Origin of the sequence: Dyadobacter endophyticus (assembly GCF_014641595.1) — a bacterium.
Classification (GTDB): domain Bacteria; phylum Bacteroidota; class Bacteroidia; order Cytophagales; family Spirosomataceae; genus Dyadobacter; species Dyadobacter endophyticus.
The window spans coordinates 57,672-115,342 of sequence record NZ_BMIA01000002.1; the positions used below are offsets into that span (position 1 = coordinate 57,672).

53 protein-coding genes (2 of these 53 cut by a window edge) are annotated in these 57,671 nt (G+C 49.9%); 20 read left to right on the forward strand and 33 right to left on the reverse strand.

Annotated elements, in window-relative coordinates:
- The 6 genes from IEY24_RS12360 to sufC all read right to left on the reverse strand — a co-directional run.
- Positions 1-200, reverse strand: the start of a protein-coding gene (locus IEY24_RS12360) for a BrxA/BrxB family bacilliredoxin (protein ID WP_188932460.1). It extends 229 nt beyond the left edge of the window; 200 of the gene's 429 nt are visible here — the first part of the coding sequence; the start codon lies at positions 198-200; its stop codon lies off the left edge, out of view.
- 33 nt (positions 201-233) lie between these two features.
- The gene (locus tag IEY24_RS12365; protein ID WP_188932462.1) at positions 234-545 is read right to left on the reverse strand and encodes an SUF system Fe-S cluster assembly protein; all 312 of its coding nucleotides are present in this window, start codon (positions 543-545) and stop codon (positions 234-236) included.
- Between the two features lie 19 nt (positions 546-564).
- A complete protein-coding gene (locus IEY24_RS12370; RefSeq protein WP_188932464.1) occupies positions 565-993 on the reverse strand; it encodes a SufE family protein in 429 nt (142 codons plus the stop codon).
- A 57-nt stretch (positions 994-1,050) separates the two neighbouring features.
- On the reverse strand, positions 1,051-2,277 hold the full coding sequence (locus IEY24_RS12375; protein ID WP_188932466.1) for a cysteine desulfurase: 1,227 nt from the start codon (positions 2,275-2,277) through the stop codon (positions 1,051-1,053).
- Between the two features lie 93 nt (positions 2,278-2,370).
- Positions 2,371-3,690, reverse strand: coding sequence for a Fe-S cluster assembly protein SufD (gene sufD / locus IEY24_RS12380; RefSeq protein ID WP_188932468.1), 1,320 nt, complete (start codon positions 3,688-3,690; stop codon positions 2,371-2,373).
- Between the two features lie 57 nt (positions 3,691-3,747).
- Entirely contained in the window at positions 3,748-4,506 is a 759-nt protein-coding gene (gene sufC / locus IEY24_RS12385) for a Fe-S cluster assembly ATPase SufC (RefSeq protein WP_188932470.1), read from the reverse strand.
- Positions 4,507-4,765: 259 nt separating this feature from the next.
- Here sufC and IEY24_RS12390 point away from each other — a divergent pair, with 259 nt between their 5' ends.
- On the forward strand, positions 4,766-6,217 hold the full coding sequence (locus IEY24_RS12390) for an arginine deiminase family protein (protein ID WP_188932472.1): 1,452 nt from the start codon (positions 4,766-4,768) through the stop codon (positions 6,215-6,217).
- A gap of 139 nt (positions 6,218-6,356) precedes the next feature.
- Entirely contained in the window at positions 6,357-7,313 is a 957-nt protein-coding gene (ctlX, locus tag IEY24_RS12395; protein WP_188932474.1) for a citrulline utilization hydrolase CtlX, read from the forward strand.
- A 61-nt stretch (positions 7,314-7,374) separates the two neighbouring features.
- Here the strand turns inward: ctlX and IEY24_RS12400 are convergent, their stop codons facing one another.
- Complete coding sequence (locus IEY24_RS12400; RefSeq protein ID WP_188932475.1) at positions 7,375-7,833, reverse strand: hypothetical protein; 459 nt, start codon at positions 7,831-7,833, stop codon at positions 7,375-7,377.
- Between the two features lie 231 nt (positions 7,834-8,064).
- Here IEY24_RS12400 and IEY24_RS12405 point away from each other — a divergent pair, with 231 nt between their 5' ends.
- Complete coding sequence (locus IEY24_RS12405; RefSeq protein WP_188932478.1) at positions 8,065-10,137, forward strand: TonB-dependent receptor; 2,073 nt, start codon at positions 8,065-8,067, stop codon at positions 10,135-10,137.
- Entirely contained in the window at positions 10,137-11,261 is a 1,125-nt protein-coding gene (gene hemW / locus IEY24_RS12410) for a radical SAM family heme chaperone HemW (protein WP_188932484.1), read from the forward strand. Before IEY24_RS12405 ends, hemW begins: the two co-directional genes overlap by 1 nt.
- Positions 11,262-11,320: 59 nt before the next feature.
- Here hemW and IEY24_RS12415 read toward each other — a convergent pair whose 3' ends face one another.
- Positions 11,321-11,740, reverse strand: a complete 420-nt coding sequence (locus tag IEY24_RS12415) for an OsmC family protein (RefSeq protein ID WP_188932486.1) — start codon at positions 11,738-11,740, stop codon at positions 11,321-11,323.
- Between the two features lie 268 nt (positions 11,741-12,008).
- Between IEY24_RS12415 and IEY24_RS12420 the strand changes: the two genes are divergently transcribed.
- Both IEY24_RS12420 and IEY24_RS12425 read left to right on the forward strand, forming a co-directional pair.
- Positions 12,009-12,542: a hypothetical protein gene (locus tag IEY24_RS12420; RefSeq protein ID WP_188932488.1), complete on the forward strand. Its 534-nt coding sequence runs from the start codon at positions 12,009-12,011 to the stop codon at positions 12,540-12,542.
- Positions 12,543-12,628: 86 nt separating this feature from the next.
- Entirely contained in the window at positions 12,629-13,249 is a 621-nt protein-coding gene (locus tag IEY24_RS12425) for a DUF1684 domain-containing protein (protein ID WP_188932490.1), read from the forward strand.
- Positions 13,250-13,307: 58 nt separating this feature from the next.
- Here IEY24_RS12425 and IEY24_RS12430 read toward each other — a convergent pair whose 3' ends face one another.
- Positions 13,308-13,859, reverse strand: a complete 552-nt coding sequence (locus tag IEY24_RS12430) for a YcxB family protein (RefSeq protein WP_188932492.1) — start codon at positions 13,857-13,859, stop codon at positions 13,308-13,310.
- 236 nt (positions 13,860-14,095) lie between these two features.
- Between IEY24_RS12430 and IEY24_RS12435 the strand changes: the two genes are divergently transcribed.
- From IEY24_RS12435 to IEY24_RS12450, 4 genes are all read left to right on the forward strand, one after another.
- The gene (locus IEY24_RS12435; protein WP_188932494.1) at positions 14,096-16,150 is read left to right on the forward strand and encodes a BatA domain-containing protein; all 2,055 of its coding nucleotides are present in this window, start codon (positions 14,096-14,098) and stop codon (positions 16,148-16,150) included.
- Between the two features lie 69 nt (positions 16,151-16,219).
- The gene (locus tag IEY24_RS12440) at positions 16,220-17,359 is read left to right on the forward strand and encodes a 5-(carboxyamino)imidazole ribonucleotide synthase (protein WP_188932496.1); all 1,140 of its coding nucleotides are present in this window, start codon (positions 16,220-16,222) and stop codon (positions 17,357-17,359) included.
- Between the two features lie 9 nt (positions 17,360-17,368).
- Positions 17,369-17,860, forward strand: coding sequence for a 5-(carboxyamino)imidazole ribonucleotide mutase (purE, locus tag IEY24_RS12445; RefSeq protein ID WP_188932498.1), 492 nt, complete (start codon positions 17,369-17,371; stop codon positions 17,858-17,860).
- A gap of 60 nt (positions 17,861-17,920) precedes the next feature.
- Entirely contained in the window at positions 17,921-18,550 is a 630-nt protein-coding gene (locus IEY24_RS12450; protein ID WP_188932500.1) for a LysM peptidoglycan-binding domain-containing protein, read from the forward strand.
- A 78-nt stretch (positions 18,551-18,628) separates the two neighbouring features.
- Here the strand turns inward: IEY24_RS12450 and IEY24_RS12455 are convergent, their stop codons facing one another.
- Together IEY24_RS12455 and IEY24_RS12460 are read right to left on the reverse strand one after the other, a co-directional pair.
- Positions 18,629-21,523: an outer membrane beta-barrel protein gene (locus IEY24_RS12455; protein WP_188932502.1), complete on the reverse strand. Its 2,895-nt coding sequence runs from the start codon at positions 21,521-21,523 to the stop codon at positions 18,629-18,631.
- A gap of 173 nt (positions 21,524-21,696) precedes the next feature.
- Positions 21,697-25,308: a PAS domain S-box protein gene (locus tag IEY24_RS12460; protein WP_188932504.1), complete on the reverse strand. Its 3,612-nt coding sequence runs from the start codon at positions 25,306-25,308 to the stop codon at positions 21,697-21,699.
- Positions 25,309-25,395: 87 nt separating this feature from the next.
- Between IEY24_RS12460 and rsmA the strand changes: the two genes are divergently transcribed.
- Positions 25,396-26,196, forward strand: a complete 801-nt coding sequence (rsmA, locus tag IEY24_RS12465) for a 16S rRNA (adenine(1518)-N(6)/adenine(1519)-N(6))-dimethyltransferase RsmA (RefSeq protein ID WP_188932506.1) — start codon at positions 25,396-25,398, stop codon at positions 26,194-26,196.
- Between the two features lie 67 nt (positions 26,197-26,263).
- A complete protein-coding gene (mgtE, locus tag IEY24_RS12470) occupies positions 26,264-27,616 on the forward strand; it encodes a magnesium transporter (RefSeq protein ID WP_188932508.1) in 1,353 nt (450 codons plus the stop codon).
- Positions 27,617-27,626: 10 nt separating this feature from the next.
- Here the strand turns inward: mgtE and IEY24_RS12475 are convergent, their stop codons facing one another.
- Positions 27,627-29,054, reverse strand: a complete 1,428-nt coding sequence (locus tag IEY24_RS12475) for an L-serine ammonia-lyase (protein ID WP_188932510.1) — start codon at positions 29,052-29,054, stop codon at positions 27,627-27,629.
- A 90-nt stretch (positions 29,055-29,144) separates the two neighbouring features.
- Positions 29,145-29,315 (reverse strand): DUF6934 family protein, encoded by a 171-nt coding sequence (locus IEY24_RS33235; RefSeq protein WP_426293630.1) that lies wholly within the window; start codon positions 29,313-29,315, stop codon positions 29,145-29,147.
- A 145-nt stretch (positions 29,316-29,460) separates the two neighbouring features.
- Between IEY24_RS33235 and dtd the strand changes: the two genes are divergently transcribed.
- Together dtd and IEY24_RS12485 are read left to right on the forward strand one after the other, a co-directional pair.
- Complete coding sequence (dtd, locus tag IEY24_RS12480; protein ID WP_188932512.1) at positions 29,461-29,913, forward strand: D-aminoacyl-tRNA deacylase; 453 nt, start codon at positions 29,461-29,463, stop codon at positions 29,911-29,913.
- 46 nt (positions 29,914-29,959) lie between these two features.
- Positions 29,960-30,286, forward strand: coding sequence for a nucleotide pyrophosphohydrolase (locus IEY24_RS12485; protein WP_188932513.1), 327 nt, complete (start codon positions 29,960-29,962; stop codon positions 30,284-30,286).
- Between the two features lie 65 nt (positions 30,287-30,351).
- Here IEY24_RS12485 and odhB read toward each other — a convergent pair whose 3' ends face one another.
- From odhB to IEY24_RS12530, 9 genes are all read right to left on the reverse strand, one after another.
- Positions 30,352-31,953: a 2-oxoglutarate dehydrogenase complex dihydrolipoyllysine-residue succinyltransferase gene (odhB, locus tag IEY24_RS12490; RefSeq protein ID WP_188932515.1), complete on the reverse strand. Its 1,602-nt coding sequence runs from the start codon at positions 31,951-31,953 to the stop codon at positions 30,352-30,354.
- 47 nt (positions 31,954-32,000) lie between these two features.
- Positions 32,001-34,763: a 2-oxoglutarate dehydrogenase E1 component gene (locus IEY24_RS12495; protein ID WP_188932517.1), complete on the reverse strand. Its 2,763-nt coding sequence runs from the start codon at positions 34,761-34,763 to the stop codon at positions 32,001-32,003.
- A gap of 112 nt (positions 34,764-34,875) precedes the next feature.
- A complete protein-coding gene (locus IEY24_RS12500) occupies positions 34,876-35,805 on the reverse strand; it encodes a PorP/SprF family type IX secretion system membrane protein (protein ID WP_188932519.1) in 930 nt (309 codons plus the stop codon).
- Positions 35,806-35,904: 99 nt separating this feature from the next.
- On the reverse strand, positions 35,905-39,120 hold the full coding sequence (locus IEY24_RS12505; RefSeq protein ID WP_188932521.1) for a hypothetical protein: 3,216 nt from the start codon (positions 39,118-39,120) through the stop codon (positions 35,905-35,907).
- Between the two features lie 16 nt (positions 39,121-39,136).
- Complete coding sequence (locus IEY24_RS12510) at positions 39,137-40,207, reverse strand: NAD(P)/FAD-dependent oxidoreductase (protein WP_188932523.1); 1,071 nt, start codon at positions 40,205-40,207, stop codon at positions 39,137-39,139.
- A 1-nt stretch (position 40,208) separates the two neighbouring features.
- A complete protein-coding gene (gene cmk, locus IEY24_RS12515; RefSeq protein ID WP_188932525.1) occupies positions 40,209-40,919 on the reverse strand; it encodes a (d)CMP kinase in 711 nt (236 codons plus the stop codon).
- A 47-nt stretch (positions 40,920-40,966) separates the two neighbouring features.
- The gene (locus tag IEY24_RS12520; RefSeq protein WP_188932527.1) at positions 40,967-41,482 is read right to left on the reverse strand and encodes a GNAT family N-acetyltransferase; all 516 of its coding nucleotides are present in this window, start codon (positions 41,480-41,482) and stop codon (positions 40,967-40,969) included.
- Between the two features lie 6 nt (positions 41,483-41,488).
- Positions 41,489-42,079 (reverse strand): LutC/YkgG family protein, encoded by a 591-nt coding sequence (locus IEY24_RS12525; protein WP_229222180.1) that lies wholly within the window; start codon positions 42,077-42,079, stop codon positions 41,489-41,491.
- A complete protein-coding gene (locus IEY24_RS12530) occupies positions 42,079-43,455 on the reverse strand; it encodes a lactate utilization protein B (protein WP_188932529.1) in 1,377 nt (458 codons plus the stop codon). The genes IEY24_RS12525 and IEY24_RS12530 overlap by 1 nt, the downstream gene beginning before the upstream one ends.
- A 241-nt stretch (positions 43,456-43,696) precedes the next feature.
- On the opposite strand from IEY24_RS12530, the gene IEY24_RS12535 reads away from it, so the two are divergent.
- On the forward strand, positions 43,697-44,092 hold the full coding sequence (locus IEY24_RS12535; RefSeq protein ID WP_188932531.1) for a T9SS type A sorting domain-containing protein: 396 nt from the start codon (positions 43,697-43,699) through the stop codon (positions 44,090-44,092).
- Positions 44,093-44,172: 80 nt separating this feature from the next.
- Here IEY24_RS12535 and IEY24_RS12540 read toward each other — a convergent pair whose 3' ends face one another.
- The 7 genes from IEY24_RS12540 to IEY24_RS12570 form a co-directional block, all read right to left on the reverse strand.
- Positions 44,173-44,952, reverse strand: coding sequence for a (Fe-S)-binding protein (locus IEY24_RS12540; RefSeq protein WP_188932533.1), 780 nt, complete (start codon positions 44,950-44,952; stop codon positions 44,173-44,175).
- 3 nt (positions 44,953-44,955) lie between these two features.
- The gene (locus IEY24_RS12545) at positions 44,956-45,738 is read right to left on the reverse strand and encodes an endonuclease/exonuclease/phosphatase family protein (protein WP_229222188.1); all 783 of its coding nucleotides are present in this window, start codon (positions 45,736-45,738) and stop codon (positions 44,956-44,958) included.
- Positions 45,739-45,775: 37 nt separating this feature from the next.
- Positions 45,776-46,105, reverse strand: a complete 330-nt coding sequence (locus tag IEY24_RS12550) for an L-rhamnose mutarotase (RefSeq protein ID WP_188932535.1) — start codon at positions 46,103-46,105, stop codon at positions 45,776-45,778.
- An 8-nt stretch (positions 46,106-46,113) separates the two neighbouring features.
- The gene (locus tag IEY24_RS12555) at positions 46,114-46,944 is read right to left on the reverse strand and encodes an amidohydrolase family protein (RefSeq protein ID WP_188932538.1); all 831 of its coding nucleotides are present in this window, start codon (positions 46,942-46,944) and stop codon (positions 46,114-46,116) included.
- Positions 46,945-46,947: 3 nt separating this feature from the next.
- On the reverse strand, positions 46,948-47,811 hold the full coding sequence (locus tag IEY24_RS12560; protein WP_188932540.1) for a fumarylacetoacetate hydrolase family protein: 864 nt from the start codon (positions 47,809-47,811) through the stop codon (positions 46,948-46,950).
- A 58-nt stretch (positions 47,812-47,869) separates the two neighbouring features.
- Positions 47,870-48,643: an SDR family NAD(P)-dependent oxidoreductase gene (locus IEY24_RS12565; RefSeq protein WP_188932542.1), complete on the reverse strand. Its 774-nt coding sequence runs from the start codon at positions 48,641-48,643 to the stop codon at positions 47,870-47,872.
- Between the two features lie 304 nt (positions 48,644-48,947).
- A complete protein-coding gene (locus tag IEY24_RS12570) occupies positions 48,948-50,603 on the reverse strand; it encodes a UxaA family hydrolase (protein WP_188932544.1) in 1,656 nt (551 codons plus the stop codon).
- Positions 50,604-50,778: 175 nt separating this feature from the next.
- Between IEY24_RS12570 and IEY24_RS12575 the strand changes: the two genes are divergently transcribed.
- The 4 genes from IEY24_RS12575 (at position 50,779) to IEY24_RS12590 (ending at position 55,451) form a co-directional block, all read left to right on the forward strand.
- The gene (locus tag IEY24_RS12575; protein ID WP_188932546.1) at positions 50,779-51,687 is read left to right on the forward strand and encodes an AraC family transcriptional regulator; all 909 of its coding nucleotides are present in this window, start codon (positions 50,779-50,781) and stop codon (positions 51,685-51,687) included.
- Complete coding sequence (gene ade, locus IEY24_RS12580; RefSeq protein WP_188932548.1) at positions 51,684-53,324, forward strand: adenine deaminase; 1,641 nt, start codon at positions 51,684-51,686, stop codon at positions 53,322-53,324. Before IEY24_RS12575 ends, ade begins: the two co-directional genes overlap by 4 nt.
- 159 nt (positions 53,325-53,483) lie before the next feature.
- Positions 53,484-54,065, forward strand: coding sequence for an RNA polymerase sigma factor (locus tag IEY24_RS12585; RefSeq protein ID WP_015815162.1), 582 nt, complete (start codon positions 53,484-53,486; stop codon positions 54,063-54,065).
- Between the two features lie 114 nt (positions 54,066-54,179).
- A complete protein-coding gene (locus tag IEY24_RS12590; protein WP_188932550.1) occupies positions 54,180-55,451 on the forward strand; it encodes a replication-associated recombination protein A in 1,272 nt (423 codons plus the stop codon).
- On the opposite strand, the gene IEY24_RS12595 is transcribed toward IEY24_RS12590, so the two are convergent.
- The gene (locus tag IEY24_RS12595; protein WP_188932552.1) at positions 55,445-55,699 is read right to left on the reverse strand and encodes a hypothetical protein; all 255 of its coding nucleotides are present in this window, start codon (positions 55,697-55,699) and stop codon (positions 55,445-55,447) included. The genes IEY24_RS12590 and IEY24_RS12595 overlap by 7 nt on opposite strands.
- Positions 55,700-55,837: 138 nt before the next feature.
- Between IEY24_RS12595 and IEY24_RS12600 the strand changes: the two genes are divergently transcribed.
- Positions 55,838-56,401, forward strand: coding sequence for a YfbU family protein (locus IEY24_RS12600; RefSeq protein ID WP_188932554.1), 564 nt, complete (start codon positions 55,838-55,840; stop codon positions 56,399-56,401).
- Positions 56,402-56,600: 199 nt separating this feature from the next.
- Here the strand turns inward: IEY24_RS12600 and IEY24_RS12605 are convergent, their stop codons facing one another.
- The 3 genes from IEY24_RS12605 to IEY24_RS12615 all read right to left on the reverse strand — a co-directional run.
- A complete protein-coding gene (locus IEY24_RS12605; RefSeq protein WP_188932557.1) occupies positions 56,601-56,795 on the reverse strand; it encodes a hypothetical protein in 195 nt (64 codons plus the stop codon).
- A gap of 71 nt (positions 56,796-56,866) precedes the next feature.
- Complete coding sequence (locus IEY24_RS12610; protein ID WP_188932560.1) at positions 56,867-57,367, reverse strand: hypothetical protein; 501 nt, start codon at positions 57,365-57,367, stop codon at positions 56,867-56,869.
- Between the two features lie 159 nt (positions 57,368-57,526).
- Positions 57,527-57,671: the final stretch of a T9SS type A sorting domain-containing protein gene (locus tag IEY24_RS12615; RefSeq protein WP_188932562.1), read on the reverse strand. The gene runs 1,817 nt beyond the window's last position; only the last 145 of its 1,962 coding nucleotides appear in the window; its start codon lies off the right edge, out of view — the gene reads right to left on this strand; the stop codon is at positions 57,527-57,529.

A 57,671-nucleotide genomic window follows, 5' to 3' on the forward strand; every position in this document is an offset into this window, starting at 1 on the left:
ACCTCACTGCCGGCTAATGCCGCTCTCACGCCCGGACGCGCAGCACCTGCCGCACAGCCACATACCGAATTGATCACAACCAAAGCAGTTCCTTTGGTATTTTGCATGAAGTTGTCGACTTCCTCTGCCGTTGTCAGATCCTGAAAACCGGCGCTGGTCAGCTCGGCTTTCATTGGAGCCACTAATTGTGGTGGATACATATATTGTAATGTTTAAAAGTTGTTGTTACTATTTTACATGAACCCGAGCTCGAGCTTAGCCTCCTCGGACATCATTTCTGTGGTGTATGGCGGATCAAAGGTCAGCTCTACGCTCACATCGTTTACCCCTTCTACTTCGCGGATCTTCTGCTCGACCTCGCCGGGCAGCGTTCCTGCCGACGGGCACGAAGGCGAGGTCAGCGTCATGGACACAAATACATTGTTGATCGGAAACACTTTCAGATCATATATCAATCCAAGCTCATAAACGTCAACCGGTATCTCCGGGTCGTAAACCGTTTTAATGGCGCGGATCACCTCTTCTTTCAAATCTTCCTCTGACATCGCAAGGTCTTATTAGTTGTTATGCATTCACTGATTTGGCCTGGTAAGCAAAGCCGTATGCTTTCATTTGTTTGAGCATCGCTGCAAGCCCGTTCGAGCGGGTTTGAGCCAAATGCTGGTGCAGACCTACTCTTTCCATAAAATACACATCGGCTTTGGCAATTTCCTCAGGGGTATGTCCCGAAAGCACCTTCACCAGCATACTCACCAGCCCGCGCACGATAATCGCATCGCTATCGGCCTCAAATTTCAAAAGCCCTTCTTCCATGTAAGCATTCAGCCACACCCTCGACTGGCATCCTTTGATAATATTATCCTCGGTTTTGTATTGCTCTTCCAATGGGGGGAACTGCTTTCCGAGATCGATGATGAACTCGTATTTGCTCTCCCAGTCATCAAACAATTCAAAATCCGAAATTAGTTCGTCCTGTGTTTCGTTTATGGTCATTTGTAAAAATCAATTTATGCCATCGCTAAAATGAAACAATGCCAGTAATTTAAAAAATTATCTCAACATACGCTTCACCTTATGCAGCCCCTGCACGAGCTTGTCTATCTCCTCGATCGTATTATAAACAGCAAACGATGCGCGTGAGGTTCCGGTAATATTAAAGCGGTTCATCAGCGGCTGCGTGCAATGGTGGCCGGTGCGGACTGCGATGCCCTGCTGATCGAGCAAAACGCCGATATCCTGGTGATGAATGCCATCGATCACAAAGGATAGCACACTTACTTTCTCTTTGGCCTGACCGATAATTCTCAGCCCCTCGATCTCTTTTACGGCGCCGGTCGCATAGGCCAGCAGCTCGTTCTCGTAGGCGGCGATGTTTGCTTTACCCAACGCGTCTACATAATCCAGCGCGAACTTGGCTGCTACCACATCGGCAATATTGGGCGTACCGGCTTCGAATTTGTATGGCAGCTCGTTATAGGTCGTCTTGGCGAAAGTAACTTCTTTGATCATCTCCCCGCCGCCCCGGTAAGGAGGCATGGCATTCAATAGATCGCGCTTGCCGTATAGAATGCCCATTCCGGTAGGGCCGTATATTTTGTGCAGCGAAAGCGAATAAAAGTCGCAATCCAGCTCCTGCACGTCGATTTCAATGTGCGAGCTGGCTTGCGCCCCGTCGATGAGCACCTTCGCCCCGACTGCGTGAGCCTTGGCGATGATTTCCTTGATCGGGTTAATAGTGCCCAGTGCATTGGAGACGTGCACCACCGAGACGAATTTGGTTTTTTCCGTGAGCAGTTTCTCATATTCGTCCATCAAAAGCTCGCCCTGGTCGTTGATCGGGATCACTTTCAGGATGCAGCCCTTCTCTTCGCAAAGCATTTGCCAGGGCACAATGTTCGAATGGTGCTCCATGGTCGAGATGATCACCTCGTCGCCTTCCTTGAGGAATTTACGGCCATAAGAGGATGCCACCAGGTTGATACCATCAGTGGTCCCATAGGTGAAAATGATTTCTTCCGAATGGGCCGCATTCAAAAACGCCTGCAAACGCTTTCTGGACTGCTCAAATGCGGAAGTGGCCTTTTCTGCCAGATGGTGGATTCCGCGGTGGATATTGGCATTATAGTGCTCATAGTAACCCGCCAGCGCGTCCAGTACCAGGCGCGGTTTCTGGGTCGTAGCCGCATTATCGAAATAGACGAGTTGTTTGCCATTGACGACTTCGTTTAAAATCGGGAAGTCGCCTCTGATGGATGCGATATTGAGATTGTGGCTCATTGTGATTCGTCATTTAAGAAAAATACCCAACCCCAAAAATGGCGGTTGGGTACCAGGAAATGTATCAATTCGGACCCTTAGATCCGTTAAAAGCTATTTCGAAGCCAGTTTCTGGGTGATCACGTTTTCGAGGTATTCGCGAACCGAATCGATCTTGATCTGCGAGACCACATCGGCACAGAAGGCAAACATCAAAAGCGACATCGCTTCGGGCTGCGAGATCCCGCGAGAGCGCATGTAGAACAAGGCCTCCTCGTCAATCTGCCCGGTGGTGGTCCCGTGCGAGCATTTCACATCGTCAGCAAAGATTTCCAGCTGGGGCTTGGTGTTCATCGATGCATCCGGGGAGAGCACGATGTTTTTGCAAGACTGGAATGCATTGGTTTTCTGCGCGTCAGGCCGAACAAAGATTTTTCCGTTGAAAACACCTTTGGATTTATCGCGCAGAATACCCTTATAAAGCTCGTTGCTTTCCGAGTTGGGTTTCTGGTGATCCGCCACCGTATGGTTATCCACGTGCTGGGAACCATCCGGGAAATACAACCCGTACATATGCGCATCGCAATGCTCTCCGTCCAGGACAATATTCAGGTTGTTGCGCGTGAACTTGCCGTTCAGCGTCACAGTTCCCGCGTAGAAATGCGAGCGGTCGGCCATGCGCACCTGGGTAGTACCGATGTGGTAGGCATTCTCGCTCTCATTCTGCACTTTATAATATTGCACGTTGGCTTCCTGGGCCACGTTAATTTCTGTCACCGCATTGGTGAAAGAGCGCTGCTCGCCCAAAGTCCTGAACGCTTCCGCTATTTTAACGTGCGAGTTTTTTCCGACTGAAATTATATTGCGCGGCTGGCTTCCTACATTCTTCTCGCGTGCATCGCTCACGAACCGAAGGATAATCGGGTGCTCTACCGACTGGTTATCCGGAATATGGACAAACACGCCGTCCTGGGTAAATGCCGTGTTCAATGCCGTGAATGCATCGTCTGCGTCTTTGGTCAGCTCGTTAAAATAAGAAGCAACCCTGGCCGGATCGTTTTTGTAGGCATCTGCCAGTGAGCTGATCGTGATCTTTTCGACTGGCGAAATAATGGTAGAAAGCTCGGCATTGTAGCGGCCATTTACAAAATAGAGGATATTGGCCTGCTGGGCGGGCACTTTCAAATCTTCCAGCTCGGCAAGGCCAATGGAGCTTTCCGCATTGAAATCGTAAGAAACACTGATAAGGTCCCTTACATTGCTATATTTCCACTCCTCGTGTTTGATTGTGGGGAAGCCCAACTGCTCAAAACGGGCCAGTCCTGCGCGTTTTTTCTGGTGGAATTCAGAAGACGCCTCACCGTTCATCACCGCTTCGCGGGCATGAAAATCGGTGATCAGTCTGGTTTTTAAATCTATTGTCTCGGTACTCATCGATAATGGGGTATGGTGCTGTGTTGGGTTAAGTTTTAAACGGACATTTGCCTTTACTTAACCTACCGCTTCAACTTCCGCTTTGATCCAATCGTAACCTTTTTCTTCCAATTCGAGGGCAAGCTCCTTCGGCCCGGATTTAACGATGCGACCTTTGTATAAAACATGCACAAAATCAGGGACGATGTAATCCAAAAGACGCTGATAGTGCGTTACAACGATCGTGGCGCGCTCTGGTGAACGAAGCGAGTTGACCCCTTCGGCTACAATGCGCAATGCGTCGATATCCAGGCCCGAGTCTGTCTCATCCAAAATCGCCAGTTTCGGTTCAAGAACGGCCATCTGAAAGATCTCGTTGCGTTTTTTCTCACCACCCGAGAAGCCTTCGTTCAATGCACGTTTAAGCAGCGAATCGTTCATGCTAACCAGCTTGGCCTTCTCACGCACCATTTTCAGGAACTGTGCAGCGTCCAGCGGGCTTTCGCCCTTGTATTTACGGATTTCGTTAACCGCCGTTTTCAAAAAGTTGATCGTGGTAACGCCCGGAATCTCAACCGGATATTGGAATGCGAGGAAAATACCTTCCGCAGCTCTTTCTTCGGGAGCCAGTTCAAGAAGATCTTTTCCTTCAAAAACTACACTTCCACCAGTAACCTCGTACTCCTCCCTTCCTGCCAACACCGAAGCCAAGGTACTTTTGCCGGAACCGTTGGGCCCCATAATCGCATGCACTTCACCCGGTTTGACTTCCAGATTGATGCCTTTTAATATTTCCTTACCTTCAATGGAGGCACGCAAGTCATTAATAGAGAGCATAACTGATTTTATACTTAAAAGATAGTTCGTGGTAATTTCCCGCAAAAGTAATACGCATTAGCCGTAAATGAAAATGAGCGTCAATGTCTTAAAGTGCGGACCACTCATTTTGTACAACCTTTTTAAGTGGCAGGATGTTCCCGCACGGCAGATATTTATCCCTTAAACACCCAGAGATTAAGCGGGTTGAACCAGGGCCGGTTTTTAATTCCCAAAGAAACATTTACTTTGTGCCCCAAGCGTTCCAAACACTTCATTTATGGCTAATAATCCGATATCCGGACTTCCTGTTGGTGTATCCTCCGAAACAGCTACCCTAAGAAGGCTGCTGATCCACAGCCCCGACCGCGGCCTGGGCAAAGTGGTCCCCAGCAAAGCCCAGGACTGGCTTTTCGAGGACATCGTGCACCTGGATACCATGCGCAGGAAAGAATATGATTACTATGTCAAACTGCTGCTGTATTTTCTGGACCCCGAAAAAATCAAAGGCAAGCTTGCCGAAATTAACGAGGACCCGACACGCTCCTTCTTTATTCCCGGTACGGAAAAGTACTTCGCCTCAGATCATGTGGTGGACATTCAGCGGCTGCTGGGGGATATATTGGAAGAGCCAAATGTCCGAATCAAGCTCACCGCCGCCATTTGCGGCATAGAACGCTGCTCCTACCAGATCCAGGAAGAGCTCCACCGCTTCGATGCCCACGAGCTGGCCCGCATATTCATTTCAGGGTATTGTTCCGATAAACGGATGCTCTTTGCGCCTTTGCCCAACCTTATTTTCACAAGAGACATCGGCATTGTCATCAACGACCATATTCTGCTCAATAAACCGGCCAAAGCCGCCCGTACCCGCGAGTCGATACTGGCCCAGTTCGTGTTTTTTTATCACCCGATGTTTGCCAATTTCAAAGAAAATATCATTGAAATACCTGAAAATGAGCGGCATTTTCTGCTGCCCGACGACGAAAAGGCCAGCGACTATCAACGCTGTACGCTCGAAGGGGGCGATGTGATGATGGTCGCCCCGCGGCACCTTCTGATCGGTTGCAGCGAGCGCACATCCATTTACGCTGCCCAGCAGGTGATGAAGATTTTGTTTGATAAAAGTGTGGTCGACAAGATCACTATCATTAAAATCCCTAAAAAAAGGGATTATATGCATATCGACACAGTCTTCACCCAGGTCAGACGAGACGTCTGGGTGCTGCTGAGCGCGCTGGCCCGCGTGGGTGATGAGGCCCGCAAGAAGGATGTGCTGCATTTCTTTGCGCCGGTAGATGTCAACAAGGAGTTCAGGATTTTGCAGTTTGTCAAAGGAAATCAACAGCATCCGCGGGAAATCGAGAACCTGGAAGATTTGCTCACCGAGATCAGCCAGGGCGATTTGGGCGTGAGCGGGCCGGTCCGTTTCATTTATTCAGGCGACAATGAATTTCCCTACGGGGAGCGCGAGCAATGGACCGATTCCTGTAACCTGCTCGCACTGCGCGACGGCGTGGTGATCGGCTATGACCGCAACGACAAAACACTCGAGGCATTCAAAAAACAGGGCTTTAAGGTAATAACAGCCAAAAGACTCCTTGAAAAATTCGAGCACAACGAGCTAGCGCCCCAGGATCTTACCGACACGTTCATCACCTTGCCCTCTGCTGAGCTTTCCCGCGCGCGCGGCGGCTCGCATTGCATGAGCATGCCCCTACTACGCGGGTAGTTGCTTGGCGGCCGCTGCCTGGGCATCCGCGCTACCAAACTTTGTTCTTGTAATCGAGCTGTCAGAATCGTAAATTGCATTAGGGACTTTCGTCCTCATTTTCAAAAAATCCGGTCTCCAAACATTACCTCATACTCCTATGCGCGTCATCACCTCATCCGCTCAAATCCAGCCGCAGTCCACAGCCCGGATCATGATGATCAGGCCCGTACGGTTCGGATTCAACCAGCAAACTGCTGCAAGCAACGACTTTCAGCAGGAGTCCTTCGCCCGGCAAACCGAAGGCACAGCCCAGCAAGCAGCGCGGGAAGAGTTCGAGCTGATGATCGACCAGTTGGAAAAAGCGGGCCTGGAACTGCATATTTTCGATGATACGAGCGATGTAGACCGGCCCGACGCTGTTTTTTCCAACAACTGGGTCTCCTTTCACCAAAGCGGCAAGGTGGTATTATACCCGATGATGGCCGAAAACCGCCGGCTGGAACGACGTGCCGACATTATCGATTCGCTCGCCGGCGATTTCAATGTCGAAGAAGTGATTGATCTGACCCATTTTGAAGCGCAGGGCAAATTCCTGGAAGGCACCGGCAGCATGGTCTTCGACCGCCGTTACAAGATCGCCTATGCGTGCCTGTCCCCACGAACACACAGGGAAGTGCTCGATGCGTTCGCCGACGCGTTGGGATACGAAATCATTGCATTCTCGGCTTCCGATGAGCACGACAGGCCCATATACCATACCAATGTGCTCATGTGCGTCGGCGACATTTTCGCGGTCGTATGCCTGGAAGCGATCAAAGACATCGACGAGCGGTTGATGGTAAGGTCGGTGCTGGAAGAAACAAATAAGGACGTAATCGAAATATCGCTCGAACAAATGCGGCATTTTGCGGGCAACATGCTGATGGTCCGAAACGGGAAAGGCGATAAGTTCCTGGTCATGTCCACCCAGGCCTATGAATCGCTCACGCCCCGGCAGAAAGACCGGCTCGATGACTATGCGCGCCTGCTGCATACAGACCTTTCGGTGATCGAAGGCAATGGTGGCGGTTCGGCCCGCTGCATGATGACTGAGATTCATCTGCCTGTCAGATAACAAAAAAATGCTCCGGAAAAACCGGAGCATTTTTCATTATTGCATAACCCTCATCAATTTATTAGTCCTTCAAGTCTGCCTTGGCTTTGGCGATTTTTTCTTTGGTGTTGGCCTTGAACTCGTCCCACTTGTCGGCAGTCTCGTTCTGGGCGCGTTTCCAGGAAGCCTGCAATTCTTCTTTCTCTGCATTCAGCTCTTTTCTGCGTTGCTGCCATTTGGCTTTTTCCTTGTCGGCCGTCTTGTCAATTTTGGCATCGGCCTCCTCTATTTTGCGGTCGAGCTTGCCGATCGCATCGTCGATATCTTTTTTCAATTCATCCTTGTCTTCTTTCACTTTGGCCTCAAAATCATTTCCTGCTTCCTTGATATCGGCTTTGGCATCGGCTACATTTTCGTCCATATCGTTTTTAGCTTCTTCCACCGTCTCTTTGGCGGAGTCTTTTGTTTTGTCTGAACAGCTAGTCAGTGAAAGTGTACCGACAAGCAGCAGCGAGGCGACAATCCAGGTGATCTTTTTCATGTTTTTCGGGTATTAAAGTTGATTTCAGTTATTGTGTGATTGGCTGTATCAGAGCAAAAATCTTACCAGCCCTCAGCGCGCAGATCCGCGTGATTTTTGTGGAAAATTCTTCTCAGAGCGCCGGAAGTCGTTGAACTTCGCGCCAGAGTGCGCCGTTAAGCACCTAGCCAGATCTTGAAACTGTTGGCATTTATCATCAGCTTTGCATTATTGAAATATACCTAAACCTATATGCTCAAAATCTCTATTACCGGCGCTCTTGTTGCTTTCCTTATTATCCATCATTCAGGGCCCGTATTGGCCCAAAGCGATTCGCTGCAAACCCGCCAGCTGCGCGAGATCACCGTGCACGCGTTTGAATCCGAAAAAGATCCCCTTACTACCACTGCAACAGTCGGAATGCTTGCGCCCCGTTCGCTGGGCAGGTTTTCCAACTACACCTGGGCCAATGCGGTCAATACGATCCCTGGCGTGCGCATGGAAGAGCGCTCTCCGGGCAGCTACCGGTTTTCGGTCCGCGGCAGTCTGATCCGCTCCCCGTTCGGCGTTCGCAATGTGAAGTTTTACTGGAACGGCATCCCGTTCACCGACGCGAGCGGCAATACGCCCCTGAACTCGGTCGATTATGGCGCTATTCAGAGCATGGAGGTAATCAAAGGCCCCGGCAGCAGCATTTACGGGGCGGGGACCGGCGGGGTCGTGCTCATGCACAGCCGCCCGGATAATCAATTTCAAAACAGGGCTGAACAAAGCGTAAGTTTTGGCAAATACGGCTTTCAAAGCCGGAACTCGACTTTACAGATCGGTGATGTATCCATCCAGTACGGCCATAGCCAGCAGGACGGCTACCGCAACCACAGCGGCATGATCCGCGACGCGGTCCGCTTTACTTCTTCTTCCAGCATTGGAGAAAAAGGCACGCTTTCACTGCTGGGAATGTACTCGGATTTATATTATCAGACTCCGGGCGGCATAAACCTTGCCCAGTATCAGACCAATCCCAAACTCGCCCGCCAGTCGACAGCGACCCTGCCAGGCAGTGAAGCGCAGAAAGCGGCCATTTACACCAGGCTGGCATTGCTGGGTGGCAATTATGTATTGCAATTATCTGATAAATGGACCCAGTCGACGGCGCTGTATCTGACTTTCACTGATTTTGCCAACCCATTTATTTCAAACTTTGAAAAAAGGGATGAAAACGGCATCGGTGGGCGAAATATCTGGCAAAACAAATCCGAATGGGGTAATGTAAAGACCAACTGGACCAGCGGTTTTGAATGGCAATACGGCAAATCCGCCCAGCGGAACTATGACAATAAAGGCGGCATTGCCGACAAGCAACAGACGGCCGAGGACATCCGCACGGCGAACCTGTCTGTTTTCAGCCAGCTGGAAGCGACTTTGCTCACTGATCTGACTTTGAGCGCCGGTTTGAGCTACAATACCTCAAAATATAAATACGAGCGCTATTTCCCGCTTCCCTTCAACGAGGACCAGAAGACTTTTGACGGGATCTTCATCCCGCGCTTTGCGGCCAACAAGGTTATTGCCGGAAACTGGTCGGTGACCGCCTCCTACAGCGGCGGCTTCTCCCCTCCTACCTTGCAGGAAGTGCGGCCCTCGGCGGGTGGTTTCCGCAAGGATCTGGAAGCTGAAAAAGGCAGCAATACAGAGATCGGTATCCGCAAAGCCGGCAAAGTCATCTCAGGCGAGATCAGCCTGTACCATTTCGGGCTGCGCAACGCGATCGTGCGCAGGCTCGACCAGGCTGGGGCAGAATATTTCGTCAATGCAGGTAAAACCAAGCAAAACGGCCTGGAATGGAGCATTGGATGGGACATTCTTTCCGACCCGAAACTGCCGGTAATGCTTAAAGTCTGGAATACGGGCACTTACACCAAATACACCTACGAAGAATTCCAGCAGGCTGACGCGGACCTGAGCGGGAAACTGATTCCGGGCATTCCGCGTTTCTCAGAGTCGACCGGCCTGGATGTGCTGCTTAAATACGGCATCTCGGTATTTCTTACCTACCAGCACGGCGATTCGTTTTATCTCAATGATGCCAATACGGTTAAAAACACCGCCTACAACCAGTGGACAGGGCGCATAAGCTGGAAAAAAAGCTGGGGCCAGCATTTTTACAGTGAGCTGTCCGCATCGGCAGAGAAGGTCAATGCAGGCATTTACAGCCTTGGTTACGATCTGAACGCGTTCGGTAACCGCTATTATAATGCAGCGCCGAAAAACAACCTCTGGGCCGGTGTGAAGATTGGCTGGGAGTGGCAGAAAAATTCAAAATAATGCATTTATACATCCATATCCCTTTTTGCAAACAGGCTTGCCATTATTGCGATTTCCATTTCAGTACCAACACCGCCAGCAAAAGCGCCATCGTGGAGGCCATTGCCAGGGAAATCGTTTTGAGAAAATCTTATTTGCCCCAAGGGGATATGGAAACCATCTATTTTGGTGGGGGCACGCCCTCGTTGCTCGACGAGGCCGAGCTGCATTTTCTGCTTGAAACCATTCGCGGGCATTTTCGGCTGTCACCCGATGCCGAGATTACCCTGGAAGCAAACCCGGACGATCTCAGCGCAGCTACCCTTCAAATGTTTGCCCATGCGGGCATCAACCGTCTTAGCATCGGGATTCAGTCTTTTCACGAGCCGCATTTGCGCTTTATGAACCGGGCGCATTCTGCCACGGAAGCCGAGCAATGCGTAAAACTGGCCCAGCAGGCTGGCATCGACAATATTTCCATCGACCTTATTTACGCGATTCCTTCGGAGAATCATGACATTCTGCTCAGTGACTTATCGAAGGCATTTACATTGAATGTCCCGCATATTTCAGCCTACTGTCTTACGATCGAGCCCAAAACGGCCTTTGGAAGCTGGCTGAAAAAGAAGAAGATCAGCCCGATCGAGGAAGAATATGCGGCCCAGCAGTTTGAAATACTGCTCCAATCCCTGCTCGATCATGGTTACGAGCAGTACGAGATCTCCAACTTCGCCCGAAACGGCCGTTACAGCAACCACAACAGCTCCTATTGGAAGCAGCACCCCTACCTGGGTGTTGGCCCGAGCGCGCACTCCTACAATGGCGCTAGCCGCCAGTATAATGTTTCCAATAATGCTAAATACCTGGAAGCGGTTCAAAAAGACATTATTCCCGCTACGCTGGAATTGCTTTCGCCGGCCGATCAGACCAATGAATACCTGCTGACGGGCCTTCGCACCAAATGGGGGGTCGAATTACAGGTGCTGGAAAAACTTTCTGCCGGGGCATTTGCATTACAGGCCAGCGAAGAACTGACCAGCATGAGCCGCAAAGGCTGGATCAGACAAGATTCGGGGGTACTGCTGCTCACCCAGGCCGGCAAGCTCTTTGCCGACCGTATTGCAAGCGATCTATTTATCGACTAAAAAAAATCGCCACACTGCGCGCAGCGTGGCGAATCTTCGAAAGTCAAACCGTGATGGGCTTATACAAGCTCCGCGTTCAATGTAATTTCCGTGTTGAGCAGCTGCGAAATAGGGCATTCCTTTTTCGCTTTGTCGGCAACCTGTGCGAACTGCTCGGCGCTGATGCCCGGAACCTGCGCCTTCAATTCGATAGCGCTTTTAACGATCTTGCCCTGTGCCGGATCAAGAGAAATAGTAGCTGTTGCATTCAGCTCATCGGCTGTGAAACCGGCCGCATTCAGCTCGAAGCTCAGCTTCATGGCGAAACATCCGGCGTGTGCAGCGGCCACCAGTTCTTCGGGGTTTGTTCCCTTACCTTCCGCAAAACGGGTATTGAAAGAATACTGGGTATTTTCCAGAACTGTGCTCTGCGTGCTGATCGTACCTGCGCCTTCTTTGCCGGTACCTTTCCAAATGGCTGTTGCTTTACGGTTAATCATCGTTGTTCCTTTTAATGTTGGTTGATCCTAAAATCGTTGTTTTCGGGAAAAGTAGCATGCAAACGATATCTACGCAAACAATACCTTCAATTAAAATACAATAATTACTTACCGTCCTCTGTTCCAGTATGTGCCTCCCTTCGATGTTTGGAACGGCATTTTTTAGTTAACAAAGGTTAATGCCCGATCGGGATTTAAACTTTATAATTGCATCATCATCTAATCACAGATTTTTAACAGATTTCTCAATTATTTCAACTCACAAGTCATGAACAGAAAACTCTTGCCCCTGCTGTTACTCGGTGTCATTGCATTATTCCAAAGCTGCACCGGGCCGAAAGGTGATCCCGGACCGCAAGGAGGCGATGTGCTGGGAATAACCTTCGATATTATTAACGTGGACTTTACCGAGGCCAACGACTGGGGCTACGTGCTGAATTTCAAGGATAAAAATATTGAGGTTCTGCCTTCCGACGCCGTGCTGGTTTATGTAAACTGGAATACCGTAGGTGGCCTTAAAGCCTACCGTCCATTGCCGCAAACTGCATTCCTTAACAACGGTGTTTTGGTTACTTACAATTTCGATCGCACCGATGTGGATATGGAAATTTTCTTGGACGGAAACAGTGACAAAACCAAACTCCCTACCGACTGGACCCGTGGATTCGAGTTCCGCGTAGTGGTAGTTCCATCCGACTTTTTGAAACGTACCAATGCCGAAGTGGATCTGAACAGCTACGAGTCGGTTATCAAAGCATTCAACATCGACGAATCGAAAGTGAAGAAAATTTCAGCCCAATAACTTAAAAAGTTCCCGCGTTTTTGGGTTTCTGGAATAATTTTTATAAAATCCGGTAAAAATTACCGGATTTCTTTTTTCCCTACCGTATGAAAGTTGTTTTAAGCACACTCTTTACAGTTCTGGTCGCGGCGTTTGGATCACAAGCACAAACATTTACCGAAGAGACTAATCAGTACAGAAAGCATTACAAAGACGAGTTCCTGCGCTCGGAGAACTCGCCGCTCAAAGAAGCGGATCTGCCTTATCTGCAATTTTACGAGCCCGACTCCTCCTACCGGGTGGAGGCCCATTTCGAGAAGGCGAAGGGTAAGTCGTTCGAAATGCCTACTTACAGCGGGATGAACAAGACCTACGTCAAATACGGGGTACTCAAATTCAAGGTCAATGGCCGCAGACAAAAGCTGACGGTATACCGCAGCCTGAGCCTGCAACAACTCGCCAAATACAAGGATTATCTCTTTGTCCCTTTCAAAGACAAAACCAATGGCTCTGATACCTACGGCGGCGGCCGCTATCTGGACCTTAAAACGACCGATCTCAAAGACGGCAAATGCATTCTGGATTTCAACAAGGCATATAATCCCTACTGCGCATACAGCACCGGCTACAACTGCCCGATCCCGCCGCTCAACAACCACATGGCGATCGCGGTCACAGCAGGGGAAAAGAATTTCACCAAACATCACCAGGAGGCCAGCATCAAATAGCTGCCAACAAAAAAACGCCCGACTTATGCAGCCGGGCGTTTTTTGTAATGGCCTTCGATCAGGCTTTCAGCAAATCTTTCTGCTTTAAAATCCGCTCGAAAACTTTGATATCGTGCTCGGAAGTAAAGATCGAGAACGGCAAATACAGGAATTGTCCTTTGGAAATAACCAGTACATAAGCATCCTTGTCCTTGTAACCATCCAGGATCTGCTCCCATTTCATTACGCTTCCCTCTTTTTGGTTAAGCTTCATCAGTATCTGGCGGTTATCGATCTCGTAGGAGAATTTCTCGAACATCGGCTTGTACTGCGCCAGCTGCGTGATGCCGGTAAACTGGATCAGCCAGAACAGCACATAAAGGATCGATGCCACCACAACGGTAATGTAAATCCACAAATTGGGATACACACCTGTGAGGCTGATTACCGCATTGATCAGAATCAGGGCCACGGGTATAAGCACCCATTTAAGCTGCGTCTTGAAAAAATAACGCATGGCCAGGGAAATGTATTTTTGGGTAGGTAAGGCGTACTTCTTGGTACGAACCGCGGCCGGGTTCGTAGGCATTTGATAGACGGGCTGGTGTTTGTTTACCGAAACTTTGGCCATAACTCTGTTTAAATTAACGATCTTCTCTATCTGCGAGGGCTCGGAGAGCTTACCTGCGCAAATCAAAGTGCAAAGTTAGAAAAAAGCACCCGAGATATGAGAAAGGTCTACAAATAAAAAACTGTTATCAGAAATTGGTGTAATTTGTCTCTGCTAACTGCGTTGAACATTTGAAAAGTGCCATTTTGAAACCATATTCGGCCACTGATCATTGACATAAGACTATCCTAAGCTACATGAGTTTCCTTTTTCCGTCCTTCCTGTGGGGTTTACTGGCCGTATCGGTTCCGATTGCCGTACACATTTTCAATTTCAGGCGGACAAAAAGGGTATACTTCACCAATGTAGCATTTTTAAAAGCGGTTGAAACCCAGACCAAGTCCATTCGCCAGATCAAGCATTGGCTGGTGATGGCAGCCAGGATACTGGCCATCGCCTGTCTGGCATTCGCATTCTCCCAGCCATTTATTCCCGCTGAAAGTAACGTAGCCGTCGACAGGCGGGGCATTACCAGCCTGTATCTGGACAATTCGCTGAGCATGGAAAGCGAGCTGAACAATAAGCGCTATCTGGATATTGCTACCGGCCGTCTGGGGGATTTATTGGGACTTTTTAAAAATGCCACCTCGCTTCAACTGGTCACCAACGATTTTTCGGCCCAGGAACAGGGCCTGTACCCTGCCGAAAAGCTCCGTGACCGCCTGACCACGATCGGCCTTTCAGGCACACCGCGTACGCTCCAACAGGTCTACAAACGCCAGCAGAACCTGATGGCCCGGCATTCACAGTCGGGCAAAAACCAGCTTTTCTGGTTCTCGGATTTTCAGAAAAGCACCGCCGGAAACCTTTCTGCCATTCAAGCCGATTCGACCAACCAGATTTTCCTGGTGCCCGTCCAGGCTGAGGCTGAAAAAAATGTATTTGTGGATTCTGCCTGGCTGAATACGCCTTTCATCCGCGAGCTTCAAAACAATATACTGTTTGTAAAGGTGAGCAACTCCGGCAACCGCGAGGCGCGCAATGTGGTGCTCAGGCTCAGCCTTGACAATACCCAGGCCTCCACCGCCTCGGTCAACGTTCCTGCGAACGGCAGCGCGACGGCCAAATTCAATTTCAACCTCAAAGGGAAAGGCTATAAAAAGGGGCAGATTACCTTTGATGATTTCCCTGTCACCTTCGACAACAACTATTATTTTGTGCTCAATGCCTCCCCGCTCATCCGCGTGCTGCACGTCTACGGGCAAAAGCCGGAGGGGAACTATATCGAAAATGTATATGCCAACGACAGTCTGTTTACCCTGCAAAGTTACAGCGCCCAGAATGTCGATCCCGGCCTGATCAAAAACGCGGACCTGGTCGTGCTGGAAGGCGTTACCCAGCTTTCGGGCACTTTACCGCAGGATTTGCAGGACTTCGTCCGCCGGGGCGGCAGCCTGGCCATCATCCCTCCTGCTGCGCCCGCAGCCGATAGCTATGGCCGCTTTTTGAGTGGTTTGGGTATTAATGCAGTTACTGCTGAAAAAGCACAGGCCCCGCTTGCGCTGGCCGTACCGGACCGCAATAATCCGTTTTTCAGCGATGTTTTTGAGGAATCGATGCGGCAGGAGCTCAACCTTAACCTGCCAGGCGCGCTGCCTGTGTGGAGTTGGGCAAATGCAGGCCAGCCGCTGCTGAGCTTGCGCAGTGGCCAGACCTACCTTAATCAGGTGCTCTCGGGCTCGGGCAAGACTTATCTGTTTGCCGCGCCTTTGGCCCAGGAATATGGTAATGTTGCCCAGCACGCCATATTTGTGCCGGTCATGTATAAAATTGCCGCATCGAGCGTGCGGCAGCAGCGCACATCGTTCACTTTTGACGAGAATCCCATCAGTCTGACAGTCGGCAAGCCCAAACCTAACTCGGTTTATAAACTACGGCGCAATAAAACCGAGATCATCCCTGTCCAGCGCGTGGCTGGCAACCAGCTTCTGCTTGAAATTCCGCAGGGCGACCAGGCATCGGACGGTCTCACCGCGGGCTATTTCGAGCTTGTTTTGGACAACAAAACAAAGCAGATCATCGCCCTGAACCATAACCACGCAGAATCCAAGCTGCAATACTACTCCCCTGACGAGCTGCGGGCCGCTTTTTCAGGTAAAAAGAACGTGCAGGTCTTCGACCGGATCGATGACGAGGCTTTTTCCACCGCCTTCCAGCAGCAAAACATGGGGACTAGTCTGTGGAAGTTCTTCCTGTACGCAGCGCTGTTCTTCCTGTTGGTGGAAATTGGCCTGATCAGGTTTATGAAATAGCAATTTGATGACATTCCTTTTTTCTGACCCGTTTTTAAACCAATTTTGCGGGAAAATATCACTTAATAAATGCTCTCATCCCGAATTGGAATCCTTGGCGGCGGGCAGTTGGGGCTTATGCTCCTGCAAGCGGCCGTGGACTGGAACCTCGATATTCATGTGCTCGATCCGGACCCGGAAGCACCGTGCCGGAAGATAGCCCCTCATTTTACCCAGGGCTCCCTGCAAGATTTTGACACCGTCTATAACTTCGGTAAAGACCTTGATGTCATTACCATCGAAATTGAGAAAGTGAATGTGGAAGCGCTGGAAGCGCTGGAAAAGGAAGGTAAAAAGATCTATCCCCAGCCTTCGGTGATCCGTCAGATACAGGACAAGCGCATTCAAAAACAATTCTACGCTGACAAGCAGCTTCCTACCGCCGAATTTATTCTGACGGAAAACCGTGAAGATGTTGCCAACTATGTCTGGTTTCTGCCCGCTTTCCATAAATTGGGCAAAGATGGCTATGACGGCCGCGGTGTGCAGAGGCTGAGCTCGGCCGATGAGCTGGGCAAAGCCTTCGATAAACCGGGTTTATTGGAAAAAGCAGTTCCGTTTGAAAAAGAACTCGCAGTTATCGTTGCCCGCAATGCAAACGGGCAGATCGAAACCTTCCCGACCGTGGAAATGGTCTTTCATCCCGAGCACAACCTGGTAGAATACCTTTTTGCACCTGCCCAGATCAGCGGGGAAGTTAATGCGAAAGCGCAGCAGATCGCGCGCAAGACCGCTGAGGCATTCCAGATAGTAGGATTGCTGGCCGTAGAATTGTTCCTTACCCCCGACGGTCAGGTACTGATCAACGAAGTGGCCCCCAGACCCCACAACAGCGGCCATCACACGATCCGCGCGAATGCGACCAGCCAATACGAACAGCATTGGCGGGCTATTCTGAACCTGCCGCTAGGCAGCACGCACGCTTACGGACCGTCGGCGATGGTCAACCTGCTTGGCGAGGATGGTTACCAGGGCCCTGCTGTTTATGAAGGAATGGAAAAGCTGCTTGCAACGCCTGAGGTATTCCCGTTCCTTTACTGGAAAGCGATCACCAAGCCTTTCCGCAAAATGGGCCATATCACTATCATGGATTCGGATATCGCATCGCTGAAAGCAAAAGCGGATTTTGTCAGAAACAATATTAAAGTAATCAGTCACAAAACAAAGTAACACATACCAATGGTAGGGATTATCATGGGCAGCCTTTCTGATAGAAAGGTAATGCAACTGGCCGCAGACGCATTGACCGAGCTGGGCGTTTCATATGAAATGGAGATCGTATCAGCGCACCGTACGCCCGAGCGTATGCTCGAATACGCGGCATCCGCGCGTGGCCGGGGCTTGCAGGTAATCATCGCCGGCGCGGGCGGAGCTGCTCACCTGCCCGGAATGGTCGCCTCACTGACCTCCCTTCCGGTGATCGGGGTGCCGGTTTTGTCGAGCAATTCGATAGATGGCTGGGATTCTGTGCTTTCGATCCTGCAAATGCCAGCGGGCGTTCCGGTGGCGACCGTGGCCCTGGACGGCGCAAGAAATGCCGGGATACTGGCTGCCCAAATCATCGGAGCCAGTGATGCGGACCTTGCAAAAAGGCTCGATGCATTCAAAGAGAGCCTCAAAGAGAAAGTTGCAGTGATGAACGAGGAATTGAAAAATCAACTTGGAAACTAGGTTGTCTTTATTATTTTCGTAGAAAATTAACTCCACTAAAAAATAGAATCCGGCCAGGTTATGGAAGACGAATTCCCGAAAAAAAGAAATGTCCGTCCCACTGAAAAGTCGAATCTGCCTATTGTAACATTACTTGTGTTGGTTTTGCTGGTACTGGCAATGCTCTATGTGGGCTACGAATATATTTCTGACAGCTCTTCCAGCTCCGAGGAGCTCACATCCGTAGTTGTCGATTCGACCCTGGAAGAGAATGCTGCCGAGCCCGTCAGCGACGAGCCGGTACCCTCTGAGGAGCCGGCAGAGAAACCCAAGCCCGAACCGGTTAAGGAAAAGGCCGAAGAACCCAAGAAAGAAGATAAGCCTTCTATCTCGGCCTCATCCATTGGCGGGGAGCAAATAACCCACACTGTTCAGAGCGGGGAGACGTTTTCAAGCATCGCATCACGCTACAATCTAAAAACGGAAACTTTGAAGGGCCTGAATTCCTCGGTTTCTGATGTAAAAGGCGGTGTTACCAAGCTGAAAATACAGGTAAAAGCAGTTCACACCGTAGGCCCGGGCGACGTGCTTCGCGTGGTAGCCGGTAAATACGGTGTTACCAAAGAGGCGCTCATGAAAGCGAACGGGAGAACCCGTGACTTCTCCGAAAGAGGCGAAAAGCTCATCATCCCCTTCCCGGACAAAAAATAGATTTTGCCATTGCAAACAAAGAATCCCGGAGCCGAACGCTCCGGGATTTTCTTTGCACTGTATGAAGGGTTTAATGTTTTAATCGTTGAACCCCCGGCCTCCACCGGTTCCGCGCTCGCCGCCGCGCGGGTAACCCGCTCCGCCTTCCATATCACGTCTTCTGTAATTTCCCTCGTTGTTGGAAGGCATCTTGCCGAAGTTTCTGAGCGTGTAGGTGAATGTGAGCATAGCGTATTGGGTGAGCACCCGGTTGGTCACATCCTGCACGTAAGTTTCGGTAACATTGCGGGTAATACTGTTGTTCTGTTTTAAAATATCGAATACGGTCAGTTTCAGCTCCCCTGCATTGTTTTTCAGGAATTTCTTACCAATGCTCGCATTCCAGAGCGTAAAATTCTGATTGTAACCCGCGCCCAAACCGCGGTAGGATTGGTTGTTGATATCGCTTTGAAGCACAAATCCCTTTCCGAAAATCCAGTTCACACGGCCAGTGATGCCTTGTGTGTAATAGTTGTTGTTCAGATTAGGCTGGATCGTGTTGCGCACCACATTGTAATTACCCGAATAAGAAACGGTAAAGTCGAGCTTGTCGCTGATGTTGCTGCTTACCACCAGGCCTTGTGAGATCGCGTAGGTGTTCGAATAATTGGGCATATTGTTGATCATCCCCGGCGAGCGCACGTAGTTGAAGCCGGTAGTCAGGTTCAAATTCAGCTTCAATGGCGCAACAGGCTTTCCGTAGGCGATGAAAGAGCGCGCATTCCAGCTTCCGTCCACGTTGATCGGCGCGGTGAATTTGGCGCCTCTTTCCAAAAACAGCCCGTTAGGCAGCGTCTCGGGCTTTTGGGCGATGTAGGTTGAATTTACGATCGCATTGTTGGTTTGCGTAACAAAAATCATCGCATTGAAACTGTAAGGTCTTTTCGCGCCGGCCAGCGAATAGCGCACGTTGACCATATTGCGGTACTCCTGTTTGAGGTCCGGATTACCGGCTGTGAGCGATAGTGGGTTGCTGTTATCGACCACATTCTGTAACTGCGAAATCGATGGCTGGTTGGTTGAGCTGCGGAAAAAGGCCCGGAACTGTGCGCCTTCTTTGGAGCGGTAGTTTACCATAAAGTTAGGCAGGATATTGGTAAAGGACTGATCGACTTTATTGTTGACCGGCGCAAGTTGCTGGCTGTATAGGCCGGTATTCTGAAAGTCCAGGCCGATATTTGCCGACCAGCTGTTCTTTCTGTACCGGTAACCCAGCCCTGCACGGTTGGTAATGTAGCGGTTATCAAAATTGTTGGTCAAAAGCGTATCCAGATCCGAATAAGTGCCCTCATCATAGCTCATATTGTAGGTATCCTTATTGGAATTGCTGTTCTGGATTGTCAGGCCGTAGTTGAACTGCAACTGGCCGGTTGTACTGATCGGCTCGGTATACACCAGGTTTCCGCCCAAAGTGATGCCGTCCGAATGCGTAAAACTGCGCTGATCGATCGTATCCCCCCGCATGGCCGTATCACCCAGCGCCAGGTTATCGAAATATGTATTTCTTGAATAAAGGTCACGGCGGCCGTTTTTATCATTCACTTGTGTATTGAAGTTCAGTGAAACCGTACGGCCTTTTTTCTCGAACGCGTGCCGGAACAAAATGTCATTGGAGAAATTATAGCCCTTGTTGGCATTGCCCTGGCTGTTATCGGAGCTGTTGACGTTGCTGCCGTCGGAGGCCAGCGTGGTCAGCCCCGCCTTGACGCTTCCCGAATGGTTGTCCTGAAAGCTCAGCCGCGGAGTGATGATCAGCGAGTTTTTGGGGTCGATATTGTATTCAATGCGGAAGTTGAGGCGGTGATTTGAATTGGTTGTGTTAGTCCGGCTGTTTTCATTGTAAAACTGATTACTGCTCGCGCCTTGCAGAAAGTACTCCTGCGAGAGGCCCTGCACATTGCTGTTGCTGGTTCTGTTAAAGAAATAGCTGCCGCTGACATCGAGCTTCTTGCCAATTTTATTGGAATAATTTAAACCAAACGAATTGGTACCAGTGATCCCGCTCTGGTTCCCCACCAGGAAATTACCCGCAGAGCCACCCCCACCCCGGTTCCCCCCGCCTCCACCGGAAACGCCCAGCAGATCCTGGCTGGAAAAGTTCTGGTTATTGATATTATTGCTCAATCCGATCACCGATATACGCTGGTTGCCCTTGAAAAAGCTCACATTTCCGCCCGCCTGATAGCGGTCATCGAGCCCGTAGCCTGCGAAAACTTTCCCGAACTGCCCCATCCGCTTATCGGCCTTGGTGACGATATTGATTGTTTTCTGGGCGCTGCCATCGTCAAAACCAGTGAATTGGGCCTGATCGCTGAGCTTATCGAACACCTCGATCTTATCGACCACTTCTGCGGGAAGGTTTTTTAGGGTTAATGCCGCGTCGTCACCAAAAAATGGCTTACCATCCACCAAAACCTTATTTACGGTTTCCCCGTGAGCCGTCACCGTTCCATTTGCGACGGTAATACCGGGCATTTTCTGGATCAGATCTTCGGTAGTCGCATCCGGATTGGTCTTGAAAGCCGCCGCATTAAACTGGGTGGTATCTCCTTTTTGCTCCATGGCCGTCACCTGACCGACCACCTTCACCTCTTTCAGGTTTGCGACCGCTTCGGTAAGGGTGATCGTCCCCAGGTTTTCAATATCCTTTGTGAGGATAAGGGTTTTGGCGAAATCCTTATAACTTAAATAGGAGACTTTGACAAGGTAAGAAACCTGTTTACTCAGACCGGTAAAAGTGAATTTTCCATTCACATCCGTGGTCACATATTCAGGCTTTGCGTCCGGGGCGTTGCGGCTGACGGCCACATAAGCGCCTACCACCGCTTCGCGGCTCACACTGTCCAGGACCGTGCCGGTAATCTGCGCATTTTGCGCCAGGGCCGGGGTGGCCAGACCGGCGAGCATCAGGACGAAGAATGTAAATCTGTTCATGACTTGTAAAGGTTTATCGCTGGTTAGAGCTCCCTTTCTTACCAAAGTTTAATGCGCTCCGGCAATAAACCTTTACAATCGACAGTATCGGATATTTTAATAGACCAACAGGCACTTTTCACCGACGAAACGGCCTGGCTGTCAGCAGTCAGCTATCGGCGGTCGTAACACTATTACAGCCATTCACCCAGCAATCCCTTATAACTTGCCAGAAAACGCTCATAGGCCTTTTCCAGCTGCGGCAGCGCCTCTGCGAGCGTGCTGGTGTCATCGGATTTGAGGCGCCACTCGGCATCGCGCGCAATCTCGGCAACCTGCGAGACGCCCACCGTACCACCGCTGCCCTTCAATGTGTGCAGGTTGCTCTTGACAGTTTTTATATCACCTGTTTTATAAGCCTGCAACGCGCCGGCTACCAGCTCGTTGGACTCAGTGACGAAATCCTCGAAGACCGACCACACCAGATCAGCGCCGCCGATTCCATTGAGCTGATCGATGATTTCCTTGTCAAGGACGGGCACCATCGCCTCCTGGGCGATCTCTTTTTGCTTTTGTTCGAGCTTGCGGTTTTCGATGTTGCCCATCAATTCCTTCACCTTCTGCACCAGCGTCTGCGCGCGGATCGGCTTGGCAATATAATCGTCCATTCCCTGGCTCATGAACCGGTCGCGATCCTCCTTCATCGAATAGGCCGTCATGGCCACAATCGGCGGAAGGCCCTTCGAGAAGCGCTTTTTGAGCTCCTGTGTCGTTTCGACCCCATCCATATCCGGCATTTGAATATCCATGAAAATGATATCGTAGCCCTTCGAATCGGAATGGTACCTTTTCTCTACCATTTCAATGGCCTTGAAACCACTTTCTGCCATGTCGGTCTCGCAGCCCGATTTTTTCAGGATCTCATTGGCCACCTTGCGGTTGACCGCATTATCGTCCACCAGCAAAATCAACGGATGGTAATCGGCAAATACGTCCTCGATCGGCGTATCTTCCACCTGCGTGATGGTGCTCACCTGCGCGATAGAGGTTTCCTTTGTTTCAAAGGTAAACCAGAAGGTGCTGCCTTCTCCGAGCGCGGACTCGACCCCAATCTCCCCGTTCATTAAGGCGCAAAGCTGTTTGGAGATAGCCAGGCCCAGGCCGGTCCCGCCAAAGGATTTCCGCGACGAATTATCGAGCTGGGTAAATGATGTAAACAAGATCTGCTTATCGGTGGCACTGATACCGATTCCCGAATCCTGCACTTCCACTTTGATCTTGTGGAACAATCCCTCTTTTTTCACCAATGTCAGAATGAGCTCAACTGAGCCATTCTCGGTGAATTTCAAAGCATTGGACGTAAGATTGGACATAATCTGCAAGAGCCTTGTCTGGTCTGCAATGATGAATTTGGGAATATCCGGCCCGATACGATAGGTGAGGGTGTTGCCCTTGCTTTTGGCAGTTTGCCCGAAAAGCGAAACCAGTTTAAGCAGCAGTTCCTCCACGGCGATCGGCGCCTCGTGCAGCTCCATTTTACCCGCCTCGATTTTGGAAAGGTCGAGAATATCGTTCAATATGTTCAACAGCGTTTCCGAAGAGCGCTTGATGGTCAGCACATAATCTTTTTGCTCGGTATTCAGCGGCGTCTCGCCCAGCAAATCGATCATCCCGATCACCCCGTTCATCGGCGTGCGGATCTCGTGGCTCATGTTGGCCAGAAACCCTTCCTTTACTTTCAATGAACGTTCGGCGTGCTCCTTGGATTTGAGCAGTTCCAGCTCGTTGCGTTTGAGCTCGGTAATATCGCGCGCCAGCACGGCCACTTCGGTGGGTTTGCCTTTATCATTGGTAAACATCAGCATATTGATCATAAACTGACGCTCGGTGCCGTCCTTGCGGTACATGGTAATCTCGAAATTCCGCAGGCTTTTGGTTTTCCGAAGCCGTATCAATGCAGAGTGAATCCGCTTTTTGTCCGAGAAGAACTCGGTGATCTTATGCCCTATCACTTCATCGGGCAAATACCCCAGCCGTTTGAGCACCGACTGGCTGATCATGGTGATCTCGCCCATTCGGTTGATACGGCAATAAATATCCTGCAAGTTTTCAAAAATCCCCCTGAAAAGCTCCTCACTGTGCCTGAGCGAAAGCTCGGCTTCCTTCCGCCGCGTAATGTCACGGGCAATACCGGAAACCTCCTCGATGACCCCATCGGCATAATGAATCGGGTTCAGGTAAAATTCCAGCCACATTTCACCCGAATCTTTCCGGTCGATCTTGAATTCGAAATATTGCGGCTCACCGCGCAGCGCCTGGCGGTACTTGGTTTCAAGCGTCCGGCGGTTGCTGTTGCCTACCATCCGCCAGCCGAACTTCTCGGCGCTGGATTGAAGCGAAGGCCTCACCCCTAGCTGGTTATGGATAAGGTCTGCGTAATTTCTGTTAAATGAGGTCAGTTGCAGCGATTTGTTCACCGACCATATCAAATGCGAGCTGCTATCGAAAATAGCGTTCAACCTAGCCAGGTACTTGCTTAGCTCCTCCTCGCTCTGTTTGCGCGCAATCGCCATCGCCACCTGGCCCGAAATGAATTCGAGCAGTTCCAGATCGCGGGTGTCGAACATATTAGGATCGTCGTAGGACTTCACCCCGATAATCCCTGTGACCCGCTCGCCGATACGCAGTGGCACGCACAGGAGCACTTTTGGGGTGACGCCGTACAAATAAAGGCTATTGGTTTTGGCCAGCTTTTCAATGTCCTGGTCAGACAGGAACAGCGGCTTGTTGGACGCGATCGCATATTCGGTCAGCCCATTACCCAGCTTTCGTTTGGTAAACTTTACATTTCCTTTGAAATACTGGTCTACATAATAGGGAAAATAAATGAAGCTCTTGCTGGGGTCGTATAATGCGATAAAGAAGTTGCGGACATCGATGATCTTGCCCAGTTCTTCATGGATACCGTGGTAGAATTCTTCCAGGTTTTGGGTATTAACAGTCCAGTTGGCAATGCTGTAATACAGGCTCTGGGCTTTCTCTGCCCTTATTTTTTCTGTAAAATCATTTAAAATACAGCGAAATGCAGTCGGTTTGCCATTATCGAAACGGCAGTTGACGCTGCCTGCCACAAATACCTTTTTACCGTCGCGGTTCATAAAAACCGCTTCGAAACTCGGATTGGCGATGCCCTGCTCGATCCGCCTTAACTGTTGGAGCGCCTCCTCCTTATGCTGCGGGTGCAAGATATCCTCCATGCGCATGGAAGCGATCTCATCAAGCCCGTAGCCGAGCACCTCGCGCCAGGCCTTGTTTACAAATATGAATTTACCGTCGATTGCCACCAGCTGGATCAAATCGCTGGTATTGTCTACCAGGTCCTGCAACTGGGAATTAGATTTGGCAATGGCCGATTCCATTCTGCGTCGGCGGGTGATATCGTCGCCTACAAGTGTAATGCATTCGACCTCTTCGTTTTCCTGATGGATCAGCACCGAGTTGATCGAGAATGTGCGCAGCGTTCCCTTCTGCGCAAGAAAAGGCACCTCGCGCTGTTCCAATTTGCGTTTGCCCTGGATACCCTCTTCGAGCATTTGCCGCACTTCCTCCTCCTCCTCGCGCGGTATCAGCTTGTCGAATATGCTGAACCCCACCAGATCCGATTCGTGCCAGCCCGTTTTCATGAGCGCATGCGGACTGACGCTTCGTACGATGAAGTCTGGTGAAAAGGTAATTCCAATCAGATTTAAATGCTGAAGTGTGTGGTGAATAGTCTGCCAGTCAGTTTGGGATAAAATCAGTTCCATGGGTCCCGTACAATCGCACTTTTAAGTTTCCTTCCAATTCTTTATTCGATAAATCTACGAATTAAGACGTAATTTTGGCCTGTGAAAATGAATTATAAAAAACCGGATAACACCAAAGTGCGTGCCAAAAAGCATCTGGGCCAGCACTTTCTGAAAGATTTGAATATTGCCCAGCGCATCGTCGAGGGCCTCTCCGGGCATGGTGGCTATGACCGCGTGCTGGAAATCGGTCCGGGTATGGGCGTGCTTACGCAATTTCTTTTACCTAAAACCAATTTCAATACCTACGTCATCGAGATCGACACCGAATCGGTAGCCTATCTTGAAAAGCATTATCCCGAGCTCGCTCCGCGCATTATCGCCGGTGACTTTCTGAAATTCAACCCGGGCGAGTATTTCCCGGACAAATTCGCGATCATCGGCAATTTCCCTTACAACATTTCTTCGCAGATATTTTTCCGGGCGCTCGAAATACGTGACCGCATTCCCGAGATCGTTTGTATGCTGCAAAAAGAAGTGGCCCAGCGCATCGCATCACCTCCCGGTAACAAGGATTACGGAATTTTGAGTGTGCTCCTGCAGGCATTCTACGAGATCGATTACCTGGTATCTGTGCCTCCCGGGGCATTCGATCCCCCTCCGAAAGTACAATCCGGGGTCATAAGGCTCCGTCGGAACGGGGTTACCGCATTGGCGTGCGAGGAAAAACTGTTTTTCAGAGTGGTCAAAACTGCATTTAACCAGCGACGCAAAACCCTGCGTAACGCATTGAAACCGGTAGGCGAAATACCGGACCACCCCCTGCTCAACAAACGGGCCGAGCAATTGAGCGTCGACGAGTTCGTTACCTTGACGTTACTTGCCCAAAATGCGCAGGAAAAGAACTAAACCTGCTCTGAGAGAGTATATTAAGTAAGCTAAAAGCATTTCGCCAGTCGCTAAAAGCTCATTTACGATGACCTTCGAATTAACCCAGCTATACGTAGACCACATCCAGGAACTGATTGAGAAAGAGGACTCTGCGGCCATTCGGTCGGAAATGGAGAACCTGTTTCCTGCCGATATTACCAGCTTGCTATACGAGCTGGAAACAGAAAGCGCAAAATTCCTGATTGGTCAGTTGAATATTGAAACCGGCGCGGCTATTCTAGCCGATATGGACCGGGACGAACGCCGGGACTTTTTAAAAGCCTTCACTTCGGAGGAAATATCCAAGTTCGTCAACCTGTTTGACTCGGATGACGCCGTGGATTTGCTAAACGAGCAGCCCATACGCGTGCGCGAAGAAGTGATCGCATTGCTGGAAGACCGCGAACATGCACGCTTCATTCTGGACCTGCTACATTACGACGAAGATGTGGCCGGCGGTCTGATGCAGAAGGAGCTTGTAAAAGCCAATGTCAACTGGACGGTGAATCAATGCATTGAAGAGCTGCGCACGCAGGCCGAGGATGTCGAGAAGGTGTATGCGGTGTATGTGGTCGACGACTTTGGCAAACTGCTTGGCATCCTCTCTTTGAAAAAGATCGTTCTGGCGCACAAAAACACCAAAATTGAAAGCTTGTATGATAAGGACGTCATTTTCGTGGAGACTTACCGCCCCGCAGAGGACGTAGCCGAGCTCATGCGGCGCTATGACCTTGACGCGCTGCCGGTTGTAAACGTCCAGGGAAAGCTGCTCGGCCGCATTACAATCGATGATATCGTGGACGTCATTACCGACCAGGCCAGCTCCGATACGCTGGCTATGGCGGGTATTACCGGTGATGTAGAGGAAGATGACAGTATCTGGCAACAAACAAAGGCGCGTTTGCCCTGGCTGCTGGTGGGTATGATGGGAGGAATTCTGGCGGCAAAATTCATCAGTTTTTTTGAAGGGGACTTAAAAATCATCCCCGCTATGGCCGCCTTCATTCCTATTATCGGTTCAACAGGGGGAAATGTAGGGATTCAAACCTCCTCGCTTATTCTGCAAAGCCTGGCCGACAAGACTGGTATCGATACTACATTAGGTCAGAGATTGATCAGGATGTTCGCCGTGGCATTTATCAATGGGATCATTATCAGTGCTATTGTATTTGGGTTCAATATGCTGATTGGAAATGAGGTGCAACTGGCGCTTGTCGTTTCGATCGCGCTAATGTCAGTGGTCTTCCTGGCCTCGTTTATGGGAACCTTAACCCCGATTGTGCTAGAAAAGATCGGCATTAATCCCGCCGTAGCGTCCGGGCCGTTCATTACCACAGCCAATGACCTGATCGGCTACGGCGTTTACTTCGGCCTGGCGCATTTACTGTTGCGCTTATAATCACATCGAATCAGCATTCGCTCAGACTGATCGGAATGTTCACTGCAAGGCCGCCCTCGGAAGTTTCCTTATAACGGTTATTCATATCCAATGCGGTTTCCCACATGGTTTTAACCACATTGTCCAGCGAAACCTTGGCATTCTCGGGATTGCTCTGCAATGCAAGCTGGGAAGCAGTAATAGCCTTGATCGCCCCCATCGTGTTGCGCTCAATGCAGGGGATCTGAACCAAACCGGCCACCGGGTCGCAGGTGAGCCCGAGATGATGCTCCATAGCGATTTCTGCGGCCATTAAGCACTGCTCCACACTTCCGCCCGAGACCTGGGCGAGACCTGCCGCCGCCATCGCAGACGACACGCCGATCTCTGCCTGGCAGCCACCCATTGCCGCTGAAATCGTCGCACCTTTCTTGAAAATGCTGCCGATCTCACCCGCTGTCAGCAGAAAGCGGAAAATGTCCTCTTGCGTACCGCCGCAGAATGTCATATGAAATTGCAGCACCGCCGGGATCACACCCGCAGCACCATTGGTAGGAGCTGTTACCACGCGGCTATAAGAAGCGTTCTGCTCGTTGACAGCCAGCGCGAAGCAACTTACCCAGTCGAGCGTATAGTTAAACCCGGAGCCGCTGTTACGAATCAGCTCGATCCATTCGTCGCAGCCGGCGCAGGCACGTCCTTTCAGCAGTTTCTGGTTCAGTTCCGCTGCCCTCCGCTGCACATTGAGCCCGCCCGGCAATATCCCCTTATGTTGGCAACCCAGGAAAATACTATCCTGCATTACCCGCCAGATATTTAGTAGATCTTTCCGGATAGCCGTATCATCCTTCCAAATACGCTCATTGTCCAGCACCAGCTCCCAGATCGCCTTGCCCGTAGCACGGTGCCATTCAAGCAAATCCGAAGCCTGGTCGACCGGATAGGGAATTTCAGCCGATGCTGCGCTGCCCGAAGCCTCCCGGCCCTCCTGGATCACAAAGCCACCGCCTATCGAGTAATAAGTTTCTTCGAGCACCTGCCCGTCAGAGCAAACCGCCGCAAAAGCTACGCCATTCGGGTGAAACGGAAGTGACTCCGTTTTGTGAAACACCACATCTGTTTTGGGATTAAAATGAATCTGCGTTTCTCCGTGCAAACGGATCGTCTCACTCGCCGCTATATCGGCGAGAATACGGTCGATCGAGCTAGTCTCGATCGTCACCGGATCATAGCCGCTCAGTCCGAGGAGCACTGCAATATCGGTACCATGTCCTTTGCCCGTTTTGGCCAGTGAACCATAAAGATGCGCGGTGATCTTCTGTACGCATCCCAGCAAGCCCTTCTCTTTTACTGTACCCAAAAACTGCTGCGCCGCGCGCCACGGCCCCAGGGTATGAGAACTCGACGGGCCAATGCCTATCTTAAAAATGTCAAAAACTGAAATGCGTTCTTCTGTCATACAATGTGGTGCCCCAAAAGAGTTACTTCTTAACCTGTCGATCGCGAAGCTCGGGTGGTAGTGGCGTATTTTTCTGTCATTTTCATAGCATCATAACAATTTTGATACAAGAAATGCTGCGTAATTTACATTTTTTTCAAAAGGACACCAGCCTCCACCCCAATATCCCCATGCATTATATTCTCTACTGATCATTTCGTAGTTGTTACTAATAATAAGTCTATACAATCTTGTCCCGGACGCTGTGCTGCCGGTAATCATTTGATTACCCGGTAAGCAGGTTTACCCACCAAAAATGCGAACGGTCATATCCATCGAACCAACGGCTTTTTAAAGCTTACACAGGTCATTTTTAGAAGAGAACCCGTACTTTTGCCCTCATTCAGAAGTATCGACATATTGAAATATGATTGCAGTAATCCAGCGCGTGAGCAGCGCTTCGGTGACCATCGACGGTAAAGTAAAAGGAGAAATTAAAACCGGTTTTATGGTCCTTCTGGGAATCACTCATGCTGATTTGCGGGAAGATATAGAGTGGCTGGGAAAGAAGATCGTCGGGCTCCGGGTATTCAATGACGAGGAAGGCAAGATGAACCTGGATTTGAAGACCGTGAATGGGGATATTCTGCTGATCAGCCAGTTTACATTACATGCGAGCACCAAAAAGGGCAACCGCCCGTCCTTTATCGAGGCGGCCAAACCAAATATCGCCATTCCTATCTACGAGAAGATGATCGAGTTCCTCTCCCAGGAAGTCGGCAAACCTATTCAAACCGGCGAATTTGGCGCAGATATGAAAGTGTCGCTGCTCAATGACGGACCGGTAACCATCGTAATAGATTCGAAAAACAGAATATAAAACTGAGATTCAAAAAAGTTACTATTCACTCATTCAAAATAAGAATATGACCATTCACGAAGCACAAGACCAGGTCGATCAATGGATCAAAACCTACGGCGTCAGATACTTTTCAGAACTGACCAACATGACGATCCTTACCGAGGAAGTGGGCGAACTTGCGCGCATTATGGCGCGTACCTACGGCGACCAGTCATTCAAAAAATCGGATATGGGTAAAGATCTTGGCGATGAAATGGCTGATGTGCTCTGGGTACTGATCTGCCTGGCCAACCAGACGGGCATTAACCTTACCGAAGCATTTGAAAAGAACCTGGCCAAGAAAACGGAACGCGACAAGGACCGCCACAAGCAGAATGAGAAACTGCAATAGCTTATAACAAAACAGGCCCGGATCTCCGGGCCTGTTTTGTTATCTATTCTTAGAAAACGATAATACTACATATCCAGCAACAGACGCATCGGGTCTTCGAGCAGCTGCTTCACGCGTACCAGGAAGCTTACCGAATCCTTGCCGTCTATCGTGCGGTGATCGTATGACAACGCTACATACATAATCGGGCGAACCACGATCTGACCATCTACTACAACCGGGCGCTCTACGATATTGTGCATACCCAGGATAGCCGATTGCGGCGCATTGATGATCGGGGTAGAAAGCATCGACCCGAATGTACCACCGTTAGTGATCGTGAATGTTCCGCCGGACATCTCATCAAGTCCCAGCTTACCATCCCGTGCGCGAACCGCCAAACGAACGATTTCCTTCTCGATTGCGGCAAACGATAATGTTTCGGCATTGCGGATAACGGGTACTACCAGCCCGCGCGGTGTTGAAACTGCCACCGAAATATCAGCAAAATCGTTGTAAACCAGCTCCTCGCCATCGATATAGGCATTTACAACCGGGAAGTCTTTCAACGCGACCGTTACTGCCTTCACGAAGAATGACATAAAGCCAAGCCCTACTTCGTGTTTTTCTTTGAATTTATCCTTGAATTTAGACCGCAGATCCATTACCGGTTTCATATCCACCTCATTGAAGGTGGTAAGCATGGCCGTTTCATTTTTCACCGCAACCAAACGGCGTGCGATGGTTTTACGCAGCGAGGACATTTTCTCGCGGCGCGACGCACGCGCGCCAGCCGGTGCTGCGGCAGTCGATACTGCGGCAGCAGGAGCCGGAGCAGCAGGTTTAGCCGCAGCAGGAGCTGCCGCTGGTGCTGCCTTTTCCGCTTTCAAAGCATCGTCCTTCATGATTTTGCCTCCTGAACCGGAACCGTTCACATCTTTCGGATCGATTCCTTTTTCAGCCAGGATTTTGGCAGCAACTGGCGATGCGTGTTTTTCGCTGTAAGCTTTGTCGGCGGAAGCCGCTGCCGCCGTCTGGCTGCTCGCCTGCGGAGCTGCCGCCGGAGCGCCCGCCGTCACCGCGATCGTACAGATAACTGCGCCAATCGAGAGCGTGTCGCCTTCTTTTCCTACAATTGTGAGTATACCCGCAGCTTCTGCCGGCAGTTCGAATGTTGCTTTATCGGATTCCAGCTCACAGAGAATTTCGTCCACCGCTACATAGTCACCATCTTTTTTGCTCCAAGAAGCAATGGTAACCTCACTGATAGACTCGCCCACAGCCGGAACTTTCATTTCGTAGACCTGGCCGGTCGATACGGGAGCTGCTGCTGCAGTGGATGCTGCCGCAGTGGACGCTGCCGCAGTGGACGCTGCCGGGGCTTCGGCCTTAGCGGGTTCTGCCGGGGCTGCTTCCGCTTTGGGAGCAGTTTCTTTCGGAGCAGCGCCATTAGCGGCATCGATGGTGGCGATCAGCTCACCGATATTCAACGTATCGCCTTCCTGCGCTTTAATATGCAATATACCTTCTGCTTCCGCAGTAAGTTCAAATGTCGCCTTGTCCGAATCCAGCCCGCAGATCACCTCGTCCATCTTCACAAAATCACCATCATTTTTGAACCAGTTTCCTATCGTAACCTCGGTAATCGACTCGCCAACGGGCGGTACTTTTATTTCAATTTCAGCCATTTTATGTGCAATCTTGTTATTGAATTAAGTCAAAAATTATAGGAATATCATTCAAAAGCCCTGTTGATGATTTCCGCTTGCTCCTTTGTATGGATTTTTGAGAAACCTGTCGATGGCGAAGCACTCGGCTCGCGGGCGATTACCTGCAATGGTTTCACGCCTTTGTACATGCGCAGCAGGAATGTCCAGCCGCCCATATTGAATGGTTCTTCCTGTACCCAGTAAACACTTGCATTTTCGTACCGGCTCAGGTGCGCGTCGATCTGCGTTTGCGGGAACGGATGCATTTGTTCCAAACGAATGATCGCCACATCGTCGCGCTTGTCGGCTTGCTGCCTTTCGTATAGTTCATAATACAGCTTGCCGGTGCAAAGCAATACTTTCTTCACTTTCTTCGGATCTGCATAAGTATCGCCGATCGTTTCCTGGAATGAGCCGCTTACAAGGCTCTCGATCGGGGAAACGCAAAGCGGGTGACGGAGCATCGATTTCGGCGACATCACAACCAACGGTTTCCGGAATGGAAACTTCAACTGCCTGCGAAGCAAGTGGAAGAAGTTGGCTGGTGTGGTTACGTTCGCTACGATCAGGTTGTAGTTAGCCGAAAGTTGCAGGTAACGCTCCGGACGCGCATTGGAGTGCTCGGGTCCCTGGCCCTCGTAGCCGTGCGGCAACAACATCACCAGACCTGTCCAGCGGTCCCATTTGGTTTCGCTCGATGTTACAAACTGGTCGATAATCACCTGTGTGCCGTTGGCAAAGTCTCCAAACTGCGCTTCCCAGATCACCAGTGCATTCGGGTTTGCCATCGAATAACCGAATTCAAAACCCAATACCCCATATTCGGAAAGCAGCGAGTTGTAGATCATGAATTGGCCCTGGCCCTCCTGGATATGCTGCAAGCTATTGTAGGCTTCATTGGTTTCCACATCGCGCAACACTGCATGACGGTGGGAGAATGTACCGCGCTGTACGTCCTGGCCGCTCAAACGGACGATATTGCCTTCCGTAAGGATCGAACCGTATGCAAGTAGCTCGGCAGTAGCCCAGTTTACCTCCTTTTTATCGAAGATCATTTGCTCACGGTCTTTGAGCAACTTGTCGATCTGTTTTAATCTGTTGAAGCTCTCAGGGGTGCTGATCAGCGCTTTTCCTATCTTTTCGAGCACATCCTGAGGCACGCCGGTCTCTGGCGATTTCTCAAAATCTTCGGGTTTGGATTTACGCAAGCTGTGCCATTCCTGTTCCAGTTTCGGCATGGTGTATGGCAGCGCTTTCTGCTTGACCATATCAAGGCGCTCCTGCAATAGTTGCTTGAACTCCTTGTCCATATTAGCCGCCAGCCGTGCATCCACATCTCCGCGTTCGGCCAGTGTTTTCTGGTAGATCTCGCGCGGATTCTGATGGTTCTCGATGGATTTGTAGAGAACCGGCTGCGTAAATTTCGGTTCGTCCGCCTCGTTGTGTCCGTGACGGCGGTAGCAAACCATATCAATGAATATGTCTTTGTTGAATTTCTGACGGTACTCTACCGCAAGGCGCATACAGTAAACAACCGCCTCCGGATCATCTCCATTGACGTGTAATACCGGCGCATCGACGATTTTAGCGATATCCGTACAGTATATCGACGAGCGGGCGTCGACAAAGTCGGTCGTAAAACCAACCTGGTTGTTGATCACAAAATGGATGGTACCACCGGTGTAGTAGCCATTCAGTGCCGACATCTGGGTTACTTCATAAACGATACCCTGGCCTGCCACTGCGGCATCGCCATGGATCAATACCGGCAGCACGCGGTCGTAATCGCTATCGTACATCCCATCGGCGCGGGCGCGGATGTAACCTTCCACTACCGGGTTGACCGCTTCAAGGTGCGATGGGTTCGGCGCCAGTTTCAGGTGTACGTTGTTACCATCTTTGGTGGTGATCTGGCTGGCAAAACCCATGTGGTATTTCACATCGCCGTCTCCCCAGACCTGATCGGGCAGGTTACCTTCAAATTCGTTGAAGATCTGTCCGTAGGTTTTCTGCATGATGTTGGCAAGCACGTTCAGGCGGCCGCGGTGGGCCATACCGATCATCACTTCGACCACACCCATTTCGGCAGCTTTGTTGATCATCGCGTCCAGCGCGGGGATCGTCGTTTCACCGCCTTCCAGCGAGAAACGCTTCTGTCCGAGGTATTTGGTATGCAAAAAGTTTTCGAAAACAACCGCTTCGTTCAACTTCGAGAGAATGTGCTTTTTCTCATCGATCGAGAACGTCATTGTCAATGCTTCCTTTTCGATCTTCTTGCGCAACCAGCTTTTTTGCTCGCGGTCGCGGATGTACAGATATTCGAAACCGATATTTCTTGCATAGATCGTCTTCAATGAATCGACAATCTCACGCAGCGTGGCCGGACGATCAAAGACCTCAACACCGGCTTCAAAAACGGTATCGAGGTCTTCGGGTCCCAGATTAAAATCAGCGATGTCCAATTGAGGGCGGCGGTCTTTCCTTTTCTGGATCGGGTTCGTAGTCGCCAGAAGGTGTCCCCGGGACCTATATCCACGGATCAAATGCACCACTTCCATTTCCTTGCGGATGCGTGCAGGGTCCGATTTTCCAACTACCGCGGCCTCCTTGCCGTTGGCAGAACCATTGGCGTGTCCGTTGCCGGCGACAGGAAATTTTTGATAGAAATCATAACCTTCAAAAAACTTTTGCCAGCCTTCGTCCACGGAAGCGGCATCTTGCTTATAGGAATTGTACAATTCTTCAATATAAGCGGCGTCGGAATTTGCTATATAAGTGTATTTATCCATCACAAAAGTGAGTATTTCATTTACGGCACAAAGGTACGAGAGTTATGTAAAGATTACGAATAAAAATATCCTTTTAACTTAACTGAAAGACGATTTGGAATGGCTCTCGACATCAATATTTCTGGAAACCTTTGGGATTGGGAATAAATTTCAGCATGAGCTCATGGATCCCTTTCGGCCCCGAGTAGGACGCATAGATCTGTTCCGCCTGCCGCGTGCTGTAAAAGTAGCCCAACCGCACATTTCTTCCCAGCTGAACCTCAGCGGTTAACTGCAAATAATCCACTTTTGCCGACATAGCGTTATATCCTCCGCCCACGCGATAAGACGCGCCTAACCCTACCTTCTCCCTGAACCAAAACCGCGAACCGACATCAAATCTGAGTTTATGCTCCTTTTCCTGGATAAATAAAACATGCGGCAGCATCATGACGTCTTCGCTCAAATCGTAGCTTCCGCCGGCCGTGATGTAAAGAGGCCGGCGGTAAAGTGTCCCTATGATCTGATCGCCGAATTTCTGTGAGAGCACTTCCGGTTTGGAAATACCAAAATACAGCCGATCCGAACGCAGCCAGGCACCCAGCCCGAAACTGCCCAGCGCGCGGTTGTTGCTGATAAAGGTACCATCCGAAACCGGCAGCACATTGATCCCGCCCTGCGCGCCAAGGCCCAGTTTCCAGGTCTCGGACAAGCCCAGGTGAAATGCGAACGAGCCGACGAAACCGGTAGTTGTGAAATAGCTGGTTTGGTCATTCAAAGCCTGAAAGCCTATCCCGAACTTGCCGTTTGCGATTGTACCGTCGGCAGCGAAGGTTTGGCTGGTAGGCGAATTGGGGATATTGAACCATTTCCTTCGAAAAATGGCGGTCATATTAAAGTCTTCTCGCGCGCCCGTGAAGCCCGGGTTGATCGACATCGGGTTCTGAACATATTGTTCATACAACACTTCCCGCTGCGCCGTAGCCGCGCCAAGGCTTCCCGTTAGTAATGTTATCGCAAGAAAAACCTTTCTCGAATAGTGATGTGTGTTCTTCCAGAACATAGCACTGAATTTGGGTTATTGTAAACAAAAATGGCAGGAGAGTCCGTCTCTTGCCATCTTTATAACGCTCTGATATCGCTTTTTTACTGCCCGGTCCGATCAAAAATCGTAACCCAGTGTTACGTAAGGAATTGGCTTGTTAGTATAACCGTTATCAACTCCCCAGGCGTAATCAAATTTGGCATAGAAGCCAAACAACGTCGTTCTCACCCCGGCCCCATAGCCCATCAGGTAAGGGTTTTTATAGTTGGTAACCGTTGCCCGGAATGGCTCGTTTTCATCCCCGATGATCTGGGTGTTCAGGCTGTTATTCTCGCTAAATGGACCTTTGCCCGTCCAGGCAGTCCCAATATCGCCAAAGCCGACGATCTGGAAGTTGCGCAGGAAGCTCGATGTGATCGCGCCACGGTAAAGGTATTTTACCAGCGGGATTCTCAGTTCGGCGTTAAGCAGCATGTAGCTTGTGCCCGATAGCCTGTTCAGTTTAAATCCGCGCAGGTTTGTCGCGAAATCGGCAAAGAAAATGTCGCGATTGTCACGCTGGAAGTTCAGCGGGTTATCGCCTGTACGGGTTTCTTTACGGTTACCCAGCCAGTTTTCCATACCTCCAAGGATATTCTGCTTAGGCGCCCGTCCGCCCGAATGGCTGGCAGATGCGCGCACGGCCAGGATCAGGTCGCGGTGGATTTTCTGATAATGGCGGAAGTCGAGACTCACGCGGTTGAAGCTCTCGTTTCCGTTACTCAAACCCTGGTACAAGTCGTAACGTAGCTTGAAGCGCGTTCCTTCCATCATATTCATGCCATTCACGCGGGTGTTGTCGAATACAAATTCGCTGCGCAAGCCTCCGTAGTTAGAAGACATATCCGGATTGGTCAGCAGCACCTCGATCATTCTCGTGGAGGTGAACATGGGCGATACCGAGAAACGGCTCGTGGTCGAGAACGGGTAGGATGCCGTGAACATCAGCTGGTTGAAACGGTATTTCTGGATGAGCCCTTCCGAATCGTTGTAAAGTGTTTTGCGGTCCACACGCAAGCCAAAGTCGATACGATATGTATTGTTGTTGTACTCGGCAAACAAATCGCTGTTACGGAAATTAGACGAAATGAAGATCCCGGCTTTAATCACGTGGTTTTCCAGCAGGTCATTCATCGAAATGGATTGCGCATAGCCAAATCCACGGATCGGGTCGATGCGCCAGTCCGAACTGGCGTCGTTGGTGATAAACAAGCCTTTGTAATTGTATGGCCCTTTGATGGCGATATTTTCACGGACAGCCTTGGTACGTGTCGCCACACCCGGGGTGGTCGGGAAACTGCCCCGGTTCCTTCTGGATTCAAATGACTTTAAGGTCTCTTCATCAAACTCGTAGTTATCGGTATCAACCTCGCCTTCTTTCAATGCGAGCTTGTTTGCTTGCTCGGCTTGCGCTGCTTTGGCGACAGAATCGGTTTTGGCGACATTGGCCGCGCCGGCGTTACCGGGGCTACCCGCGCTGGCAACGGTCAGCGATGGCGGATTCACCGTTGCATTAATATCAAATCCATTCTTAAAAGCGGCAGTGTAATACCCGTCGTTCAGATAGGTATAGGCCAATGCGCCGCCGGCAGCTTTCAGGTTCACATCGGCATTGCGAATATTCTGAATATAATTTGTCAGCTGAACGCTAGCTTGGGAAGCGCGGTTGTATTTGTATAGATTATTGACACCCTTGCCATTGGAAAGGTAAACCACATCATTTTCATCGGCGTAAACCGGGGTTACCTTGGTCTTTCCCTCTGATTCGACCAGCTTGATCATGTTCTCCGACCTTGGCGTGCCGTCGTGCTCAAACAAGGTATAGGAAGGGGCAATCGACTTGAAATTGCCTTTGTCTCCCCTACCCAGCGAGTCGACCGGCCGGTTGGAGGAGAAAACGACCCTGCGAGAGGAACCTTGGATAAATCGGGGCGAAAGATCGTCGTAAAGGTCATTGGTCAATGGCAATGCAGAAGCCCTGGCCACGCTGATGAGGAAAATATCGTTCTGGCCGGCCTTATCCGCGCTCACGGCGAGCATAGAACCGTCGTGGGACACATCCATATCTACGATCTGGTCAAGCCCGCGGATATTGCGCTTCGTTTTGATTTTGATTTTCTTGGTACCTACATTTTCAAACATGTACAGGTTCTTCTTGTCGTTCTCATTGGCAAGGATCGTCAGTACATTGTTTTTCGACCAGCCCAAAAGCGGCGGCTGCGTTTTCATACGGCCACCGATAATGTCGAGCTTGCCCTGGCGTACCACTTTCTTGGAACCCGTTTCACTATCAAACAAATACACACGATAGCGACCGTTTTTGATCTCGCTTACAGCCGTAAACTTTTTATCCGGCGAAATCTTGATCACCGCGCTGGCGTCGGTCACGTTGAACTCATTGAGCTTATATTTCCAGCTCGGGTTGGGGTCTGTATAAAACTGTTCGGCGTTCTTGGTCTGGTTCAGGTAATAGGCCCGCCAGTCGCGCAGAAAACGGTTATAGGATTGTACGCCGAGCGTGCTGGTAATACTGGTTTGCTCGGTACGGATAATGCGGGTCAGGTTTAGAATATCTGAAATCTTGTCCTTTCCGTAGCGCTCGGCAATGTAGTTCCAGATCGAATGCCCGATCAGCGTCGCGTCGTCGCCCGTCATCAGCGTAGGCTTGCGTATGTTGCGGTTTTTGAAGAAATCGCGCATGTAATCGTTCAGCTCAGGCGACCACCCCTCGGCAATGTAAGCCGCTGTTCCCGACATGAACCATTCGGGCAATGTGAGCAGCAGCGAGCTCTGCAACGCTTCTTTCATGTTACCGCCATAAAGCATGTCGTACACGAAAAGAAGGCTGATATCCCGCACCAGTTTCTTACGAAAACCGATCTGATCACCCGTATATGCCACTTCCACGCGTGACTGCGAAAGATTGAGCTTCTGGTCGCTGAGATTATCCAGCACCGAAAGCCCCATGTTGCTTTGTTCGAGCTCCGCGGGCGAGTTGTAGAGAAATATTTTTACGCGGTTATAGGGCGTCCAGCCGAGCACATCGGTGATTTTATCAAATTCGCTTTCAGCATATTGCGCCGTCAGCTTGGCGAGTGCGGTGCCGCCCTGGTAGTGGTAGATTTCGAAGTTGGTGGTTCGGAATATCTTCCAGTTGAACTTCTTGTATTGAACCCGGTTCTTTCCAAAAGTCTCCTGTGAAGGATAGCGCTGTGCTATTGATTCTGTAAATAATCCCAAAACCGCTAAAAGACCGATCGAAAAGGTTAATGTGTAAATATATCTTCTGCTCATATTGCTTAGGCTGACGTCAACGGAAATATAACGAAAAATACCTTTTTATATTCACTAGCGGATTCAATTCTTTCCCGTAAATCAGGTGGTTACAAAACTCTTTTGCGAAAAAAGGCGCGAGTGTAACGCCCTTTGTGCCTAACCCATTGAAAATAGCGACATTAGAAAACTCCGGGTGGACGCCGATCAGCGGTCGCCGGTCGCGCACGGAAGGGCGGATGCCCGCCTGGGCGCCGATTAATGTGTAACCGGTATTCAGCAATCCCTTCAATTTGGATTCCAGCTCCGCGGTAGCCGCCTCCGTAGCCTCCCAGTCGAGCGGGTCCCACGAGTAGGTGGCTCCCACTTTCATCCTATTCTCAGCCACCGGCAATGCGAATATGCCCTGGTTTATGATGTACGGTTTCACCAAAACATCCGGGGTGATTTCAAGGATTTGTCCTTTTACCGGTGTAAACGGCAGCCAGTCGAACCAGCCGTTTTCCAAAGCAAAAAAACCCTGACTGAAAATGACCGTTTTGAACCGCTTGCCCCGCCATTCGATGCCCTCTTCTGTCCGCGAAATGTCAGCGGCATCAAAGGCGGCTTCCACATATAAATTTCGTTGCTGAAAATACCCGCGGCTGGCATCCAGCAAGACCGGCAAATCGATCCACCCCGATTGTACCACTTCAAGCCCTCCGAAATCCGCATGGATGTAAGCTAGCTCATGCCCCGGGTCGGGCGTGTCGGCGATATAGCGGCGAATGCTCGGGTCGGCCGTTTGGGCAATGTAAGTATTCTGCTCTTCGATCGACCGGAAAGGTCGGTAAATCGGCGTGAGGTGCATTAATTTACACGCAAGTTTTTCTTGCAGGTTTCTGTAAAAGGATTTGGCATAAGGGAAAAGATCGTCGGCCAGCCAGGTCTTGACCAGCTTTTTGCCCGTCAGCGGATTAAAAATACCTGCCGCAACGCGCGAAGACGAAGGCATGGAAGAATCTCCAACGATTTGGAAGGTTTTACCCAAATCGTACAGGTGCCAGGCAACGGAGGTGCCCCCGATCCCCTGCCCTATGATAAGGTATTCGTAGTCAAATTGCGGCATATCAGGCTTTATTGGCAGCGCGGCGTCTGAGTGACAGCCCGATTTGCTCGTCGGCAAGGCGCACGACTACTTCCACCTGCTCATCGAGGGTCATAAAAGAGTTGTCGATATAAATGGCATCCTCGGCCTGTCGGAGCGGACTTTCGGCACGGTGCGTGTCGATATGGTCACGGGTTCTGAGGTTTTCAAGAATATCGCCCAAATCCACAATATCTCCCTTTTCCATCAGTTCCAACTGGCGGCGCTGCGCGCGGATCAGCGGATCGGCGTTCATGAAAATTTTCAGCTCAGCCTGCGGAAACACGACGGTCCCAATGTCGCGACCATCCATTACAATGCCCTTGGTCTTTCCCATTCGCTGCTGCTGGGCCACCAGCGCGTGCCGCACCTCGGCGATTGCACTTACCTCGCTCACGCTTTCGGAAACGTACATTTTCCTGATCTCGTCCTCCACATTCGAACCATTCAGGTACGTATCGTTGCGGCCGAGCTCGGGATGGCGGCGGAATGTGATCTGCACCTTTGATAAGGCGCTTTCTACTTCCTTGGGATTGGTAAGACTTATATGATTTTGGATAAAATACAGAGTAACAGCCCTGTACATCGCGCCGGTGTCGATGTAAGGGTAATTCAATTGCTTGGCAACCAGTTTTGCAGTCGTGGATTTACCACAACTCGAATAACCGTCGATCGCAACGATAATCTTAGGCATACTTTAAGGACAATGTTTGACAGACCGTAAAAATACATCTTTAAAACTCACTCTGCGGCGAGCTTAACAAACAAATGTTCGTCCAGTACCTGGTCATTTTTGATAATGGCCTTGCGGTGAATGGCTTCTAATCTGTAACCGGCCTTTTCGAGCACCCGCATCGAGGCAGGATTCGTTTCAAATACCCCTGCATAGAGACGGGTAATGGTCGTGTTTTCAAAAATCCAGTCGGTCATCTGCACTACGGCCTGGGTGGTAATGTTCAGGCCCCAGTAAGGTTCGCCGAGCCAGTAACCGATCTCAGCATTATTACGGTGGATATCCTCCTGCCGGAGCACGCCTATCCCGCCTGCAAATTCATCATTATAATAGATCGCGCGGTGAAAGCTCTCGCCACTATGCCGACCGTTGCAAAAGTCAATCCAGTAGTGGGCGTCGGAGAGCGTATAAGGCGAGGGGAAATTGTCCCTCACCTGTGCTACCACCTTCTTGTTGTTGGCCAGCTGCGCCAGCCTTTCGGCAATATTTCTTGTGAACGGCCTGAGTGTTACCTGATGGTCCATACGAAACTACTCGTCTTCGAGCAGGAAGATCACCATACTGCGCGCTCCGTGCGCGCCGATGACCAGCGATTGCTCAATATCAGCAGTTTTTGACGGACCTGCAATAAAACAGCCCCAGCCCAATGTGTCCTGCAAGCGCACGTAAGCCTGATGCATGTTGTCCACGAGTGCATTACGCGGGATCACAAACGCGAGGTTTTGTGTAATGAACGGCAAAACCCGGTGCGGCAAATATTGGTCGGAAATCCAGACAGCCCCATTCTCGGCCACGCCAAACTCTGCTTGCACGATGGCTATTTCCACGGTTTCCAACTCATGCGGATCGGAAACGTTGAGGCTGAAATCGGCCCAGGCACTCAACGCGGGAATCGTCGTAGCCCGGTTAACTATGCCTTGATATAGTGCTTCCGCTTTCTGCGCAAGCTCTTCCAGGTTTTTAACTACGATTACCTCCGTGTAAATCGCGGCCAGCATTTCGCGGAATTTATCTTCCGTATTTGCAAAATTGCTGGCAAAAGTCGTAACCGCCGGCAAAGCGACTTCCTCCGGTTTGTTTTGCCTGATTTGGCTTAAAATGCTATCTCGTGAGCTCATCATCAATTTTTTCGGTTACGAACATACCAGTCGCGGAAACTTTCCTTTGGCGGCTCAGGCATATCGCGCTGTTTGTACCAGGGGTTCAATGCATTGTTGACCATGAATGGCATGGCGCGCATAACAGTCCGCCCCAGCCTGCCCGACCATTGATAAAACCGCGGCGCGGCAAGCACGGTCGACATCGCACGGATACCTATTTCCTTGCTTTTCGGAACATAGCCCTCCTTTGCAAGTACCTGCCGCCATTTGTAAAGCTGTTCGTGAATATCGATTTTCACAGGGCACACATTCGAGCAGCTACCGCACAATGTGCTTGCAAACGGTAAGTCCGCATTCTTGGTCATATCCAAATTCGGCGCCAGAATAGATCCGATCGGCCCGGCCACGGCATTATGATAACTATGCCCGCCGCTTCTTCTGTAAACCGGGCAGGTATTCATGCAAGCCCCGCAGCGAATACATTTCAATGAATTTCTGAAATCCTTTCTCCCTAACTGCGTGCTCCGGCCATTATCAACGATTACAATATGCATTTCCTGCCCTTCGCGCGGCTTTTTGAAATGACTGCTGTAAGTGGTGATCGGCTGACCGGTGGCGCTTCTCGCGAGCAGGCGCAGGAAAACGCCCAAATGCTCTTGTTTTGGGATAATTTTCTCAAAACCCATGCAGGCAATATGAATATCGGCCAAATGCGCGCCCATATCAGCATTACCTTCGTTGGTCGATACGACAAAACCGCCCGTTTCGGCCACAGCGAAGTTTACGCCCGTCAGTGCGGCACGTCGGGTCAGGAACTTGTCGCGCAAATGCTGCCGAGCGGCTTCGGTGAGGTATTGCGGGTCGGTGGCGCCGGCGTCGGTGCCGAGATGTTCGTGGAAAAGGTCGCCGATATCCTTCTTTTTCAAATGGATCGCCGGAAGCACAATATGGCTTGGCGGCTCGTTACGGAGCTGCACAATGCGTTCGCCGAGGTCGGTATCGATCACTTCGATGCCGTTTTTGCTCAGGAACTCGTTCATATGGCACTCCTCGGTGAGCATCGACTTGCTTTTCACCATCTTGTCGATCTTGTGCTTCTTCAAAAGTCCTAGCACGATCTCGTTATGCTCGGCCGCATTCGCAGCCCAATGCACCTGCACGCCGTTTTCTTTCGCTTTTTGTTCGAAAGAAATCAACAGCTCGTCCAGGTGGGCGAGTACATAATGCTTGATTCCCGACGCGGCTTCGCGAAGCTCTTCCCATTCGGGGAGTTGTTTGGATGACTTATCGCGCTTCTGGCGCACGAACCACAGGGTTTCGTCGTGCCAGTTTACGTAAGGTTCGTCTCTGTTGAACACCGCGGAAGCCTCCGCGTGCTCCATTACTGTTTTGGACATAGCTGCCTTAACAATTAGATAATGGTATTTAAAGAAGAATAAGATTTGTACTTTTCACATTCGTTGCATTATTTCAAGTTTGCAGTTTGTTTAATAAACAACTTTTTACAAATCGAAAAAATGCTATTTTCTTGTATTGCAATATCTTATACTTTTGAATCAACAAAGTTTTTCGATCGGGGCATCGGAGTCTGAATTAAGTTCAGTTTAACTTTTTTTAGACATTTAAATATTAACTCCTATGAAAACCAAAAACACTCTTATTATCGCAGCCTTGACAGGCGTGCTACTATCAGGATCGGCATTTGCTGCAAATGCCCAGAACAACTTCGCTACCGCAGACAAAACGGAAAACGCTTCTACCAAGCTGACTGTTCTGCAGGTTAAACCATTGCAATTCCGCGTTTCTTATAATAATCCAATTTCAAAGAATGTAGTCGTTCGTATTCTGGACAACGAGAAGAATGTGCTTTTCTCAGAAAACCGTAAAGTTGAGAACAACTACCTGAAATACTTCGATTTATCAACCCTGATGGACGGTACTTATACGTTCGAAATCACGGATGGTAAAGAGAAGACTGCACAATCGTTTGATATTTTGACTACAACCAGCCGCGTTGTTTCTTCAATTAACTAACAACGGGCACTTCTCAGATTCCATCCCGCGTGACACGTTCTGCGTAGCGCGCATTCAATAAACTTTGTAAGAACCGGGGCTCAGTATGTGGGCTCCGGTTTTGTTTTTTTGATGCCTGCATTTAAAATTTCGGCGATGTGCATTACCTGCACATTGGAATTGCCGCGTTTGAGAATACCGCCCAAATGCATCAGACAACTCATGTCGGAGCCGGTAATGTACTCTGCATTGTGCCTGATATGATCGGCCACGCGGTCCTTACCCATTTTCACCGACACCGCTTCCTCGCTCACGCAGAACGTCCCGCCAAAACCGCAGCATTCGTCGGTCCGGTCCAGATCGATCAGTTCGATGCCTTTAACCTGTTTCAAAAGCGATACGGGCTTCGAGTACGGCGCCGCATTCAGCTCCGACATTTGGGACAAATACAGCCCGCGCTGCCCGTGGCAACCCTGGTGCAAGCCGACCCGGTGCGGGAACTCGGCTTCAATGCTTTCTATTTTTAAAACATCGGTCAGAAATTCGACCAGTTCGTAAACCCGCTTTCTGAGTACTTTGGATTCGTCGGCCTTGTTATCGGCCTTCAAATGGTCCTTAATATGCAGCACACAGCTCCCCGAGGGCGATACTACGTAATCGCAATCTTTGAAAATATCATAAAAAAGATTGTCACACGAGCGAGAGAGGTGTTCGAATCCGGAATTGGCCATCGGCTGGCCGCAGCAGGTCTGGTTCAGCGGAAATGTAACGGTGCAGCCGAGTTTTTCGAGCAATTCGAGCGTAGCGACGCCCACTTGCGGATAAAACTGATCGACATAACAGGGAATAAATAATCCGATCTTCCAATTTGAGTAATTCATTTTCTACCAAAATTCAATGGTGGCCTGAATGGGATAGTGATCAGAAACGTCCGGATAATTCCTGATAACCTTGTAGTTTTTAATGCGAACTCTGTTATTGAGCAAGGCAAAAATGTAATCGAGCCGGTCGCCCGGTAAACCTTCGTTCCAGGTTTGCATTTGTGACCCGTGGGCAGCGTCCTGCCATTTTTTACGGAACGAGAAATAAGGCTGTTCATTCGGTCTCGCCCCCATATCCATTCCTAAAAGCACGGGCTGGACGCTGTTGACGAGCATTTGATTGATGTATGCGGCCTGCAACGCACGGTCCATCACGGAAGCATATTCGAGCCGGGAGTTGCAAAACCGGAAGGTAACCGACCTCGACAGCCTGATCAGCCCGCATTGGAGCACTTTCGGATCGGAGCCGGGCGTCCGCGGCAGGCTGATTATCTGCGTTTTCTCAAACGGCCAATTCGAAAGTATACCCACGCCCTGCGTCCCGTTTTCGGAGGTGTCGGCGACCGCATACGAGTAGTACATGCCCGTCTGCGCGGCGATCTGCCTCAACTGAAACTGCACCTTCCCCTTGTCCGTCAGGCTGTCGACCGCCTGCAATGCCACAAGATCGGGGTCATTTTCCTTAATTATCCTTAATATATCCCTCAGATTCGACTCGTCGTCTACATTAAGGCCATGCCGGATGTTGAAACTCATCAACTTCACTTCCACAGCCTGACGGGGCTGCGATGAAAGCAATGCAAATGATAAAATAAGGATGGATAATGCGTAAAGTAATCTGCTCAACCTGTTCGAATGCTAGTTCATACTACAACCTTTATTCTTAGAGGGCAAATATCTGGTCCATTAATACCCATTTTTCACCGGGTTTCGCAGTGGGTAAAGCCTGCTGGTATTTCCACATGAGCTGCTCCCATTCCTGTACTTTCGGATTGTCGGCATCCATCTGGGATTTTGTTTCAAAACTGAAATCGTCTTCCGTTTCCATGATCATGAAAAGGCGGTTACCTACGCGGTAAATGTCCATCACCGTAATGCCGGCACTGGTAATGCTCTTGTGAATTTCGGGCTGAATCTGTTTGTGATAGCCCTCATACTCCGCAATCATTTGTGGATCGTCAACCAAATCCACCGCAAGACAATATCTTTTCATATTCTTAATTAAATATCGAGGTTGTAAAATCGCCTCGCATTATTCCCCATTACATCGCGCACTTCGTCGTCGGAGAACATGCTCAGGTAATCGGTCAGAATGCCTTTTGCACCTTCGTACTCACCAGCCACGAGGCATACCGGCCAATCGGAGCCGTACATGATCCTCTCCGTACCGAAAGCTTCGAAAACCACATCCAGATAGGGCCTGAAATCGGCTTTTCCCCAATGCTGCCAGTTGGCTTCGGTGACCATACCCGAGACTTTGCAGTGCACATTTGGTAATTCGGCCAGCCGGCGTATGTCCTCGGCCCAGGGTTGCAATTCCTGCGCTTTGATCAAAGGTTTGGCAATATGGTCCAGCACAAAATGCACATTCGGCAACCGTACGGCAAAGTTGTAGGCTTCTTTTAGTTGATTTTGGTAAATCAGGATATCGTAGGTAAAGTCAAACGCTACCAGCTGGCCTACTCCTTTGATAAATTCAGGTTGCAGCAAAAAGCCTTCCGGCTGCCCTTGCGCTACGTGACGGAAACCCTTCAATTTTTCAAACTGGGAATACCTTTCGAGCTGATCGTAAAGATTCACAGTCCGGAGATCAACCCAGCCCACGACACCTCTGACAAAATCGTTGGCCTCCGCCAGATGAAGCAGGAACTCCGTTTCCGAATCCGTTTGGGAAGCCTGCACAGCTACACAGCCATCGACTTTATTGGCCTTCAAAACGGGCCACAGATCCTCGGGTAGAAAATTCCGCCGGATTACCTCCATTTCGGGTGTAATCCACGAATCACGTTCCTCGTCAAATATCCAGAAATGCTGGTGACTGTCAATTACCATATATTAAACCGCCTTCCAGGCAATAGCTTCTTGTTTCTGCGAACCTAGTTTTTCAATACCCAATTCTACCACGTCACCTGGTTTCAGGTAAACAGGCGGCTTCATACCTAGTCCTACACCTGCTGGTGTACCGGTCGTGATCACGTCTCCCGGAAGTAAAGTCATGAACTGGCTCAGGTAGCTTACCAGGAAAGGGATCTGGAAAATCATGTCCGATGTATTACTATCCTGGATTTTCTTGCCGTTGAGCACGAGCCACAGGTCGAGGTCGTTGGCATTGCCAACTTCATCGGAAGTTACCAGGTAAGGTCCCAACGGCGCGAAAGTGTCGTTACTTTTACCTTTTACCCATTGTCCGCCACGCTCCATCTGAAACGCCCGTTCCGAATAATCGTTATGAACCGCGTAACCAGCTACGTAATCCAATGCATTAGCCTCGTCGACGTAACTCGTCTTTTTACCAATCACTACTGCCAACTCTACTTCCCAGTCGGTTTTCTCCGAATTTCTCGGGATAATTACCTGATCGAACGGGCCGCACAATGCAGAAGTTGATTTGAAGAAAATGATCGGCTCCTTCGGAAGTTCCGTCGCACCCGACTCGTAAGCATGTTTGGCATAGTTCATACCAATGCAGACGATCTTAGAAGGACGCGCCACGCAGGAACCGTAGCGGAAACCGTCCTCCACTTTTGGCGCGGAGGCCGCGCTGGTTTCCAGCCAGCTTGCCAGACGGGTTATACCGTCGGTCGCGAAGAATTTCTCGTTATAATCTTCACCAAATGCCGAAACATCCAGCTTCGTACCGTCGGCCAATTCTACGCCCGGCTTTTCATTTTCAAATGCACCAAATCGGAAAAGTTTCATAATGTATCGTTTGGCTTCCGGCGCGCAGCTTTCGGCCTGATTAGGTTATAGGGTTGTATTAATTATTCAATTTTTCAAAACCGCCATCGATCAGATAATCGCAGCCGGTGATAAAACCTGCTTCGTCCGAGCAGAGGTATAATGCCAGTGCACCAATCTCCTCGGGCTTCGCCATACGGCCAATGGGCTGTGTTTTAGACAGTTTCTCAAACATTTCCTGCTCTTTGCCCGGATAGTTTTTGGATATGAAACCATCCACAAAAGGCGTATGCACGCGGGCAGGCGAAATGCTGTTGCAACGGATATTGTCGGCCAGATAATCGCGGGCGACAGACAATGTCATGGAATAAACCGCCCCTTTTGCAGTAGAATAAGCAAAGCGGTCGGGTATTCCTACTGTTGCTGCAATAGAGGCCATGTTCAAAATCACCCCTCCTCCATTGGATTTCAAGTGGGGAATGGTGGCTGCCAGGCAGTTGTAAACACCTTTTACATTGATATTGATGACCCTGTCAAAATCTATTTCGGCAGTCGTATCCGCCTTGCCGATGTGCGCGATCCCCGCATTGTTGACCAGGATATTGATTGGATGTTGCTCCGCGATGGCATTGATAATGTTGATGACATCCGCTTGCTTGGAGATGTCCAGTGCGTGTGCCTCAGCTTGTCCGCCATCCGCAGTGATTTCATTCACCACCTGGTTGGCCAGATCAATGTTGAGTTCGAGAATGTGCACGTAAGCACCCTGCTTCGCGAAAGTTTTAGAGATCGCCAATCCGATCCCGCTCGCGCCACCGGTTACCAGTGCTGTTTTTCCTGTTAGATTGAACATAGTTGGTTGGTCTAGCCCCAAGGCCGAAGCCTTGGGTTAATGATAGTTGTGCTTGTTGCTCTTGGACAAAAGATTTTGCTATTGCTCTTCCTTTGCTCTGGGTCCGGGGGATAAAGCCCCCGGCAATGGATTTGACATCTTACCTGATGCAACGTTGGACCGCTTTTGATTTGCTTCGCAAATTGCCAGCAATCTTACTTTTGCTTTGGGTCCGGGGATAAAGCCCCCAGCAATAGGTTTTATTCCAATACCGTCGGTTTTAACCGACGGAAAAGAACTAGCCGCAGAGCCCGGAATAGCGCTATTATAGTGACACGCCCCTTTTCCAGGGGATAAAATCATCCTGCCCCAGTTGCTGTGCTTTGGTAAGTTCACCACTTGCCACCTTGATCACGTATTCAAGCAATGCTTCGGCATTTTGCTCGATAGTTTGCGTGCCGTCTACCACCGCTCCGCAGTCGAAATCGATCACGTCGGGCATGCGTTGCGCGAGCGCCGAGTTGGTGGCAACTTTGGCAACCGGGCAAATCGGGTTACCTGTCGGGGTACCGAGGCCGGTGGTGAAAAGGATAATGTTGGCACCTGCTGCCGTCTGGCCGGTAGTTGCTTCCACGTCGTTCCCGGGTGTGCACACGAGGTGCAAACCGGATTCCGTCGCGCGTTCGGTGTAGTTCAAAACGTCGGAAACGTATGCATTACCGCCTTTCTTGGCTGCTCCGGCAGATTTGATCGCGTCGGTGATCAGGCCGTCCTTGATATTACCCGGCGAAGGGTTGAAGGCAAATGCGGAACCTACTGCCTCGGCTTTGCCTGCGTAGTCGCGCATCAATTTTTCAAATTTTGCCGCTTTTTCTTCGGTTACACAGCGGTTAAGGAGCTCCTGCTCTACTCCATTCAATTCCGGGAATTCCGCCAGAAGTGTTTGCCCGCCCAGACCAACGACCAGATCTGAAAGGTGACCAAGTACCGGGTTCGCTGAAATACCTGAGAAACCATCAGAGCCACCGCATTTCAGACCTACTGAAAGTTTAGATAGCGGTGCGTCGGAGCGTTCAAACTCGTTGATTTTAGTCAAACCCACGAAAGTTTCCTTGATCGCGCCCGACATCAATGAATATTCTGTTCCCTTCTGATGCTCGAATGCAAAGAATGGCTTATTGAAATGTGGGTCACGCTTACGGATTTCGTCTTCTAGTGTTTTCAGCTCCGAGTTCTGGCAGCCGAGGCTCAGCACTGTAATGCCGGCCACATTGGGATGCACTGCATAAGCCGCGAACAACGAGCATAATGTATTGGCATCCAGCCGTGTACCGCCGCAACCACCTTCATGTGTAAGGAATTTGACTCCATCCACATTCTTGAACGGACGTTCTGGTTTCTTTTTCGCAGCTGCGGGAGCGTCTACAAAAGTTTCGAGGTTTTTAATGGTCCGCATATCGCCCTGCTGGTACAAATGTAGGAATTCGCGCACCTGGTCGCGGTACATATCGGTTTGCGCATAGCCGAGCTCGCGCTCGAATGCGTCCTTCATGATGAGCACGTTGCGGTTCTCGCAAAACACAAGCGGCACCACGAGCCAGTAGTTGTAGGTTCCTACACGGCCGTCTTCGCGGTGGTATCCTTTGAAAGTACGGTTTTGCCAATGACTTACGTCCGGCTGGGTGTAAGAATATGGTTTACGGTTCGCGGTACTGTAATCGTGCGCGTCGTGTTTCAGGTTGAATGTCGTGATCGGCTCGCCTTTTTTGATCGGCTGCGTGGCTCGTCCCACGAGCACGCCATACATAATGATGGCGCCACCGGTGTCAATATCCTCCGTAACGAATTTGTGCTTGGCCGAAACGCCGTATTGAAGATTGTAGAGATTCCCCTCATACGTCACGTCCGCGCCTGCGGGCTGATCGCGCAAGGCCACGATGACATTGTCGGAAGGGTGAACTTTCAGGAATTGGGACGCCATATTAATGTTCAGGTGAATGGTAATCTGGTATATTCCAGTGGTTTTCGGTAAAGCCAAATAGAATATATCAGCAAAACAACAGAATTATTTGAATACTATGAACTCAGACATTAGCAAATTTTTCAACTATATTGGCATATATTTCTCTTTTACGGTTTTAATCATGTAATTATTTGTGAAACCGCAGCTACTTAAAGTACCGAAAGGGCTACAAAAGTCTTTCAGCATCCGCCGTGACGTTGTATTGTACTTCTACAACCGCTGGCATTACCATCCTGAATTAGAGCTTATTCACATCGAACAGGGCTCGGGGACGCAGTTCGTTGGCGACAACATCCGAAATTTCCAAAGCGGGGACCTCCTGCTGATCGGCCCCAACCTCCCGCATTACTGGCGCTGTGATGAAAAGTACTTCCATCGGGGCAGCCAGCTTTATGCACAGGCTACTGTCGTCCATTTTTCGGAAGATATTTTTGGAAAAACCTTCCTCGCACTGCCCGAAAACAAGGCCATTCACGATTTGCTCGTCAAAGCCCGGCTTGGCATGAAGATACTCGGCGAAGGGACCGACAAAGTAAAAACGCTGCTCCGCGAGCTCCTCAACCAGACCAACGGCAACCCGATCATCTCGTTAATGCAAATACTCGAAACACTGGCGCATTGTGAGGAGATCAACCTGCTTTCCAACACGCAGTACCAGAACGAGTACGACCAGTACGACACCGACCGCATCAACCATATCTACCAATACTCGATCTCCAATTTCCAGAAGAAGATCTCGATTGAAGAAATCGCCGAAGTCGCCAACATCAGCCCGCATTCATTTTGCAGGTATTTCAAAAGCCGTAGCCGCAAAACCTACTCGCAGTTTCTGCTGGAACTCAGGATCGGGCATGCTTGTAAACTGCTTTCCGAAAACCGCATTTCCGTTGCGCAGGTTTGTTTCGAAAGCGGCTTCAACAACTTTGCCAACTTCAACAAATATTTCAAACTCCACACCGGCAAGAGTCCGATGCAATACCAAAAGGAATTCCGGAAAATTCCTATTTCAGGCCATCTGCCCACTTTTAACACAGCATTATGAAAGCCAACCTCGTCAATATCTTCGAAAAGATCATCCACGAAGCTGAAATCCATATCACCGGAAAGCATATTTCAAAAATCGAGGTTACCGGTCCGGAGAACCCTGCATTACCTTATATATTACCGGGGTTCACGGATGCACACGTGCATGTGGAAAGCTCGATGCTCACGCCCGCGCAGTTTGCCAGACTGGCGGTGGTACATGGGACGATCGCGACGGTGTCCGACCCGCACGAAATTGCAAATGTGCTGGGCGTCGAAGGCGTGCATTTCATGATCGAAGACGGTAAGCGCGTTCCTTTCAAGTTCTGCTTCGGCGCTCCCTCGTGCGTACCCGCGACGGTTTTTGAAACCGCAGGTGCCACCGTGGACGCGGAGCAAGTGGGCCAGTTGCTTGCCAGTGATGATATAGGTTATCTGGCGGAGGTAATGAATTTTCCAGGGGTTTTGAACGAAGACCCCGACATGACAGCAAAGCTCAACTGGGCGAAACATTTTAATAAGGTAATAGACGGCCATGCCCCAGGCCTGCGCGGCGCGGCGGCAAAGCAATATGCCGGTTACGGAATTAGTACCGACCATGAATGCTTTACCTACGCGGAAGCGCGCGAAAAAATTGATTACGGTGTCAAAATTCTGATCCGCGAGGGTAGCGCAGCCCGGAATTTCGATGCGCTGATCCCGCTCGTAGACGAGTTTCCCGACCGCGTTATGTTCTGTTCCGACGACAAACATCCGGACAACCTCGTCGAAGGGCATATTAATGTACTCGTGAAACGTGCGCTGGCGCTTGGTTACGACCTTTGGAATGTGCTCCAAGCTGCCTGCATTAACCCTGTGATCCATTACAGTCTGAATGTAGGGTTGCTGCGCGAAGGCGATGCTGCCGATTTTATCGTCGTCGATAATACAAGCTCATTCAACATTCTCGAAACCTGGATTGACGGCGGGCTGGTCGCGAAACGGGGCGCGTCATTCATAACTGATTTGCGCAGTGAACATCCCAACCATTTTGCATGCGGACTGAAAACCGCGGCGGATTTTAAATATCCTGTAAAAAAGTCCGAAACGCAGATCAGGGTGATCGAGACTTTGGATGGTCAATTGGTTACAAATGAATGGATAACGGACGCAAAAATTATTCACGGCGCAATAGTACCTGACCTCGATAAGGACGTATTAAAAATAGTGGTGGTAAATCGCTATTCGGCGGCTCCGGTGGCCGGCCGCCCGGCAGTTGCATTCATCCGCAATTTCGGATTGAAGCAGGGCGCGCTGGCCTCGTCGGTCGCGCACGATTCGCATAATATAATTGCTATCGGATGCGACGACGAGAGTATTGCCCGGGCTGTGAACCTGATCATCGGGGCGAAGGGCGGCGTGTCGGCCGTAGGTGGCGGAGAGGAGCACTTGCTGGAACTGCCCATCGCCGGATTAATGACCGATCAGGACGGTTACCAAGTGGCTGAAAGTTACATAAAAGTCGATCATTTTGTAAAAGAAGTGCTCGGATCGACCTTAAAATCACCATTTATGTCGCTGTCGTTCATGGCATTACTGGTGATACCCTCGCTGAAACTGAGCGATAAGGGGCTTTTTGACGGGGAAAATTTCAAGTTTACCATGCCAAGTTTATAAAACCCGGGTGTTTTCAGGAAATAGCATCATTAACCTTTGAAATATAATTTTATGACGAAAATATTTTTAAAATATGTTTTTTTATAAATATATTTACAAGTGTAATAATGACATTATTCACAATCATTCCTAACCCCAATTCCAAATCCTTTCCAAACAATGGCTCACCTACGCTACAAGCAAGAAGAAGAACTATGCTTTTGGGATCAGTTCAGAAAAGGCGATGAAAATGCCTACGCATGCCTCTACCGCTCTTACGTTCACATTCTTTACCAGTACTGTTCGCAATTCACGATCGACAAGCCTCTTATCAAGGATTGTATCCACGATTTGTTTGTAGAATTATGGAGAAACCGCATGACGCTCGGTGACACCACTTCGGTTCGCTTTTACCTGATGGCTTCCATCAAACGCAAATTGGTCCGCCATTTGAATGCACAGCAAAAGCATACCAGCAACGAGGATATCCCGGTTGAATACTGGCATATCAATACCCCTTCCCACGAGAACCATCTTATTTCTGAAGAAGAGTTCGAATCCACCAACCAGCACCTGAATGTGGCCATCAACGGCCTGCCACGCCGCCAGCGCGAGGCTATCTTCCTCAAATTTTACATGAACCTCAACAATCACGAGATCGCAGATTTGATGAAAATAAATATACAATCAGTCTATAACCTGGTTTTTGGCGCATTGGGCAACCTCAAAAAGCAAATGACGCTCGACAGGCTGACCTTTTGATAGCAATCTGTTTAAACGTTTAAATAATACCTTTGAAAGCGTGGCGAACTCTGCCACGCTTTTTTTGTGTTAAATTAATCTTACATTGACAAGCTAAATTCCGACACTTCACCCATGAACATGAATACCACGCCCCTCGCCGAACGTCTCCGCCCGCGGACACTCGACGATTTTGTGGGGCAGGAAAAACTACTCGGCCCGAAAGGGCCGCTGCGACGGGCCATATTGCAGAATGCTATTCCTTCGATGATCTTCTGGGGGCCGCCCGGCGTGGGCAAAACCACCCTCGCATTACTCATAGCGGAAACCACAAAACGGCAGTTCTACAACCTCAGCGCCATCAGCTCCGGCGTGAAAGATTTGCGTGAAGTGCTTGCGCGGCCTTCGGGCCTGTTTCCGGCAATCCTTTTCATAGACGAAATACACCGCTACAACAAAAGCCAGCAGGACGCATTGCTAGGCGCGGTGGAAAAAGGACAAGTAACACTGATTGGTGCTACGACCGAAAACCCTTCGTTTGAAATAAACTCCGCATTGCTTTCGCGCTGCCAGGTGTATATTCTGGAAGCATTTGGTGAAAAAGAGCTGAAAGACCTCATTGCCCGCGCATTAGAAAAAGATCCGTGGCTGAAAGAAAAGAATATCAAATTCAAATCCTATGATGCATTAATGCGCCTTTCCGGTGGCGATGGGCGCAAGTTGCTTAACCTGCTGGAACTGGTGGTACTGGGCAAAGGCGACGCTAAAAAAATTGAAATCACCGACGAATGGGTCACCGAGGTGGCACAGCAGAACATTGCGCGGTACGACAAATCGGGTGAGCAGCATTATGATATTATTTCGGCATTCATCAAATCACTTCGTGGCAGCGACCCCAACGGGGCGGTTTACTGGATGGCGCGGATGATCGTAGCGGGGGAAGATCCCTCGTTCATTGCCCGCAGGATGCTGATCATGGCTTCTGAAGACATTGGGAATGCCAATCCGACGGCGATGATCATGGCGAATGCCTGCATGCAGGCGGTGAACGTAATTGGCTACCCCGAATGCCGCATTATTCTTTCGCAAACGGCCGTGTACCTCGCCACTTCGCCCAAAAGCAATGCGAGCTACATGGCGATCGGCGATGCCATCGAGGCCGCCACACGCACCGCGCACCTGCCCGTGCCGTTGCATCTGCGTAATGCGCCTACGAAGTTGATGAAGCAGATCGGTTATGGAAAAGACTACAAGTATTCACACGATTTTGAAGGCAATTTCGCAAAACAGGATTTTCTGCCCGACGAGTTGAAGGGTACCAGGTTCTTCGAGCCGGGAAGAAATGCGCGTGAAGAAGAGATTCGAAAAAAGATGCAATTTTGGTGGGGTGACTGGTACGGTTACTGATCGTCACGCTGTTTAAGTTTTTCCTTAAACTTCTCGAAAGAAAGGTCCGGCGTGGGAACGTCCGGCGTGGAAACGTCCGGCGTAGCCTGTTCCTCGGTTCGGGCTATGCCTTTCAGGTCGCCTTCCAGCTTTTTTGCGAGCTTTTTCAAATTTTCGGTCGTTTCCATCCGGTCCACATAATCAGACAGCGGCTCCTGGCTCTTGTGATCGTTATCCGGGACGGTTGAGTCAGCGTGTAACTGTTCCATAGGTTGAGTCGTGAAAGCATATTCGCCGGCGGTCGTTGACAAGCCGCGTAAGTTATGCGATTGTAAAAGAGCAAACTTTCCGGAACATTGCAAGGAAAGTCAACATAAAATGTACCTAATACCACTAAATTGCCAAAAATGTCGAACCAACCTACTATGATTCCTGAAAGCATTCCTCTGATTGACAGACAACTGCTGATAAACCAGTGCAGGATACTCTCCATCATTGGTGACGAAAAAGAACGCGATCTCTGCGAAAAACGGATTGAAATACTGGAAAAAGGCTATACAGGACTCTATCCCAAAGTATTTAACAACTTGTACGAGGAAGTACCGATGAGCGTCTACAACGAGATTTCCGATATCATGAAGATGTACAGCCGTATCAACGATTCCATTCGGCTGCTCCCGGAATCGGACAAAGAGTTACTTGATCTGGCTTCACTGGAATTCGAAGGATTCGATCAGGATAGCGGTATGCATTATTATATGATGTCGTACCTGGTCGACCGAATGGACGAGCACGGTGACTACAAAGGGCGTGAATTGAAGTCACACAAAAGTGATTCACTGATTAAATATAACCGGATGCTTTCGGTATATTTTGACTATGAAAATGCCCAAAAGCAGCAATATTCGGCGCTTGATTTGCAAAAATTTATCGACCAGGTAAGGACGATAGTGCTTGATACTCAACAGTAATACGCGATCGCTTACCGATTAGTAAGTACATGCTATCTAACGGCTACAAAAAATATTATTTCCTAAACAAAAAACAATGTTTTGAATAAAGAAATCATTAAGTTTGTATCGAAAACCCGTGAAAAGGTTTTCAATAACGTTGAGTAAAATCAGACATCCCGGTTACCTTGTAATTGGGATGTTTTTTTATGCCCCTACCTTAATGCAGATGTATTTTTCTAAGCCTGTTAGCGTTGCGTTTGAGAAACAAACGTTCGCTGATTGAATAGTGGGTATGCGCGCTCTTCCTGTTCAGATCCAGAACCAGCCAGAACCCGCCTGCCGCCGCGCCGAAAAGGGCTATGATAACCAGCATCGGTGCAATGTTGTAGATATTTTGAAGTAACTGTGCCATAGTATCCGCTGTTAGTCAGGTTTGGCGGATATACATAAATAATCGTACCAGCACAGTACATTCCCCAACCGCTACTTCCTAGCGCTGAGCACTTTCGCGTCACAGCCCACCACCGCATTGTTGACATAGCCGACGCTTAGACCTGAGACTTTCGTGGTTTTCCCTGCCGGGAGCGGCGTTTTGATGGTGACAATCTTCGAGGTTAAGACAGCCTGTACGTCATTGAGGTATTTAAACTCCACTTCCACACTTTTCACGGGCGTGGCCGAGGTGTTTTCGAGCTCCATCGTATGGATGGCGAGACCACCCACCGGATGCCATTCGTTGGTCGTGATATTTATTTTGGCTGCAAGCTCCTCACCCGATCTCCCCACTCCTGCTTGCAAAGAGTCTCCGGAACTCAGCACCTTTGTTTCCGTTTTCACCACCTCCTGCTTTTTCAGGAAGTCGAACTGTTTATAGTAGTAAAGAATGTAAATGAAGGCACAAACCGGAATGATCGCACTGGCCCATTTTAATACCGGAATAAGGACCTTTCTGAACTTGCTCTTTTTACCTCTTTTGCTGGGCATAATAAAACTAACGTTGGTAGTCGGGATACTTTAAAAGCTCAAATATACCGCTCTACCGTTTTAAAAAAAGTACTTGCCGCTCCTTTTTGAAGCACAACATATAAAAAACAAACCGCTGGCTTTTGGCCAGCGGTTTGTCCGTGTATCGTGTGGACAGGACTACTGTCTTACAAATCTCTGAGAGCTTATAGTACCGTCGGTATGTGTCACCTGGACCACATATGCACCAGCTACAAGATTACGTGTGCTGATACCCGAGAGCAATGCGTTGGAAGCTTCGAAAACGACTTTACCAGAGGCATTT

Bases quoted from the DNA above. Each gene is read 5' to 3' on its own strand.
- IEY24_RS12590 (WP_188932550.1), top strand. From the start codon at position 54,180: ATGAACATGAATACCACGCCCCTCGCCGAACGTCTCCGCCCGCGGACA.
- IEY24_RS12595 (WP_188932552.1), bottom strand. From the start codon at position 55,699: ATGGAACAGTTACACGCTGACTCAACCGTCCCGGATAACGATCACAAG.
- IEY24_RS12565 (WP_188932542.1), bottom strand. From the start codon at position 48,643: ATGTTCAATCTAACAGGAAAAACAGCACTGGTAACCGGTGGCGCGAGC.
- IEY24_RS12535 (WP_188932531.1), top strand. From the start codon at position 43,697: ATGAAAACCAAAAACACTCTTATTATCGCAGCCTTGACAGGCGTGCTA.
- IEY24_RS12440 (WP_188932496.1), top strand. From the start codon at position 16,220: ATGCTCTCATCCCGAATTGGAATCCTTGGCGGCGGGCAGTTGGGGCTT.
- IEY24_RS12415 (WP_188932486.1), bottom strand. From the start codon at position 11,740: ATGATTAACCGTAAAGCAACAGCCATTTGGAAAGGTACCGGCAAAGAA.
- IEY24_RS12510 (WP_188932523.1), bottom strand. From the start codon at position 40,207: ATGCCGCAATTTGACTACGAATACCTTATCATAGGGCAGGGGATCGGG.
- IEY24_RS12375 (WP_188932466.1), bottom strand. From the start codon at position 2,277: ATGAGCCACAATCTCAATATCGCATCCATCAGAGGCGACTTCCCGATT.
- odhB (WP_188932515.1), bottom strand. From the start codon at position 31,953: ATGGCTGAAATTGAAATAAAAGTACCGCCCGTTGGCGAGTCGATTACC.
- IEY24_RS12610 (WP_188932560.1), bottom strand. From the start codon at position 57,367: ATGCCCAGCAAAAGAGGTAAAAAGAGCAAGTTCAGAAAGGTCCTTATT.
- ctlX (WP_188932474.1), top strand. From the start codon at position 6,357: ATGCGCGTCATCACCTCATCCGCTCAAATCCAGCCGCAGTCCACAGCC.
- dtd (WP_188932512.1), top strand. From the start codon at position 29,461: ATGATTGCAGTAATCCAGCGCGTGAGCAGCGCTTCGGTGACCATCGAC.
- IEY24_RS12560 (WP_188932540.1), bottom strand. From the start codon at position 47,811: ATGAAACTTTTCCGATTTGGTGCATTTGAAAATGAAAAGCCGGGCGTA.
- IEY24_RS12485 (WP_188932513.1), top strand. From the start codon at position 29,960: ATGACCATTCACGAAGCACAAGACCAGGTCGATCAATGGATCAAAACC.
- IEY24_RS12540 (WP_188932533.1), bottom strand. From the start codon at position 44,952: ATGAATTACTCAAATTGGAAGATCGGATTATTTATTCCCTGTTATGTC.
- IEY24_RS12450 (WP_188932500.1), top strand. From the start codon at position 17,921: ATGGAAGACGAATTCCCGAAAAAAAGAAATGTCCGTCCCACTGAAAAG.
- IEY24_RS12435 (WP_188932494.1), top strand. From the start codon at position 14,096: ATGAGTTTCCTTTTTCCGTCCTTCCTGTGGGGTTTACTGGCCGTATCG.
- IEY24_RS12605 (WP_188932557.1), bottom strand. From the start codon at position 56,795: ATGGCACAGTTACTTCAAAATATCTACAACATTGCACCGATGCTGGTT.
- sufC (WP_188932470.1), bottom strand. From the start codon at position 4,506: ATGCTCTCTATTAATGACTTGCGTGCCTCCATTGAAGGTAAGGAAATA.
- IEY24_RS12430 (WP_188932492.1), bottom strand. From the start codon at position 13,859: ATGGCCAAAGTTTCGGTAAACAAACACCAGCCCGTCTATCAAATGCCT.
- IEY24_RS12475 (WP_188932510.1), bottom strand. From the start codon at position 29,054: ATGACAGAAGAACGCATTTCAGTTTTTGACATTTTTAAGATAGGCATT.
- IEY24_RS12600 (WP_188932554.1), top strand. From the start codon at position 55,838: ATGTCGAACCAACCTACTATGATTCCTGAAAGCATTCCTCTGATTGAC.
- IEY24_RS12500 (WP_188932519.1), bottom strand. From the start codon at position 35,805: ATGTTCTGGAAGAACACACATCACTATTCGAGAAAGGTTTTTCTTGCG.
- hemW (WP_188932484.1), top strand. From the start codon at position 10,137: ATGCATTTATACATCCATATCCCTTTTTGCAAACAGGCTTGCCATTAT.
- IEY24_RS12425 (WP_188932490.1), top strand. From the start codon at position 12,629: ATGAAAGTTGTTTTAAGCACACTCTTTACAGTTCTGGTCGCGGCGTTT.
- IEY24_RS12530 (WP_188932529.1), bottom strand. From the start codon at position 43,455: ATGTCCAAAACAGTAATGGAGCACGCGGAGGCTTCCGCGGTGTTCAAC.
- ade (WP_188932548.1), top strand. From the start codon at position 51,684: ATGAAAGCCAACCTCGTCAATATCTTCGAAAAGATCATCCACGAAGCT.
- IEY24_RS12555 (WP_188932538.1), bottom strand. From the start codon at position 46,944: ATGGTAATTGACAGTCACCAGCATTTCTGGATATTTGACGAGGAACGT.
- sufD (WP_188932468.1), bottom strand. From the start codon at position 3,690: ATGAGTACCGAGACAATAGATTTAAAAACCAGACTGATCACCGATTTT.
- IEY24_RS12525 (WP_229222180.1), bottom strand. From the start codon at position 42,079: ATGATGAGCTCACGAGATAGCATTTTAAGCCAAATCAGGCAAAACAAA.
- IEY24_RS12420 (WP_188932488.1), top strand. From the start codon at position 12,009: ATGAACAGAAAACTCTTGCCCCTGCTGTTACTCGGTGTCATTGCATTA.
- IEY24_RS12505 (WP_188932521.1), bottom strand. From the start codon at position 39,120: ATGAGCAGAAGATATATTTACACATTAACCTTTTCGATCGGTCTTTTA.
- IEY24_RS12495 (WP_188932517.1), bottom strand. From the start codon at position 34,763: ATGGATAAATACACTTATATAGCAAATTCCGACGCCGCTTATATTGAA.
- purE (WP_188932498.1), top strand. From the start codon at position 17,369: ATGGTAGGGATTATCATGGGCAGCCTTTCTGATAGAAAGGTAATGCAA.
- cmk (WP_188932525.1), bottom strand. From the start codon at position 40,919: ATGCCTAAGATTATCGTTGCGATCGACGGTTATTCGAGTTGTGGTAAA.
- IEY24_RS12520 (WP_188932527.1), bottom strand. From the start codon at position 41,482: ATGGACCATCAGGTAACACTCAGGCCGTTCACAAGAAATATTGCCGAA.
- IEY24_RS12370 (WP_188932464.1), bottom strand. From the start codon at position 993: ATGACCATAAACGAAACACAGGACGAACTAATTTCGGATTTTGAATTG.
- IEY24_RS12550 (WP_188932535.1), bottom strand. From the start codon at position 46,105: ATGAAAAGATATTGTCTTGCGGTGGATTTGGTTGACGATCCACAAATG.
- mgtE (WP_188932508.1), top strand. From the start codon at position 26,264: ATGACCTTCGAATTAACCCAGCTATACGTAGACCACATCCAGGAACTG.
- IEY24_RS12455 (WP_188932502.1), bottom strand. From the start codon at position 21,523: ATGAACAGATTTACATTCTTCGTCCTGATGCTCGCCGGTCTGGCCACC.
- IEY24_RS12405 (WP_188932478.1), top strand. From the start codon at position 8,065: ATGCTCAAAATCTCTATTACCGGCGCTCTTGTTGCTTTCCTTATTATC.
- IEY24_RS12570 (WP_188932544.1), bottom strand. From the start codon at position 50,603: ATGGCGTCCCAATTCCTGAAAGTTCACCCTTCCGACAATGTCATCGTG.
- IEY24_RS33235 (WP_426293630.1), bottom strand. From the start codon at position 29,315: ATGATTACCGGCAGCACAGCGTCCGGGACAAGATTGTATAGACTTATT.
- IEY24_RS12460 (WP_188932504.1), bottom strand. From the start codon at position 25,308: ATGGAACTGATTTTATCCCAAACTGACTGGCAGACTATTCACCACACA.
- IEY24_RS12365 (WP_188932462.1), bottom strand. From the start codon at position 545: ATGTCAGAGGAAGATTTGAAAGAAGAGGTGATCCGCGCCATTAAAACG.
- IEY24_RS12400 (WP_188932475.1), bottom strand. From the start codon at position 7,833: ATGAAAAAGATCACCTGGATTGTCGCCTCGCTGCTGCTTGTCGGTACA.
- IEY24_RS12390 (WP_188932472.1), top strand. From the start codon at position 4,766: ATGGCTAATAATCCGATATCCGGACTTCCTGTTGGTGTATCCTCCGAA.
- IEY24_RS12585 (WP_015815162.1), top strand. From the start codon at position 53,484: ATGGCTCACCTACGCTACAAGCAAGAAGAAGAACTATGCTTTTGGGAT.
- rsmA (WP_188932506.1), top strand. From the start codon at position 25,396: ATGAATTATAAAAAACCGGATAACACCAAAGTGCGTGCCAAAAAGCAT.